The 51,722-nt window shown below is 65.6% G+C and carries 51 protein-coding genes and 1 pseudogene; 28 read left to right on the forward strand and 24 right to left on the reverse strand.

Going from position 1 to position 51,722, the window contains the following annotated elements; translation table 11 throughout:
• Nucleotides 1-698: aminotransferase class I/II-fold pyridoxal phosphate-dependent enzyme (locus ACEQXV_RS20645; protein ID WP_370270758.1), on the reverse strand; the 698-nt coding region annotated here is incomplete at its 3' end.
• A 78-nt stretch (nt 699-776) separates the two neighbouring features.
• Complete coding sequence (locus ACEQXV_RS20650) at nt 777-3,740, reverse strand: valine--tRNA ligase (RefSeq protein WP_370270760.1); 2,964 nt, start codon at nt 3,738-3,740, stop codon at nt 777-779.
• Nucleotides 3,741-3,895: 155 nt separating this feature from the next.
• Between ACEQXV_RS20650 and ACEQXV_RS20655 the strand changes: the two genes are divergently transcribed.
• Both ACEQXV_RS20655 and ACEQXV_RS20660 read left to right on the forward strand, forming a co-directional pair.
• Nucleotides 3,896-6,199: a xanthine dehydrogenase family protein molybdopterin-binding subunit gene (locus ACEQXV_RS20655; RefSeq protein ID WP_370270761.1), complete on the forward strand. Its 2,304-nt coding sequence runs from the start codon at nt 3,896-3,898 to the stop codon at nt 6,197-6,199.
• Nucleotides 6,180-7,250, forward strand: coding sequence for a DUF2235 domain-containing protein (locus tag ACEQXV_RS20660; RefSeq protein WP_370251179.1), 1,071 nt, complete (start codon nt 6,180-6,182; stop codon nt 7,248-7,250). Before ACEQXV_RS20655 ends, ACEQXV_RS20660 begins: the two co-directional genes overlap by 20 nt.
• A gap of 133 nt (nt 7,251-7,383) precedes the next feature.
• On the opposite strand, the gene hrpB is transcribed toward ACEQXV_RS20660, so the two are convergent.
• Nucleotides 7,384-9,807, reverse strand: a complete 2,424-nt coding sequence (hrpB, locus tag ACEQXV_RS20665; protein ID WP_370270763.1) for an ATP-dependent helicase HrpB — start codon at nt 9,805-9,807, stop codon at nt 7,384-7,386.
• 196 nt (nt 9,808-10,003) lie between these two features.
• Between hrpB and meaB the strand changes: the two genes are divergently transcribed.
• The gene (gene meaB / locus ACEQXV_RS20670; RefSeq protein WP_370270765.1) at nt 10,004-10,993 is read left to right on the forward strand and encodes a methylmalonyl Co-A mutase-associated GTPase MeaB; all 990 of its coding nucleotides are present in this window, start codon (nt 10,004-10,006) and stop codon (nt 10,991-10,993) included.
• A 43-nt stretch (nt 10,994-11,036) separates the two neighbouring features.
• Here the strand turns inward: meaB and ACEQXV_RS20675 are convergent, their stop codons facing one another.
• The gene (locus tag ACEQXV_RS20675) at nt 11,037-11,702 is read right to left on the reverse strand and encodes a DUF2161 domain-containing phosphodiesterase (RefSeq protein WP_370251182.1); all 666 of its coding nucleotides are present in this window, start codon (nt 11,700-11,702) and stop codon (nt 11,037-11,039) included.
• 156 nt (nt 11,703-11,858) lie between these two features.
• Here ACEQXV_RS20675 and rpmB point away from each other — a divergent pair, with 156 nt between their 5' ends.
• The 3 genes from rpmB to ACEQXV_RS20690 all read left to right on the forward strand — a co-directional run bounded on the left by rpmB (nt 11,859) and on the right by ACEQXV_RS20690 (nt 13,151).
• Nucleotides 11,859-12,146, forward strand: a complete 288-nt coding sequence (gene rpmB, locus ACEQXV_RS20680; protein WP_370251183.1) for a 50S ribosomal protein L28 — start codon at nt 11,859-11,861, stop codon at nt 12,144-12,146.
• A gap of 119 nt (nt 12,147-12,265) precedes the next feature.
• A complete protein-coding gene (locus tag ACEQXV_RS20685) occupies nt 12,266-12,601 on the forward strand; it encodes a hypothetical protein (RefSeq protein ID WP_372526321.1) in 336 nt (111 codons plus the stop codon).
• A gap of 43 nt (nt 12,602-12,644) precedes the next feature.
• A complete protein-coding gene (locus tag ACEQXV_RS20690; protein ID WP_370270769.1) occupies nt 12,645-13,151 on the forward strand; it encodes a copper chaperone PCu(A)C in 507 nt (168 codons plus the stop codon).
• Between the two features lie 92 nt (nt 13,152-13,243).
• Here ACEQXV_RS20690 and ACEQXV_RS20695 read toward each other — a convergent pair whose 3' ends face one another.
• On the reverse strand, nt 13,244-13,933 hold the full coding sequence (locus ACEQXV_RS20695; RefSeq protein WP_370270770.1) for an NAD-dependent deacylase: 690 nt from the start codon (nt 13,931-13,933) through the stop codon (nt 13,244-13,246).
• Nucleotides 13,934-13,982: 49 nt separating this feature from the next.
• Here ACEQXV_RS20695 and ACEQXV_RS20700 point away from each other — a divergent pair, with 49 nt between their 5' ends.
• Nucleotides 13,983-14,429 carry a low molecular weight protein-tyrosine-phosphatase gene (locus tag ACEQXV_RS20700; protein WP_370251249.1) on the forward strand — a complete coding sequence of 149 codons (447 nt, stop codon included), beginning with the start codon at nt 13,983-13,985 and terminating at the stop codon, nt 14,427-14,429.
• A 13-nt stretch (nt 14,430-14,442) separates the two neighbouring features.
• Here the strand turns inward: ACEQXV_RS20700 and ACEQXV_RS20705 are convergent, their stop codons facing one another.
• Together ACEQXV_RS20705 and ACEQXV_RS20710 are read right to left on the reverse strand one after the other, a co-directional pair.
• Entirely contained in the window at nt 14,443-14,745 is a 303-nt protein-coding gene (locus tag ACEQXV_RS20705) for a hypothetical protein (RefSeq protein WP_370251250.1), read from the reverse strand.
• A 123-nt stretch (nt 14,746-14,868) separates the two neighbouring features.
• Nucleotides 14,869-15,921 carry a Leu/Phe/Val dehydrogenase gene (locus tag ACEQXV_RS20710; RefSeq protein WP_370270771.1) on the reverse strand — a complete coding sequence of 351 codons (1,053 nt, stop codon included), beginning with the start codon at nt 15,919-15,921 and terminating at the stop codon, nt 14,869-14,871.
• Nucleotides 15,922-16,054: 133 nt separating this feature from the next.
• Between ACEQXV_RS20710 and ACEQXV_RS20715 the strand changes: the two genes are divergently transcribed.
• Entirely contained in the window at nt 16,055-16,510 is a 456-nt protein-coding gene (locus ACEQXV_RS20715) for an Lrp/AsnC family transcriptional regulator (protein ID WP_370270773.1), read from the forward strand.
• A 53-nt stretch (nt 16,511-16,563) separates the two neighbouring features.
• On the opposite strand, the gene ACEQXV_RS20720 is transcribed toward ACEQXV_RS20715, so the two are convergent.
• The 3 genes from ACEQXV_RS20720 to ACEQXV_RS20730 are packed head-to-tail and all read right to left on the reverse strand — an operon-like array spanning nt 16,564 to nt 17,915.
• The gene (locus ACEQXV_RS20720; RefSeq protein ID WP_370251253.1) at nt 16,564-17,082 is read right to left on the reverse strand and encodes a plastocyanin/azurin family copper-binding protein; all 519 of its coding nucleotides are present in this window, start codon (nt 17,080-17,082) and stop codon (nt 16,564-16,566) included.
• Between the two features lie 30 nt (nt 17,083-17,112).
• Nucleotides 17,113-17,475 carry a hypothetical protein gene (locus ACEQXV_RS20725; RefSeq protein ID WP_370251254.1) on the reverse strand — a complete coding sequence of 121 codons (363 nt, stop codon included), beginning with the start codon at nt 17,473-17,475 and terminating at the stop codon, nt 17,113-17,115.
• Entirely contained in the window at nt 17,475-17,915 is a 441-nt protein-coding gene (locus ACEQXV_RS20730) for a cytochrome c (protein WP_370270774.1), read from the reverse strand. The genes ACEQXV_RS20725 and ACEQXV_RS20730 overlap by 1 nt, the downstream gene beginning before the upstream one ends.
• Nucleotides 17,916-18,123: 208 nt before the next feature.
• Between ACEQXV_RS20730 and lepA the strand changes: the two genes are divergently transcribed.
• Nucleotides 18,124-19,923, forward strand: coding sequence for a translation elongation factor 4 (gene lepA / locus ACEQXV_RS20735; protein WP_370270776.1), 1,800 nt, complete (start codon nt 18,124-18,126; stop codon nt 19,921-19,923).
• 88 nt (nt 19,924-20,011) lie between these two features.
• On the opposite strand, the gene ACEQXV_RS20740 is transcribed toward lepA, so the two are convergent.
• Together ACEQXV_RS20740 and ACEQXV_RS20745 are read right to left on the reverse strand one after the other, a co-directional pair.
• Complete coding sequence (locus tag ACEQXV_RS20740; protein ID WP_370251257.1) at nt 20,012-20,509, reverse strand: hypothetical protein; 498 nt, start codon at nt 20,507-20,509, stop codon at nt 20,012-20,014.
• A 205-nt stretch (nt 20,510-20,714) separates the two neighbouring features.
• Entirely contained in the window at nt 20,715-21,230 is a 516-nt protein-coding gene (locus ACEQXV_RS20745; RefSeq protein WP_370251258.1) for a DUF488 family protein, read from the reverse strand.
• A gap of 177 nt (nt 21,231-21,407) precedes the next feature.
• On the opposite strand from ACEQXV_RS20745, the gene ACEQXV_RS20750 reads away from it, so the two are divergent.
• Nucleotides 21,408-21,590 carry a CTP synthetase gene (locus ACEQXV_RS20750; protein ID WP_370254005.1) on the forward strand — a complete coding sequence of 61 codons (183 nt, stop codon included), beginning with the start codon at nt 21,408-21,410 and terminating at the stop codon, nt 21,588-21,590.
• A gap of 915 nt (nt 21,591-22,505) precedes the next feature.
• Here ACEQXV_RS20750 and ACEQXV_RS20755 read toward each other — a convergent pair.
• Nucleotides 22,506-22,784: a hypothetical protein gene (locus tag ACEQXV_RS20755; RefSeq protein ID WP_370270778.1), complete on the reverse strand. Its 279-nt coding sequence runs from the start codon at nt 22,782-22,784 to the stop codon at nt 22,506-22,508.
• Between the two features lie 130 nt (nt 22,785-22,914).
• On the opposite strand from ACEQXV_RS20755, the gene ACEQXV_RS20760 reads away from it, so the two are divergent.
• The gene (locus tag ACEQXV_RS20760; protein ID WP_370254003.1) at nt 22,915-23,094 is read left to right on the forward strand and encodes a CTP synthetase; all 180 of its coding nucleotides are present in this window, start codon (nt 22,915-22,917) and stop codon (nt 23,092-23,094) included.
• Here the strand turns inward: ACEQXV_RS20760 and ACEQXV_RS20765 are convergent.
• Nucleotides 23,091-23,852, reverse strand: a complete 762-nt coding sequence (locus ACEQXV_RS20765; RefSeq protein WP_370254001.1) for an alpha/beta fold hydrolase — start codon at nt 23,850-23,852, stop codon at nt 23,091-23,093. The two genes, ACEQXV_RS20760 and ACEQXV_RS20765, sit on opposite strands and share 4 nt — an antisense overlap.
• A gap of 98 nt (nt 23,853-23,950) precedes the next feature.
• Here ACEQXV_RS20765 and ACEQXV_RS20770 point away from each other — a divergent pair, with 98 nt between their 5' ends.
• Nucleotides 23,951-24,328, forward strand: a complete 378-nt coding sequence (locus tag ACEQXV_RS20770; protein WP_370254000.1) for a hypothetical protein — start codon at nt 23,951-23,953, stop codon at nt 24,326-24,328.
• Between the two features lie 352 nt (nt 24,329-24,680).
• Here the strand turns inward: ACEQXV_RS20770 and ACEQXV_RS20775 are convergent, their stop codons facing one another.
• Complete coding sequence (locus ACEQXV_RS20775; RefSeq protein ID WP_370253998.1) at nt 24,681-25,592, reverse strand: pirin family protein; 912 nt, start codon at nt 25,590-25,592, stop codon at nt 24,681-24,683.
• A gap of 168 nt (nt 25,593-25,760) precedes the next feature.
• Between ACEQXV_RS20775 and ACEQXV_RS20780 the strand changes: the two genes are divergently transcribed.
• Both ACEQXV_RS20780 and ACEQXV_RS20785 read left to right on the forward strand, forming a co-directional pair.
• Nucleotides 25,761-26,714, forward strand: coding sequence for an NAD(P)-dependent oxidoreductase (locus tag ACEQXV_RS20780; RefSeq protein ID WP_370270779.1), 954 nt, complete (start codon nt 25,761-25,763; stop codon nt 26,712-26,714).
• A gap of 165 nt (nt 26,715-26,879) precedes the next feature.
• Nucleotides 26,880-27,368, forward strand: a complete 489-nt coding sequence (locus ACEQXV_RS20785; protein ID WP_370270780.1) for a hypothetical protein — start codon at nt 26,880-26,882, stop codon at nt 27,366-27,368.
• 22 nt (nt 27,369-27,390) lie between these two features.
• Here ACEQXV_RS20785 and ACEQXV_RS20790 read toward each other — a convergent pair whose 3' ends face one another.
• Complete coding sequence (locus tag ACEQXV_RS20790; protein ID WP_370253995.1) at nt 27,391-28,821, reverse strand: Glu/Leu/Phe/Val dehydrogenase; 1,431 nt, start codon at nt 28,819-28,821, stop codon at nt 27,391-27,393.
• Between the two features lie 299 nt (nt 28,822-29,120).
• Between ACEQXV_RS20790 and ACEQXV_RS20795 the strand changes: the two genes are divergently transcribed.
• From ACEQXV_RS20795 to ACEQXV_RS20825, 7 genes are all read left to right on the forward strand, one after another.
• A complete protein-coding gene (locus tag ACEQXV_RS20795; RefSeq protein WP_370253993.1) occupies nt 29,121-30,680 on the forward strand; it encodes a pilus assembly protein TadG-related protein in 1,560 nt (519 codons plus the stop codon).
• Between the two features lie 7 nt (nt 30,681-30,687).
• On the forward strand, nt 30,688-31,218 hold the full coding sequence (locus tag ACEQXV_RS20800; RefSeq protein WP_370270782.1) for a TadE/TadG family type IV pilus assembly protein: 531 nt from the start codon (nt 30,688-30,690) through the stop codon (nt 31,216-31,218).
• Nucleotides 31,219-31,223: 5 nt separating this feature from the next.
• Entirely contained in the window at nt 31,224-31,883 is a 660-nt protein-coding gene (locus ACEQXV_RS20805; protein ID WP_370253991.1) for a TadE/TadG family type IV pilus assembly protein, read from the forward strand.
• 111 nt (nt 31,884-31,994) lie between these two features.
• A complete protein-coding gene (locus ACEQXV_RS20810; RefSeq protein WP_370270784.1) occupies nt 31,995-33,245 on the forward strand; it encodes a sarcosine oxidase subunit beta family protein in 1,251 nt (416 codons plus the stop codon).
• A 12-nt stretch (nt 33,246-33,257) separates the two neighbouring features.
• The gene (locus ACEQXV_RS20815; RefSeq protein ID WP_370270786.1) at nt 33,258-33,530 is read left to right on the forward strand and encodes a sarcosine oxidase subunit delta; all 273 of its coding nucleotides are present in this window, start codon (nt 33,258-33,260) and stop codon (nt 33,528-33,530) included.
• Nucleotides 33,530-36,460: a sarcosine oxidase subunit alpha family protein gene (locus ACEQXV_RS20820; RefSeq protein WP_370270787.1), complete on the forward strand. Its 2,931-nt coding sequence runs from the start codon at nt 33,530-33,532 to the stop codon at nt 36,458-36,460. The genes ACEQXV_RS20815 and ACEQXV_RS20820 overlap by 1 nt, the downstream gene beginning before the upstream one ends.
• A complete protein-coding gene (locus tag ACEQXV_RS20825) occupies nt 36,453-37,007 on the forward strand; it encodes a sarcosine oxidase subunit gamma (RefSeq protein WP_370270788.1) in 555 nt (184 codons plus the stop codon). Before ACEQXV_RS20820 ends, ACEQXV_RS20825 begins: the two co-directional genes overlap by 8 nt.
• A gap of 91 nt (nt 37,008-37,098) precedes the next feature.
• Here ACEQXV_RS20825 and ACEQXV_RS20830 read toward each other — a convergent pair whose 3' ends face one another.
• From ACEQXV_RS20830 to dnaG, 5 genes and pseudogenes are all read right to left on the reverse strand, one after another.
• Nucleotides 37,099-37,368, reverse strand: a complete 270-nt coding sequence (locus ACEQXV_RS20830; protein WP_370253978.1) for an HlyU family transcriptional regulator — start codon at nt 37,366-37,368, stop codon at nt 37,099-37,101.
• Nucleotides 37,369-37,438: 70 nt separating this feature from the next.
• Nucleotides 37,439-37,672: an RND transporter gene (locus ACEQXV_RS20835; protein ID WP_370270789.1), complete on the reverse strand. Its 234-nt coding sequence runs from the start codon at nt 37,670-37,672 to the stop codon at nt 37,439-37,441.
• Between the two features lie 356 nt (nt 37,673-38,028).
• A complete protein-coding gene (locus ACEQXV_RS20840; protein ID WP_370270791.1) occupies nt 38,029-38,595 on the reverse strand; it encodes a hypothetical protein in 567 nt (188 codons plus the stop codon).
• A 46-nt stretch (nt 38,596-38,641) separates the two neighbouring features.
• Nucleotides 38,642-40,624 carry an RNA polymerase sigma factor RpoD gene (gene rpoD / locus ACEQXV_RS20845; protein ID WP_370270792.1) on the reverse strand — a complete coding sequence of 661 codons (1,983 nt, stop codon included), beginning with the start codon at nt 40,622-40,624 and terminating at the stop codon, nt 38,642-38,644.
• An 83-nt stretch (nt 40,625-40,707) separates the two neighbouring features.
• A pseudogene (dnaG, locus tag ACEQXV_RS20850) lies at nt 40,708-42,651 on the reverse strand (DNA primase).
• A gap of 148 nt (nt 42,652-42,799) precedes the next feature.
• On the opposite strand from dnaG, the gene ACEQXV_RS20855 reads away from it, so the two are divergent.
• The 4 genes from ACEQXV_RS20855 (at nt 42,800) to ribD (ending at nt 45,180) form a co-directional block, all read left to right on the forward strand.
• Nucleotides 42,800-42,988: a hypothetical protein gene (locus tag ACEQXV_RS20855; RefSeq protein WP_370253573.1), complete on the forward strand. Its 189-nt coding sequence runs from the start codon at nt 42,800-42,802 to the stop codon at nt 42,986-42,988.
• Between the two features lie 45 nt (nt 42,989-43,033).
• Nucleotides 43,034-43,456, forward strand: a complete 423-nt coding sequence (locus tag ACEQXV_RS20860) for a secondary thiamine-phosphate synthase enzyme YjbQ (RefSeq protein WP_370253574.1) — start codon at nt 43,034-43,036, stop codon at nt 43,454-43,456.
• Nucleotides 43,457-43,599: 143 nt separating this feature from the next.
• Entirely contained in the window at nt 43,600-44,067 is a 468-nt protein-coding gene (gene nrdR / locus ACEQXV_RS20865) for a transcriptional regulator NrdR (protein WP_370253576.1), read from the forward strand.
• Between the two features lie 3 nt (nt 44,068-44,070).
• On the forward strand, nt 44,071-45,180 hold the full coding sequence (gene ribD, locus ACEQXV_RS20870; RefSeq protein ID WP_370270793.1) for a bifunctional diaminohydroxyphosphoribosylaminopyrimidine deaminase/5-amino-6-(5-phosphoribosylamino)uracil reductase RibD: 1,110 nt from the start codon (nt 44,071-44,073) through the stop codon (nt 45,178-45,180).
• Nucleotides 45,181-45,307: 127 nt separating this feature from the next.
• Here ribD and ACEQXV_RS20875 read toward each other — a convergent pair whose 3' ends face one another.
• The 3 genes from ACEQXV_RS20875 to ACEQXV_RS20885 all read right to left on the reverse strand — a co-directional run bounded on the left by ACEQXV_RS20875 (nt 45,308) and on the right by ACEQXV_RS20885 (nt 49,898).
• Entirely contained in the window at nt 45,308-47,365 is a 2,058-nt protein-coding gene (locus ACEQXV_RS20875) for a capsular polysaccharide biosynthesis protein (protein WP_370270794.1), read from the reverse strand.
• Nucleotides 47,366-47,370: 5 nt separating this feature from the next.
• Complete coding sequence (locus tag ACEQXV_RS20880; protein WP_370270797.1) at nt 47,371-48,495, reverse strand: polysaccharide biosynthesis/export family protein; 1,125 nt, start codon at nt 48,493-48,495, stop codon at nt 47,371-47,373.
• 92 nt (nt 48,496-48,587) lie between these two features.
• The gene (locus tag ACEQXV_RS20885; protein ID WP_370253580.1) at nt 48,588-49,898 is read right to left on the reverse strand and encodes a capsule biosynthesis protein; all 1,311 of its coding nucleotides are present in this window, start codon (nt 49,896-49,898) and stop codon (nt 48,588-48,590) included.
• Between the two features lie 153 nt (nt 49,899-50,051).
• On the opposite strand from ACEQXV_RS20885, the gene ACEQXV_RS20890 reads away from it, so the two are divergent.
• From ACEQXV_RS20890 to ACEQXV_RS20900, 3 genes are all read left to right on the forward strand, one after another.
• Nucleotides 50,052-50,639: a riboflavin synthase gene (locus ACEQXV_RS20890; protein WP_370253582.1), complete on the forward strand. Its 588-nt coding sequence runs from the start codon at nt 50,052-50,054 to the stop codon at nt 50,637-50,639.
• A complete protein-coding gene (locus tag ACEQXV_RS20895) occupies nt 50,636-51,214 on the forward strand; it encodes a hypothetical protein (RefSeq protein WP_370253584.1) in 579 nt (192 codons plus the stop codon). The genes ACEQXV_RS20890 and ACEQXV_RS20895 overlap by 4 nt, the downstream gene beginning before the upstream one ends.
• 98 nt (nt 51,215-51,312) lie before the next feature.
• On the forward strand, nt 51,313-51,722 hold a 410-nt coding region (locus ACEQXV_RS20900; RefSeq protein ID WP_370270795.1), incomplete at its 3' end, for a hypothetical protein.

A 51,722-nucleotide genomic window follows, 5' to 3' on the forward strand; every position in this document is an offset into this window, starting at 1 on the left:
CCCACCCGTAGTCCGGCCAGCCCATAGGCCTTGGAAAAGGTGCGCATCCGTATCACTCGGGTGTCGGTCACGTCGAGCGGCGGGATCGCGCCTTCGGGGGCGGTGTCGGAATAGGCCTCGTCCAGCACCAGAAGGCAGCCCGGCGGAACCGCGTTGATCATCTGCTGAACGGTGTCGGCATCATGCCAGCTGCCCATCGGGTTGTCGGGGTTGGCGAAGTAGATCAACTTGGCGTCGCATCTATGCGCCTCGGCGATCAGGGCCAACGGATCTTCCCTGTCACCCGCATAGGGCACCTTGTGCAGAACCCCGCCAAAACCCGCCACGTGGTAGTTGAAGGTGGGGTAGGCACCTTCCGACGTCACAACCGCGTCGCCCGGTTCAATGAGCAGGCGCACGAGGTAGCCCAGAAGCCCGTCGATGCCTTCGCCCACCACGATGTTTTCCATCCCCACGCCGTGATGGGTGGCAAGCGCGGCGCGCAGGTCGTGCACTTCTGGATCGCCATACATCCAGCCGTCCCTGGCGGCCTCGGCGATGGCGGCGATGGCGCGGGGCGAGGGGCCGAAGACGCTTTCATTGGCGCCGATGCGCGCCAAGAAAGGCGCGCCGCGCTGGCGTTCCTGGGTTTCGGGGCCCACGAAGGGGACGGAGGCGGGGAGGCCCTGAACGAGCTTGGTGTAACGGGGTCCGGTCATGGTCCAAGCAAGACCTCAAAGAAAAGCGGCGCGCAAGAGGGTCCTGCGCGCCGCATCCGTTCAGAGTGTCCGCTCGGCTCAGCCGATCTCGGCCAGGCGCGCGAGGGCATCCTTGATCTTGGCCTCTTCTTCTTCCCTTGCGGCGAGGTTTTCGCGGGCTTCCTCGACCACCTCTTCGGGGGCGCTTTCGACGAACTTGGGATTGTTCAGCCGCCCGCGCAGCCCGCCCAGTTCCTTGGCGAGCTTGCCAAGCACCTTTTCGAGCCGCGCCTTTTCCTCGTCCACGTCGATGATGTCGGCAATGGGCAGGCCGAAGACCGCGCCTTCCACGGCGATGGTGACGGCGCCCTTGGGCAAGGCATCCACCACCTGAACGCCAACCACGCGGGCAAGCCGCAGGATCATCGCTTCGTTGCGGGCCCACGCGCCCTGGCCGCGTTCATCCAGCTCCGCCTGCAAAAGCGGAACCTTCAGACCGGCGGGCACATGCATCTGCGCGCGGACCGACCGGATGGCTTCGATCAGGCCGATGACCCAGTTCATCTCGCGGTCGGCCTCGGCATCGACCAGGTCCTCGCCATAGGCGGGCCAGTCGGTGTGGACGAGCATCTTGTCGCGCTCGGCGATCTGGCCCCACAGCTCTTCGGTCACGAAGGGCATGGTCGGGTGCAGCATCACCAGGCACTGGTCGATGACCCAGGCCATGGTGGCGCGGGTTTCCGCGATCACGGCCTCGTCGCCGGATGCGAAGAGGGGCTTGGCGAATTCCAGATACCAGTCACAGACCTTGCCCCAGACGGTGGCGTAAAGCCCGTTGGCGGCGTCGTTGAACCGGTAGGCATCGAGCGCCGCGTCATGGGCCACGCGGGCGCGCGCGATCTCGCCCACGATCCAGCGGTTGACGGTCTGGGTGACGCCCGCGGGGTCGAAGCCCGGCACCGGCTTGCACTCGTTCATCTCGGCGAAACGGGCGGCGTTCCAGATCTTGGTGGCGAAGTTGCGATAGCCCGCGATGCGGCTGGTGGACAGCTTCAGGTCACGGCCCATGGCGGCCATGGAGGCGAGCGTGAAGCGCACCGCATCGGCGCCGTATTCGTCAATGAGCTCCAGCGGGTCCAGCACGTTGCCAAGCGACTTGGACATCTTCTTGCCCTTCTCGTCGCGGACGAGCGCGTGGACATAGACCGTGTGGAACGGGATCTGGTCGACCACGGCCAGCTGCATCATCATCATCCGGGCGACCCAGAAGAAGATGATGTCGAAGCCGGTGATCAGCGTCGAGGTCGGGAAATACTTGGCATAGGCGTCCGTTTCCTCGGGCCAGCCGAGCGTGCCAATGGGCCAGAGACCGGAGGAGAACCAAGTGTCGAGGACGTCGGGGTCGCGCCCAAGATAGATAGACTCGAACTCACGCTGCTCGTTGAGCCAGTATCCATAAGCGCCGTCAGAGGAAACAGAGAGCTCGACCTCGCTGCCGTAGTATTCGCGCGCCTGCTCAAGGGCGGACTCTAAGTCCGCTGCGCAGAACGCTTGATACCCATTCTTGTAGTATTCTGCGGCACCTGCGGCGGCTTCCGAAAGCTCCTTCTCAGATGCTTTCTGCGGCCCATACCAAACCGGAATCTGATGCCCCCACCACAGCTGGCGCGAGATGCACCAAGGCTCGATATTCTCCAGCCAGTGGTAATAGGTCTTGGCATCGCGTTCGGGCAGAATGCGGGTGTAGCCCGCGGTTTCGTCGAATTCCCCGGCTTCCTGCGCGGCCATGCCCTTGCGGACGGCGTCGAGCGCGGGCTCCACGATCTTGGCGGCATCCACGAACCACTGGTCGGTCAGGTAGGGCTCAATCGCCACCTTGGACCGGTCGCCATGGGGCACCATGTGGCGGTCTTCGTCGATCCCGTCGAGCCAGCCATTGTCGCGCGCTTCGGTCACGATGGCGTCGCGCGCCTCGTAGCGGTCCATGCCGTCATAGCGTTCGATGGCTGCGCCGATCATCTCGGCGGGGCAGCCCTCCGCGAAATCCGGGTTGTCCCGCAGGAACATCGCCGCGCGGGTGGTCATGACGTTGATGGCGCGAAGCCCGGTGCGCTTGCCCACTTCCATGTCGTTGAAATCATGCGCGGGCGTGATTTTCACCGCGCCGGTGCCCTTCTCAGGGTCGGCATATTCGTCGGCCACGATCGGGATCGAGCGGCCACAGATCGGCAGCGTGACGGTCTTGCCAATGAGGTGGGCATAGCGCCGGTCCTCGGGGTGGACGGCCACGCCGGTATCGCCCAGCATCGTTTCGGGGCGGGTGGTGGCGACGGTCAGGTAATCGCGGGTTTCCCAGTCGGTCGGGTTGCCTTCCTCGTCGAACTCGATCGGATGCTCATAGGTCTCGCCGCCATCGAGCTTGTAGCGCAGGCGCCACATCTTGCCGTTCACCTCGACCTGCTCGACCTCCAGGTCGGAAATCGCGGTTTCGAAATGCGGGTCCCAGTTCACCAGCCGCTTGCCGCGATAGATGAAGCCCTTGTTGTACATCTCCACGAAGACCTTGATCACCGCGTCGTGGAAATTGGGGCCATTGCCGGCCTCGGGGTCGCCGGCCGCGCCGCCCATGGTGAAGGCCTCGCGCGACCAGTCGCAGGAGGCGCCGAGGCGCTTCAACTGCCCGATGATGGTGCCGCGCGACTTGACCTTCTGCTGCCAGACGCGGTCCAGAAACGCCTCGCGGCCCATCTCGCGGCGGGTAGGCTCGCCCTTGGCGGCCATCTCGCGTTCGGTGACCATCTGCGTGGCGATGCCTGCGTGGTCCGTGCCGGGCTGCCAGAGCGTGTCAAAGCCGCGCATCCGGTGCCAGCGCACCAGGATATCCTGAAGCGTGTTGTTGAAGGCATGGCCCATGTGCAGGCTGCCGGTCACATTGGGCGGCGGGATCATGATGCAGAACGTCTCGTCCCGGCTGGCATTGGCGCCAGCGGCAAAAGCGTTCGTTTCTTCCCATTTCGCGGAGATCCGCGGCTCGGCCTCGGCGGCGTTAAAGGTCTTTTCCATCGCCTGCATGTCCCATGTCTGTCGTCAGAAGGTGACTTATCCGCTTCGCGGGGAAAGGCCAAGGCCGGGTGTCGCGGTTTCACGGGGAATTCGCGCGGGCTGGACAGTGGCCATGGGGTTGTTACCTATGTTGGCCAGGCAAGACGGAGCAGGTCATGAAATTCGGAAGCAGCCAGTCGGTCACGCGGGAAGAGGACCAGCGGTTCCTGACAGGGCGCGGGCGGTATGTCGATGACATCGCGCCCCAAGGCGCGCTGGCCTGCTACCTTCTGCGCAGCCCGGTGGCCCATGCGGAGATTGCTGCGCTCGACGTCAGCGCGGCGCGCGAGGCGCCGGGGGTGCATCTGGTGGTGACGGCGGCCGATCTTGCCGCGGCGGGGCTGGCCAATTCCATCCCCTTCACGGTGATCGACAACGAGGACGGCACCAGGGCCGCCGCCCCGCGCCGTCCGATCCTTGCCGAAGGCCGGGTGCGCTTCGTGGGGGAGCCCGTGGTCTTCATCGTGGCCGACACGATGGCCGCGGCACGCGATGCGGCGGAACTGGTCGAACTGGATTTCGACGAGCTGGAACCGAAGCTGGATGTTGCCATCGGCGGGCCGGAAATCCACCCCGAAGCGCCGGGGAACCTCTGTTACTCCTGGGGCGCAGGCGACAAGGCGGCGGCCGATCAGGCGCTGGCGGAGGCCGCGCATGTGGTCAAGGTCACGGTCGAGGACAACCGCATCATGTGCGCCAGCCTTGAGCCGCGCGCGATCTATGCCGAAATGCAGGGCGAGCGGCTGCATGTGTGCGAGAACGGGCAGGGCGTCTGGACCAAGAAGGCCGAGATTTCCCAGTGGCTCGGCGTCGATCCCGAGATGGTGCATGTGACCACGCCCGACGTGGGCGGGGCCTTCGGCATGAAGACCATGCGTTACCCGGAACATTTCCTTCTGTCCTTCGCGGCGCGGCAACTGCGCCAGCCGGTGCGCTGGATGGCCGACCGGACGGAATCGATGCTGTCGGACAATGGCGGGCGCGACCTGATCTGCACGGCGGAGCTTGGGTTCGACGCGGATCTGAAGCTGACCGCCTACCGGCTGCACACGGTCTCGAACGTGGGCGCCTACGTGTCGGGCTTTGCCCAGATCATCCAGAGCCGCCTGTTTTCCCACGTCTTCCCCGGCGTCTACGACGTGCAGGCGGCCTACATGAACAACAAGGCGGTGTTCACCAATACGACGCAGGTTGATGCCTATCGCGGGGCCGGGCGGCCCGAGGCGATCTACGTGCTGGAACGCGCCATGGACCACGCGGCGCGGGTTCTGGGGCTCGACCCGATGGAACTGCGTCGCCGCTCTTACGTCCGGCCCGACCAGATGCCCTACAAGACGGCGGCAGGCGAGCTCTACGATTCGGGCGATTTCGCACGGGCGATGGACCGGGCCGCGCGAGAAGCGGATACCGCCGGGTTCGAGGCGCGCCGGGCTGAAAGCGCGGCGAAGGGACGTCTGCGCGGGCAGGGGCTGTGCTATTACATCGAGGCCATTCTCGGCCAGCCGATGGAAACCGCGAAGATCGCGCTGACCGGGACCGGCGCCAAGGTCTATGTGGGCACCCAGTCGGCCGGGCAGGGGCACGAAACGGTCTACAAGCAGCTCCTGCGGGACCGGCTCGGGCTGGAGCTTGACCAGATCGAGATCGTGCAGGGCGACAGCGACCGCATCGCCAAGGGCGGCGGCACGGGCGGGTCGCGCTCGGTCACGGTGCAAGGCTCCTCCATCTACGCCACCTCGGAGGTGCTGCTCGACGGGCTTCTGCCTTTTGCCGAAGAGGTGATCGGAGCCGAGGGCGCCCGTTTCGATCCCGAAGAGGCCGTGTTCCGCGCGCCGGGATCGAACAGGGTGGTGGGGCTGATGGAACTGGCTGACCGGGCAGAAGCCGAGGGCCGGGCCGACCTGTTGACCGCCGAAAAGGAAATCCGCAACGCGGGCCGGTCTTTTCCCAATGGCTGTCACATTGCCGAGGTCGAGATCGACCCCGACACCGGCCTGCTGACCATCGAGCGCTACACGGTGACCGACGATCTTGGCAACATGATGAACCCGATGCTGGTCGAGGGCCAGATCCATGGCGGCATAGCGCAAGGGGCCGGGCAGGCGATGAACGAGCGGGTCGTGTTCGATGAAAACGGGCAGCTTCTGACGGCAAGCTTCATGGATTACGGCATGCCGCGCGCGGGGGACTTCCCGTTCTTCTCGTTCCACTCGGAACCGACCGAGACCGAGACCAACATGCTCGGCATGAAGGGCTGCGGCGAGGCGGGCACGATCGGCGCGATGGCTGCAGTGGCCAACGCGGTGCAGGATGCGCTGTGGCCCGTGGGGGTGAGGCTGGCGGACATGCCGTTCACGCCGCACCGGCTGTGGCAGATGATCGAGGAGGCGAAGGGGGCCGGTGGCACCGATCAGGGGTAAGTGGTCTTTCTGGCGCGGGTTCCGAAACCCCGAGCCGCGCCTGCCGGAGGTTCGGCCGCCCTGCACCCACGTGGTGCTGCTCGACGGAACCATGTCTTCGCTGCGCCGCGGGTCGGAAACCAATATCGGCCTGACCTACCGGCTCTTGTCGGAACTGGGCGAGGCATCGCGGGTGATGCTCTACTACGAGCCCGGGATCCAGTGGCGCGGGATGCGGCGCGCAATCGAGGTCCTGGCCGGGATCGGCATCAACCGGCAGATCAAGCGTGCCTACCTGTTCCTTGCGCGCAATTACCGTCCCGGCGACCGGATCTACCTGATGGGCTATTCGCGGGGTGCCTTCGCCGTGCGGTCGCTGGCGGGGCTCATTGACAAGCTGGGGTTGCTACGGCCCGCACAGGTCAGCGAAGAAACGCTCGAGCGGCTCTACCGGCTCTACCAGGAGGCGCCCGACAGCCAGCAGGCCAGGGCGTTTCGCTCGGCGCGGTGTCACGAGCGGGTTCAGATCGAGCTGGTCGGGGTCTATGATACGGTGCGCGCGCTCGGCCTGCGCTGGCCGCTTCTGTGGCGTCTCGCCCCGCAGGCGCATGCGTTTCACAGCCACGCGCTTGGCGGCTCGACCCGGCACGGGCGGCACGCGCTGGCGATGGACGAAACCCGCGACATTTTCTCGCCGGTCCTGTGGCAATTGCCCGAAGAGCGCGAGGGGGACGTGGTGCAGATGTGGTTCCGGGGCTCGCATGGAGATGTCGGTGGCCAGCTTGGCGACTGGAACGCGGCGCGGCCGCTGTCGAACATCCCCCTGGTTTGGATGCTGGGTGAGGCCGAGGCCTGCGGCCTGCCACTGCCGCCCCATTGGCGCAGCCGCTACCTGACCGATCCCGGTGCCCCGTCGGTCGGCACCCTGCGCGGCTGGAGCCGGTTCTTCGTTCTGCGCCACCGGCGTCGACTCGGGCTGGACAGGTCTGAGCGGGTGCATCGAACGGCGATCCCGGCGGCGCGGGCCCTGGGGCTGCCGGTCATGTCGAACGGGTGGTTTCGGTCAAGGTGAGGGCGGATCGCCGCCTGCCGGCGGCGATCCGGGAACGGGCGGTCTCGGACCCCCTTCGGGAGCCCTCGCCCACCCGTCAGGGGGGCGCTGCCCCCCTTGGACCCCCCGGGATATTTTCGGAACAATGAAGAGATTACTTGCCGGGGGGCTTGGCCCGCAGGGTGGGATCGGCCTGAGAGGGGTCTTCGGGCCAGGGGTGCCTGGGATAGCGCGCCCGCATGTCCTTGCGCACGTCGTCATAGCTTCCGGCCCAGAAGCTGGGCAGGTCGGTCGTGGTCTGAACGGGCCGGCCCGCGGGAGAGAGGAGCGTCATGCGCAGCGGTGTCCGTGCCTGGCCGATGGTGGGATGCGCGGTGGTGCCGAAGACCTCTTGCAGGCGCAGCGAGACTTCCGGCGCATCGCCGCCATAGTCGATGGACACCTTGCGCCCGAGCGGTGTCGTCCAATGGGCGGGGGCAAGGCGGTCGAGTTCCTGGCGCTGGTCCCAGTCGAGACATGTGCCGAGGGCCTCGGTCGGATCGAGCTGGCGCAGATCGGCGGCGCTGGTCCGGTTGCCCAGGAACGGGGCCAGCCAGTCCTCCATCGTGTCCAGGAGCGCCGTGTCCGAGACATCGACGAGGCCCGAGGCAGCGAGCCGCGCGCGCAGGAGCCGCGCGGGCCTGGTCCAGTTCAGCGTGTCGAGCCCGAGGTCGCGCAGGCCCTGCAACAGGGCGGCCGTTATCGCCTCGGGCGGGGCGTCGGTCCAGTTGCGTTCGGCCAGCACGAGCGCACCGAAACGTTCCTCTTCGCGGGCGATGACACGACGGTCGCGGCGCGACCAGTCGCAGCGGCGGACCCAGGCGATCCGGTCGCCGTGGAGACCGCGCAGTTCCGACTCCGACAGGGCCACGGCTTGCCGGATCCGCGCCTCGCGCGGGTTGCCGTCGAGGTCGGTCGCCACGATCAGGCGCTGTCCGGCCAAGGCGTCGCCCTCGGGCATCACCGCTCCCTTGCCGCCCGACAGCACGTAACGCGGGGCATCGCCCTTGCGGCGCAGGCCGATGCGATCGGGATAGGCCAGGGCCGCCTGCTCGGCCAGGCTGTGACGGGGGCCGCTGGCGAAGCGGGCCAGGCGGCGGGCGTCCTCCTTGATGCGGGCCACCACGCCCCGATCGGCCTTGAGAGATCCCGGATCGTCCAGCGCCCGCATCCTCAGGGCGAGGTCCGTGCCCCGGTCGCGCAGCGGGTCGCGTTCGGACAAGAGCGCGGCCAGCCGCTCTGCCCCCTTGCCGCCAAGGGCCAGCATGTGGGCCAGCCTGGGATGCAGGGGCATGGCTGCCAGCTGCCTGCCATGGGCGGTGACAGTGCCGTCCTCAGTCAGAGCGCCAAGGCCACGCAGCAGCGTCTGCGCCTCGGCCAGCGCGCCTGCAGGCGGGGGCGTGAGAAAGGCCAGGCCCGCCCCGTCGCCCGCCCCCCAAAGCGCCAGGTCGAGCGCCAGCGCGGCCAGGTCGGCGGCTTCGATTTCCGCAGGCGGGAAGGCGGGCAGGGCCCCTTCTCCGCCCTTGGTCCAGTTGCGGTAGCACAGGCCCTCGGCCACGCGCCCCGCGCGCCCCCGGCGCTGGTCGGCCTCGGCGCGGCTGACAGGTTCGGTCACCAGCCGGGACATGCCCGAAGACGGGTCGAACCGGGCCCGGCGGGCCCGCCCCCCGTCCACCACCACGCGGATATCGGGCAGGGTCAGGGAGGTTTCCGCGATTGACGTGGCCAGCACCAGCTTGCGCTTGCCCTTCGCTTCGGGGCGCAGGGCGGCGCGTTGCGCGGCGAGCGGCATGGCGCCGAAGAGCTGGTGCAGCACCACGTTGCCCGGCAGGCCGTCGAGCAGTGCGGCGGTGCGCCGGATTTCGCCTTCGCCGGGCAGGAAGGCCAACAGCCCGCCTTCGCTTTCGGCCAGGGCCTGCCGGATGAGCCCTGCCATGCCGGTCTCGAACCGCTCTTCCTTGCGTGGCGGGGTCTCGCGCCACCGGGTTTCCACCGGGTAGGCCTTGCCCTCGGAGGTGATGACGGGGGCATGATCGAGCATCGCCGCCACGGGGGCTGCATCGAGCGTGGCCGACATGACCAGAACCACGAGGTCCTCGCGCAGCGCGCCGCGCACTTCCCAGGTCAGGGCAAGGCCCAGATCGGCGTTGAGGGATCGCTCGTGGAATTCGTCGAAGATCACCGCCCCCGCGCCGGGAAGCTCGGGGTCGTCCTGCAACATCCGCGTCAGGATGCCTTCCGTCACCACCTCGATCCGCGTCGCGGGCCCCACTTTCGCGTCGCCGCGCACCCTGTAGCCTACGGTTTGCCCTGCCTCCTGGCCAAGGCTTTCGGCCATGCGTTCGGCCGCGGCGCGGGCCGCCAGCCGCCGGGGCTCCAGCATCAGGATCCGGCCCGGCACGATCCCCGCGTCGAGCAGCGCAAGCGGCACCCGCGTGGTCTTGCCCGCTCCGGGCGGCGCCTGCAAAACGGCGCGCCCTTCGGCGCTCAGGGCCGCCAGCAGCTCGGGCAGGATGGGGTCGATAGGCAGGCGGGTCATCAGGGGGCGGCACCGGGATTCGGGGGGCGAGGGTCTGGCTTTCGCCATAAAGCGGCGCTTGGCGCGCCCGCGTCAACCGGGGGGCATATCGCCGCGCGCTCTGGACAAGTTCGCCCCCAACGGGGCAGAACCGGGCGCAACGGCCGCCACTGCCTGGCCCCTTGGGCAACTGCGGCGCACGAGGGACCGAGACGCCATGACCACACGCCGCCTGCCCGATGACCTGCCCGCCCGCATCCTGGCCGGGGAACGACGGGCCCTGGCGCGCGCGGTGACCCTGGTGGAAAGCACCCGCCCCGATCACCGGGCCGAAGCGACGACGCTGCTGGAACAGCTGCGCGGTCATGGCCGGCAGGCGTTGCGCATCGGCCTGTCGGGCACGCCCGGTGTCGGCAAGTCCACCTTCACCGAAAGCTTCGGCATGATGCTGGTGGCGCAGGGGCTGAAGGTGGCGGTCCTCGCGGTCGATCCCAGTTCCGCCCGGTCGGGCGGGTCCATCCTGGGCGACAAGACCCGGATGGAGCAGCTCAGCCGCCAGAAGAACGCCTTCATCCGCCCCTCGCCGTCGATGAGCCACCTGGGCGGCGTCTCGCGCCGCACGCGCGAGGCGGTGGCCCTGTGCGAGGCCGCGGGTTTCGACGTGATCATCATCGAGACCGTGGGCGTGGGCCAGTCGGAAACGATGGTGGCCGAGATGTGCGACCTCTTCGTGCTGCTTCTGGCCCCCGCGGGGGGGGACGAGTTGCAGGGCGTCAAGCGGGGCATCATGGAGATTGCCGACCTGATCTTGGTCAACAAGGCGGATGGCGATCTCAAGGCCACCGCGACGCGGACCTGTGCGGACTACGCGGGCGCGCTGCGCCTTCTGCGCAAAAGGGCGCGCGATCCGCAGGACTTCCCCAAGGCGCTGACCGTGTCCGCGGTGGAAGGCAACGGGCTGGAGCGGGCCTGGGACGAGATGCAGGCGCTGGCGGACTGGCGGCGCGCGCAGGGTGTCTGGGACCGGCGCCGGGCCGAACAGGCGCGCCACTGGTTCGAGGAAGAGGTGCGCGCGGGGCTCCTGGCGCGGCTGACGGGCGATCCCGCGATGCGGGCGCGGATGGCCGAACTGGGTGGGGCTGTCGCCGGGGGCGAGCTGTCACCCGACGCGGCAGCTGCCGATCTGCTGGCCCATCTGCACGGCTAGGCGGGGCACGCGCTGCGGCGACGCAGCGCAGATCACGCCCGGCTCAACCCGGATCGCCATAGGTCTCCAGCCCCTCTGCCCCTTTCGGGGTCAGCGCATAGACCCCGGTCGCCACGCGCTCGAACCAGCCGTAGTGATCCGCCCGCATCAGCTCGGTTGCCTTCTCTACCCCGGTTGCCGCCTTGACCGCACGGCCCGTCGACGGGCCGCATCGTGCGAGATGGGCCGCGCAGCGCAGGGCGTCCTGGCGGTAGGCGGTAACAAGCCCCACCCGGGTCGCGCCCCCGCTGTTGGGATCGCCGACCCGGCGCGCGAATTCCCGCAGCAGGCGCTGGCGTTTCGGCTTGGAGATTCGCGGGCTGTAGGGGCCCGGATCGCAATGGACCTCGACGAACCCGTCCGAAAGCCGCACCGTCACCAGCCCCAGGCCAAGCCGGCGCGCCAGCTTCACATTTGCCTTCAGCGCCTTCTGGAAGGCGCGCCCGCGGCCGCGCGGGACCGCGAGGTAGACGATGTCGGCCAGGGCCAGCCGTTCGACCCCCTGGTGAAACAGGGCCAGGGAAAACCGGGTCTTGAGCTCGACGATCACGGGCTCCTCGCCGGGGCGCAGCGCCACGATATCGGCGGCGCCGATCTCGGCCTTCACCTCGTAGCCCTGCGCTTCGAGATAGGATTTCACCGGCGGGTAGAGATCGGTTTCTTTCACCATGCGGGCAGGCTATGTCCCGGGGCAGCGAAAGTCATGCCCTGTCGGGGATGAATCGCTTGACACTGCCCCGGAGCCGCCTTATCCACCGCCCAGATTTAGAGGGCGCTGACCCGGCTCAGCGCCCTTGTCCGTTTCTGAGACCCGAGGATAAGACCCATGTCGCGCGTCTGCGAACTGACCGGAAAAGGCCCGATGACTGGCAACAATGTCAGCCATGCCAACAACAAGACCAAGCGCCGGTTCCTTCCGAACCTGAACGAAGTGACCCTGGGGTCCGAAACCCTTGATCGCAGCTTCAAGCTGCGCATCTCGGCTGCGGCCCTGCGTTCCGTTGACCACCGCGGTGGCCTGGACGCCTTCCTTGCGAAAGCCAAGGACGAGGATCTGTCTTCCAAAGCGCTGAAAATCAAGAAAGAAATCGCGAAGGCCCAGGCTTCGGCCTGATCCTGACCCGATCCTTTCGGCAACATCTCGCGGCCCCCGGCATCGCCCCGGGGGCCGCGTCCTTTTTGCGCTTTGCATCCAGATCGGCCCGTGCCTATCTAGCGGGTATGAACCGGCTTTTGTCCCCCGCAACCGCTTTGCTGCTTGGTCTGGTCCTTGCCATGACCTCGGTCAGCATGGCCGTGGCGCGCGGCGGGATGAGCCTGTCGGGCACGATGATTCTCTGCATCGACGCGAGCCAGCAGGTGGTGCCGCTCGGCCCCGATGGCGCGCCGATGGAGGTCAACCACGCCTGCCCCGACTGCACGGTCGGCGCGATGGCCCTGGTCGAGCCGCTGCCGCTCGATGCGCCCGAATGGCGCATGGCCACGCTCTATACCCGTCCCTTCGCCACCCGTATCCATGAGACCCCCGTTCAGGGCGGCCAGGGACGCGGACCTCCTTCGCTGATCTGATCCCTAGACCCTTTCTTTCCAATCAGATCACCGGAGACGACCAATGTCGTTCAAAACACCCTTCTTTGCGGGCGTCGCCGCCCTGGCCTTCGCCCTTCCCGCCTTTGCCGACGGCATCATGATCCACGACCCCTATGCCCGGGCCTCCTCGGGCATGGCCATGTCCGGCGCGGCCTTCATGGAGATCGTGAACCAGACCGATACCGATGACCGGCTTGTCGAGGCCCGCTCCGAGGCCGCCGCACGGGTCGAGCTGCACACCCATATGGAAGACGCCAACGGCGTCATGCGCATGATGGAGGTCGAGGACGGCTTTGCCATTCCCGCAGGCCAGACCCATGCGCTCGCCCGTGGCGGCGATCACGTGATGTTCATGGGGCTGGCCGCGCCCTTTGAACATGGCGCAGAGATCGAGGTCACGCTTGTCTTCGAACAGGCGGGCGAGATTGTCGTGACGATCCCGATCGACCTTGAACGGACGCCCTTCTCGGGTGGCCAGGCCGGGCACGGCCAGATGAACCACGGCACCATGGGTCAGGCGTCCAACTGACCCGGGCACGGGGCCCTGCGGCCCTGTCCCTGCCGCTTCGGGTCCCGAAGGGCGGCGCGCCTCCTCCCGTTCCATCGGGCGCGCCGTTCCTGTCAGGCCAGCAGCCCTGCCACCCAATCCGGAACCGCCTGCGTGGCAGGTCCGGTAATCGCGCGGTCGAACAATCCGGGCAAGCGGCTTGGTTCGAGGTTGATCTCTAGCGTCTCCGCCCCCGCCGCCTGCGCCTCCTGCACGAAGCCCGCCGCTGGATAGACCTCGCCCGATGTGCCGATCGAAACGAAGAGATCGGCCTGCCACAGCGCCTCGGCAATCTCTTCCATCCGGTAGGGGATCTCCCCGAACCAGACGATGTCGGGCCGCGTGCGCGGCGCGCCGCAAGACGGGCAGGGGGCGTCGGGCGACATTACGCGCGGCGCGGGCCAGCGATGGTTGCAGCTGGCGCAGAGCGCCCCGGCCAGTTCCCCATGCATGTGCAGCACGTTGCGGCTTCCGGCCCGTTCATGCAGGTCGTCCACGTTCTGCGTCACGATCAGCAACTCGCCTGACCACTCGCTCTCCAGCCGGGCCAGCGCCCGGTGGGCGTCATTGGGGCTGGCATCCAGCGCATTGGCGCGACGGGCGTTGTAGAAGTCATGCACCAGCCGGGGGTTGCGCGCGAAGCCGTCCGGCGTGGCGACGTCCGCCAGGTCGTAGCGTGTCCACAGACCGTCCTTGTCGCGAAAGGTGCCAAGCCCGCTTTCGGCGGAAATGCCCGCCCCGGTCAGGATAACGATCCGTTCCATTTCATTCCCCGTCATGCCATCAAGGGCCCGCGCAAACAGGAGCCCCCCCATGACCGTTTCTATCCTTTGTGTCTGCCTGGGCAACATCTGCCGCTCCCCCACGGGGCAGGCGGTGCTGGAAGCCGTCATGCCAGAGGCCCGGGTGGACAGCGCCGGAACCTCCGACTGGCATGTCGGCGACGCGCCCTATGGGCCGATGCAGCTTGCCGCCAGGGCGCGGGGCTACGAACTTGGCCAGCAGCGCGCGCGGCAGGTCACGGCAGAGGATTTCCACCGCTTTGACCTGATCCTTGCTATGGATGAAAAGAACCTCGCCGATCTTGAGGCGATGCGACCCGCAGGGTCGCCCGCCGACCTGGCGCTCTATCTCGACGTGCTGGACGAGGGCCCGCGAAACGTGCCCGATCCCTACTACACGCGGGATTTCGACGGGGTGCTCGCGCTGATCGAAGAGGCCGCGCGCGCCTGGAACGACCGGCTTTCAGCCAGCGCCTGAGCGCGGGCGGCGCTCAGCTGCACATGGCTTGCGCGGTTTCCCCGAACGCCTGGTAGCGTTCCCAGAACGCCTCGTCGCGGCGGTTGTCCGACATGCGCAGGTCCTCCGCCTCGTCGGGATCGTCGAAAAGCCGCGCTGCCTGGCGTTGTTCGCGATAGCTCAGCGTCGCGCGGGCGGCGTCGCCGATGCATGAACACAAGGATGGGCTGGCCGCATCGCGGCCCGACGTCATGCAGGCCCGTTCGACGGGGTTTGCGTTCAGTGGCGCTCCGGCCAGCAGGAACAGGGTAAGAAAAACCGAGAATGTCTTGCGCATGGCACTGCCTCGTGACCTTGGCAAAGGGTTGATCCCCTTCTGGTGCCCCGAATCATGCCAAAGCCCGCGCCCCGGCGCAATATTGCGCTGCGACACGGGCCCGGCTGCGCGGAAACCGGCGGATCAGGCCGCCGGGCGGCGCTGCATCCGGGTCAGCACGATCTCGTCGGCCAGCTTGTGCGGTGACACCCCGCGCAGGGCAGCGCGGGTCAGGATCGCGTCCAGCGAGGCTTCCGCCTCGGCCAGTTTCTCTTTCACGAAGCCCGCCCGGTCGCGGATGCGCAGAATCTCGGTCGCCACGTTGACGATGCCGCCCGCATTGGCCACGTAGTCGGGCGCATAGAGGATGCCGCGCCGGTGCAGCGCGTCGCCATCGGCGGGCGTGGCCAGCTGGTTGTTGGCGCCGCCCGCGACGGCGGCCACCTTCAGCGCGGGGATCGTCTCGGCATTCAGGATGCCGCCGATGGCGCAGGGGGCCAGGATATCGGCCTCGACGCCGAGGATCCGGTCGACGGGGGCGATCGCCGCGCCAAAGCGGCTGGCGGCAGCGTCGCAGCGGGCCGGGTCGATATCGGCCACGATCAGCGCCGCGCCCGCAGCGTGCAGTTGCGCGGCCAGGTCCCAGCCCACATGTCCCAGCCCCTGCACGGCAACCTTGCGGCCTGACAGGCTGGCCGAGCCGAAGCGGTGGCGCGCGGTGCAGCGGATCGCGTTGAAGATGCCACGCGCGGTGATAGGCGAGGGGTCGCCGCTGGCGAAGGGACCATCGGCAAGGCCCGCCACGAACTCTGTCCCGCGGGCGATCACCGCCATGTCTTCGGGGCTCATGCCCATGTCCTCGGCGGTCCAGTACCGCCCCTTCAGCGCCGCGATGGCCCCGGCAAAGGCCGCCAGCATCGTCTCGGTCTTGTCGCAGGCCGGGTCGCCCAGGATCACCGCCTTGCCGCCGCCAAGGGGCAGGCCGGCAGCGGCATTCTTGAAGGTCATGCCGTGGCTCAGCCTCAGCGCATCGGTCAGCGCTGCCTCTTCGCTGGCATAGGGCTTCATCCGCAGCCCGCCCGCCGCCGGGCCAAGCGCGGTGGAATGGATGGCGATGAAGCCCACCAGCCCGGTTGCGGTATCGGTGACGCGCAACACCTCTTCATGGCTTGGCGTCGGAATATGGGTGATCTGCATGGCGTGTCCTCCTCCTGCTGGCTTGGAGGATAGCGCCAGTCAGATAGGGAAGGGCGCCAAATACCCGCTGAGACCTTCACAATGATAGCGATATTCGCCATGATATCGGCAAATGGCAGGGGAAAGCTGACATATGGATGAGATCGACCGCAGGATTCTATCGGCGCTTCAGAAAGACGGGCGTCTTCCGGTCACCGACCTGGCCGAGCGGGTGGGCTTGTCTCCCACGCCCTGCGCGCGGCGCATGGCCCGGATGGAACAGGAGGGGCTGATCACCGGCTATGCCGCCCGCGTCGACCCCGAGAAACTGGGCTTCCCGATCACCGTTTTCGTCTTCGCGGAACTGGAGCGCCAGCATCGCGATGCGCTGGAAGGGTTCGAGCGCGCGATCCGCCGCTTCCCCGAGGTGCTGGAATGCCACCTGATGACGGGCAGCCGAGACATCCTGCTGAAGGTCGCCGCGCGCGACCTGCGCAGTTTCGATGCCTTTCTTGAACACAAGCTGATGAGCGTGCCGGGCATCCGGTCAACCCGCACCAGCTTTTCGCTCCGGGCGATGGTGGACCGGGCGATCAGCCCCGGGGCCTGATGGGGCAGGGCAACAGGCCCTTTTTCCCGTTTCGTCCCGGGGCCATGACCTTGCTACTCGAACTGCACCTGCCCATGCATTCCGGCCTCGAAATGCCCCGGAATGTTGCAGGCAAAGCCCATCTCGGTCACCTCGGGGAAGGTCCAGATGATTTCCCCGCTCTCACCTGGTGCCAGAAGCAGGCTGTTGGGGTCGTCATGCATCATCCCGGCCTCTGCCATGCGGTCGTGGTTGATCATCCGCATGGTCATCATGCCTGCATGCATCATCTCGCGCATTTCATCGCGATGCTCGGCCCACATTTCCTCGGTGCCGAGGTTGAACTCGTGCACCGCGCGGCCCTCGTTGGTGATGAGGAAGCGGATGGTTTCTCCGGCATGCACCATCAGGCTGCCGGGGGTGAAGTGCATCTCGTTCATCGAGATCGCGATCTCGCGGTCGACATGGGCAGCTTCTCCGGCCTGCCCGATCCCGGCCCCGTGGCCATGGGCATGGGTTCCGCTGGCTTGTGCCATGGGCGCAAGCGCAGCAAGCACGCCAAGCGCGCAGCTAAAACGATAGGTCTGTTTCATGGTCTTTCTCGTGTTCTGAAAACGGTCGTGTCAGGTGATGTCACGCGCGTTCGGAACACGGGGAGGCGGCGGATCGAGTCCGATGATCCACCCAAAGGCGCTGCGCTCTGCCTGCCTGACCGCGACGAAGCGATCCAGGTCGGTCATCTCGCGCGCATGGGGCGGGGGTGCAACAGACTTGGCGCAATCCAGCCCGGCAAGGCAGTGGCCCTGTGCGGGCGATTGCGGGGCTGTGACGCTGGCCTGCGTGGCAGCCGGGGCATGCAGGGTTGTGCCCGGCTGCGTCCCGTGCGCATGGGCCGCGCCCGAACCAAGCAAGAACAATACCGCCAGGACCATCAGCAGGCCGAAAAAGGCCCGCGGCAGGGTCCTGGTGGGGAAGGTCAGGGGCATCAGAAGATTCCGTTGGCCTGTTGCAGGTCGCGAATATAACGCACGATCGCGGCGACGTCTGCATTGGTCAGGCCCGCCACGGGGGGCATGTTCCCATAGGGCCAATGGTGCGACCGGACCCCGTTCGCAACCGCAAGGTTGAATGCCGCGTCGCCGTGATGGCTGGGCTCGTAGATGCGATGCACCAGCGGCGGGCCCGATCCGTCGCGCCCCGCGCCGTTCTGCCCATGGCACTGGGCACAGGCCGCCTCGAACACCCGCTGGCCGATCTGCGCCTGCCCAGACAGCGTCTCGGGCAGGATGACCTCGACCAGCGCGGCGCCTTCTTGCGGGGCGGGTCCGTCTGACCCGGCGCTCGTGTCATTGGACGGGCCAAGGGCAAGGTAGGCCCCGCCTGAAATCAGCGCGACAAGGGCAAGGGCAACAAGGGTGCGGATCATGGGGCAGGGCCTTTCTCGTGGTCTCGATCGGCGGGCAGTCTGCGCACATTCCCCCCGCTGGAAGGCAAGCCCTGCCCGCTCACAGTTGCGTGAGGCGCGTCCGGCCCCGGTCCCGCCCAAGGGGAAACCCGGCGCCCCGCATCAACGCCCCTTTCATAACGTCGTGGCTTGGTCTATCTGACCTTTCAACCCTAACGAGCCCTGCGCCATGACCGACCTGAAGCACATCCGCAATTTCTCCATCGTGGCCCATATCGACCACGGGAAATCCACGCTGGCCGACCGCCTGATCCAGATGACGGGGACGGTGGCCGAACGCGACATGAAGGAACAGCTTCTGGACGCGATGGATATCGAGCGCGAGCGCGGCATCACCATCAAGGCCAACACCGTGCGCATCGAGTATCCCGCCAAGGACGGCGTGACCTATGTGCTGAACCTGATCGACACCCCCGGCCACGTGGACTTCGCCTACGAGGTCAGCCGCTCGATGCAGGCGGTCGAAGGCTCGCTGCTGGTCGTCGATGCCAGCCAGGGCGTCGAGGCGCAGACGCTGGCCAATGTCTACCAGGCCATCGACGCGGATCATGAAATCGTGCCGGTCCTCAACAAGGTCGACCTGCCCGCCGCCGAACCCGAACGCGTGGCCGAACAGATCGAGGACGTGATCGGCATCGACGCCTCGGACGCGGTGCTGATCTCGGCCAAGACCGGGCTTGGCATTCCCGACGTGCTGGAGGCCATCGTCACCCGTCTGCCCGCGCCGGGCGGCGACCGCGACGCGCCGCTCAAGGCGATGCTCGTTGACAGCTACTACGACAGCTACCTCGGCGTGGTCGTCATCATCCGCGTCATCGACGGCGTCATCAAGAAGGGCGACCGCATCCGGATGCTGGGCACCGGCGGGCGCTACCCCGTCGACCGGCTTGGCGTCTTCAAGCCCAAGATGACCGATATCAAGGAACTGGGCCCGGGCGAGATCGGCTTTCTTACCGCCTCGATCAAGCAGGTGCGCGACACCCGCGTGGGCGACACCATCACCCATGAAAAGGGCGGCACGGACAAGGCTCTGCCGGGCTTCAAGCCGGCGCAGCCCGTGGTCTTCTGCGGCCTCTTCCCGGTGGACAGCGCCGAGTTCGAGGACCTGCGCGACGCGATCGAGAAACTGGCGCTCAACGACGCCTCCTTCAGCTTCGAGATGGAAACCTCGGCGGCCCTCGGTTTCGGCTTCCGCTGCGGCTTCCTCGGCCTTCTGCACCTCGAGGTCATCCGCGACCGCATCGAACGCGAATACGATATCGACCTCATCACCACCGCGCCCACGGTCATCTACCACGTCCCCATGAAGGACGGCACGAAGATGGAACTGCACAACCCCGCCGACATGCCCGACATGACCTATGTCGATCATATCGAGGAGCCGCGGATCAAGGCGACCATCCTTGTCCCCGACGACTATCTCGGCGACGTGCTGAAGCTCTGCCAGGACCGGCGCGGCATCCAGCTCGACCTGACCTATGCGGGCCAGCGCGCCATGGTGGTCTCTGACCTGCCGCTGAACGAGGTCGTCTTCGACTTCTACGACCGGCTGAAATCGGTGACCAAGGGCTATGCGTCCTTTGATTACCAGATGGAGGGCTACCGGCAGGACCACCTGGTCAAGATGTCGGTGCTGGTCAACGAGGAACCCGTCGATGCGCTTTCGATGATGGTCCACCGCGACCGGGCCGAAATGCGCGGCCGCGCCATGTGCGAAAAGCTCAAAGAGCTGATCCCCCGCCACATGTTCAAGATCCCGATCCAGGCCGCCATCGGCGGCCGCGTGATCGCGCGAGAGACGCTGTCTGCCATGCGCAAGGACGTGACCGCCAAATGCTACGGCGGCGACGCCACCCGGAAGCGCAAGCTTCTGGACAAGCAGAAAGCGGGCAAGAAGAAGATGCGCCAGTTCGGGAAGGTGGAAATCCCGCAGAGTGCGTTTATCAATGCGTTGAAGATGGATAGCTGAGGCGGGTTTGCCTCAGGTAGGGTGGGCAAACTGCCCACCCTGCGCTTGCTTTGTGTTACATATACTCCCTGTCCTGCATGCTTGTAGCCTAATTGAAGAGATCACCTTGGGTGGCCTCTGGGACTGGGAAGATCCCGAGGAGTTGCCATGTCTGGGGTCGTCTCGCCATGTTGCCAAGTGCGAAAACCAACCCCTTTTCCACGTATTGATCGCAATAAGTGTGCCTTAGATGCTCTAGGACGCCTTCTTCACCAAGATCATGGCGGCGTTTGAAAAACGTCGCTGAGGTTTCCCAGTCGGCGCAAGTTTTCTTGTGTCGCCCACCTTCGTCTTCATAAAACATTGAAATCTTATACGGGCAAGGTTCGTAGGCTGCGATTTCTTCATCTAGAAGAGACAACTGAGCAGCTTGTGCTCGAAATTTTTGACGATCGCTATCAATTTCATTTTGTGAAAGTCGCTTCCAAGTCATTGAAACATTGCGCGGGCGAATAAGTGCCAATGACGCACCTTGCTCTATGGCATACCGCTCTGATGGCACAATTGCACGTTGAACAAGAGAACTCTTTTCTGTTGGGTTACTCACTCTGCCAGGGATCGAAATGGAGTCCTCATGGACACGGCAACTTTCCGGTCTAGTATCCTGCGTTGGCTGGCTATACTTGAAGTCTACAGTGTCCCATCTACTGAACGCTTTGTCTCCGCTTAGTCTTCGAAAGCGAATTGGAAAAAGCCGTTTCCACTTTCCATCGGCCTCAAGTCCTGCGCAACAGACAGTTTCATTATGAGTCTTACTCGGCTGCGGCGATGCTTTTACGAGGATTGTGACGCGGGATTGAAAAATCATTACCGAGGTACTTTTCTGGTCTGTCAGCTACTAAGTTGAAGACTTCAAAGCCATTTGCTGACGCTTCATCTGCTATGTATGAGCGGTGACATTGGTCTGCACATCGCTCAAAACACATCATGCAAGTTAAATGCTGCGACGCAAGCTTTAGGAGCCTGTCTAAACCCTTTTGGGCAGGAACCTTTGCAAGGTGAGCCAAAAAAATCTTCTCAAATAGAAAGTGGTTCCCAGATTTGGCTGCATCCCGTCCGGGTTTTGGATCGCCAAGTTCTCGAAAGTGGATGTATTCTATACCCGCTTCGCCAAGTCTCTCAGATAGACCACGTTTTGATAGTCCTTTCTTTCGAGAAAGAGGCAGTTCGCGAACATCTGCCAGCACTTCCACATTAAGGTTTACGAGCGTCTCGACAAGACGATCAACATCAGAACCTTCGTAGCCAATTGTAAAAAGCTTGTTCATGTGCAACCTCACTTAGTGCAGTGAATCGAACACAATACATGAACGCAACACCCACGAGGATGCGTAAAGCTGAACTGCGGCCAACATGCAACTTCTCCGCTTTTCACCTTTCCAGTCTGTCGTTCACCCTGACCCAAATCAAAGCCCCCCGCCGCCCCACCGGCTAGGACATCCCCCATGTCCACCCTTCTCCTCCTCCTCCACCTCTTCATCGGAGCCACCCTTGCGGGCGTGTTCCTCGTGATCCTGCTGGTCGCCGGGGTCGTCGGCGCGGGGCCGATCGCGGGCGCGGTCGTTGCGGGCTTCCTGATCGCCTTTCCGGTGGCGCGGGCGGTGGAGCGCGCCATGACCGGGCGGTAGCGCCGAATCCGATTCCGTCTGCACGGGGGGTGCACAGGGGGTGTACGGGGGGTGTACGCAGGGCGCCCCCCCTGTTTTCGGGGGTGAGTCGCGGCCCCCTTGCCCCGAAGCAGCGCAGAAAATGCCCCTCGCAGGCGCAGAAATCGGGCTGGTCCGCCCGCCGCCGCGCCGCCCTTTCGCAACCCCGCCCAAGCGCAGGATTTTTCCGCCCCCGTCCCCCCGTTTTCCCCAAGGATGCCCACAGCCTGTCCACAGGAAATTTTCATGCTGCACTGCTATTTTCTTGAGCCATCGCAGCCTTTGGGTGACCCTAATTACATCGCAAGGGTTCTTCGGAACCAGGGCGGGACGCAAAGGCCCCACGGGACGGATGCGGCAGGACGGCCATAGGATCCGGAATGTTCGTAACTGTCTGGGATCGCAGCGGAAATTCGGGTGTGACCTTCGGGTCGCGACTGGATGGCTGGGATGTCCGGGTCGGTGCGGCCAGCTCGAAGCCCTCGGGCAGAGAGGTGGTTTCCGGCGGCGTTTTCGGACGTGCCGGGCGCCGAAATCCCTCGGGATGGAGGCATGTGGCGAGGCTTCGGTTTCGCTGCAAGGGACCGGGTGGACCTTCGGGAAAGCAACGGACCATGGAAGGCGTCAGGGTGTGCCGCAAGGCACGATGCGAAGACCGCGTCTAAGCACCTGGCGCCTTCTTTCTTTTTTCTTCCTGACTGGCCAAGGGCGGCCCCGGACGAAAACGGGGTCCGTCTGCCTGCGCAACCGAACCCCGCCGTCAGTGATGCATTACCGCGTCTAAAGCACCTGTGCCCTTTGACTACTTGGGTGGATGCGAGGGATCAACCATATCTCGCATTGGCCACAAGATCGCGGGGAACTGTGGCATAATCCCACCAGATGTGGCGCGTGGTTTCAGCGCGGGACGCCCTCTGCCGCCCCCGGGTGGTCGTTGAGGAAGCGGTGAAGCACCACGTAGAGCTCTCGCGCATGGGGCAGGTCATCGCGATGCAGGGCGGCGCAGATATCTTCGCAGATCATCTGCTGCACCTTTTGCGGCCCGTGGTGGATGTGCATCAGCCGATCGGCAAGCGCAGCCGCGTTCAGGGGCGGCAGGGCCTCGTGCTCACCAATCGCGTCGATCTCGGCGCGGGTCAGATCGGTGATGTCCTCGATGTCGTCCAGGGTGATCATTGTGGGTCCTCCTCATCGCCAATAATCCCACATCGAAAAAGGTCCGGTTCTGACCTGAATCAAGGACAGGGCAGGGAGGGGATGCTCCCTTGCGCCAAGGAAGCGCGCCCGACCCATTCGGAGTTCACCAATGCGACTGTTTCTTCTGATCTTCATCATGGCCGGCACCGCGCTGGCCGGGGGTGTCATTACCGCAGCTCTCGCCGCAGGATATGATGGCGCGCGCGAGATCATGATTGCCGCGGCAATCGGTGCCGGGGTGGCGCTGCCCGTGGCCTGGGTCGCGGCAGCGAAGATCCGAGCGCTTTAGGCGTTGAGGAACGCCCGCACCGCACCCTCGAATTCCCTCGGCTTGTCGGCATGCAGCCAATGGCCCGCGCCCGTGATCTTGGCAAAGCGCGCGCGGGGGAAGAGGGCCTTGATCAGCGGACGGTGCTCGGGGCGGACGTAGTCGGAATCCGCGCCGTAAAGCATCATGACCGGACCATCGAACTGGCCCGAGACCGCCTCGGGCCAGCCGGTGGCGTTGCCCATGTCGCGATCCAGCACATCGTGGTTGAGCCGCCAGCGCCGCCCCTTCACGTCGAGCGATTGCAGGAGGAAGGCCCGCACGCCGTCTTCGGGCACGAGGGGGGCAAGCTGCGCATCGGCATCGCGCCGCGTCTCGACCTGGTCGAGATCAACCGCGCGCATGGCCGCGATCAGGTGGCTCTGGCTATGGCCATAGGCGACCGGGGCGATGTCGGCCACCACGAGACGGTTGACCAGTTCGGGTCGCGTGAGGGCCAGCATCATCGACGCCTTGCCGCCCATGGAATGCCCCAGCACATCGGCGCGCCCGCCATTGGCCTCGATTACCTCGGCCAGGTCGGCGGCCATGTCCGCGTAGGTGTGGGTCGGAAAGAACGGGCTTTCCCCGTGGTTGCGCATATCGACCGAGATAACCTGGCACTCGTCTGACAGGCGCTTTGCGATCACGTTCCAGTTGCGTGCCGAGCCGAAAAGGCCATGCACGATCAGAAGCGGCGGGCGGTCGGTAGGGGCACCGGTGAGATAGGTCGTCAGCATGACGCCGGGTTAGCCCATTCCTCGCAGCCATGCCAGTGCCCGTTGAGCGCGGCCATGCGGGGCGCTAGGCTCGCCCCGGATGAGTGGAGGTGCGCGTGATGGGTGTTGACCCCAATGAACTGACAGTGACGGCAGACCGATTGACCGCGTTGATGCGCGATCAGTTGGGTGTGCGTGCCGACAGTTTTCCCCGGGCGCTGGCCAAGGCCGGGCGCCGCCTGCCGCGCGCGATCCGGGCCGAGGGCCAGGTGATCCTGTCAGCTCTGGACCGCGCGCCCAACCCGCGTCTTGCGCGCGTGACCGATGGCGATGCCGTGCGCCGGGCCGCGCGCCGGATCGAAGCCTACCTGGGCCGCCTGGACCCGCAAGCCAGCCGGGCGCGGGCGCGCGCCTACCTGTTTGCGGATCTCGCCTTTCGCGTTGCCGTTGCGGCAGCCCTGGTCATTGCCGTTTTGGCCTGGCGCGACCTTATCTGACCCGGTTCAGGGCGGTCCCGGGGACAGGAGCGCCCCTCGTCAAGCTTCTCCGCAAGGGGGAAGCCCTCCTTGGGGCGCGTTGCCACGGAGGACCCGACTGGCGTTCGTCCCCCCGGCCCGCGGCCCTGCTGCGACGGGGGGACGCATTCTTTCTGCGGTGTCTCACTCTAAGTCCCCCGGTTGCGCGAACACGAACAGGACAAGAAAAGGAGACACCATGTTCAAAGGTTTGGGACTGTCGCTGGCGATCATCATCGGGGGCATGGTTGCCGCACCGGCCATCATGATGACCTTCGTCTGAGACGAGCGATCTAGGGAAAGGCCCCGGCACTGACCGGGGCCTTTTTCGTTTCTAATGCTGCGGGGCGAGGAAGGTTCCGTTCCTCAGGTCGCGCATCGCCTGCTGGATCTCGGCCTGCGTGTTCATCACGATGGGCCCGTGCCAGGCCACCGGCTCTTCGATCGGGGCGCCGGAAATCAACAGGAAGCGCACCCCCTCGGGGCCGGCCTGCAGGGTCACCTCGTCGCCGGTGCCGAAGCGAATGAGCGTGCGGTTGCCCGACAGGTCACGCATGTTGACTTCCTGACCCATCACCTCTTTTTCAAGCAGAACGCCCTCGGGCTGCGAGGCATCGGCAAAGGCGGCCGCGCCTTCGAAGACATAGGCGAAGGCCCGGCGGTAGGTGTCGATCTTGAAGGTCTTCCTGACGCCCGCAGGCACGTAGACATCGAGATACTGGGGATCGGCGGCGATGCCATCGACCGGGCCGGTCTTGCCCCAGAATTCGCCCACGATCACCTTCACGCGGGTGCCGTCATCGTCGATGATCTCGGGAATATCCTTGCCCTGCACGTCCTGGTAGCGCGGCGCGGTCATCTTGAGCGACGAGGGCAGGTTGCCCCACAGCTGGAACCCGTGCATCTGCCCCTTGGCGTTTCCGAAGGGCATTTCCTGGTGCAGGATGCCTGACCCTGCGGTCATCCACTGCACGTCGCCCGCGCCGAGCCGACCGGTATTGCCGAGCGAGTCGCCATGTTCCACGGTGCCGGCCAGAACATAGGTGATGGTTTCGATCCCACGATGCGGGTGCCAGGGGAAGCCGCGCATGTAGTCGGCCGGATGTTCGCCGCGAAAATCGTCGAACAGCAGGAAGGGGTCGAGCTCGGTCGGGTCCTGGAAGCCGAAGGCGCGGTGCAGCTTGACGCCGGCGCCTTCCATCGTCGGACGCGCCATGCGGGTTTCGGTAACGGGTCGGATGGACATAGGATTCTCCTCGGGTCCTGTTCGCACCACAAGGTAGGGCGGGCAGGGGGCTTGGGCAATTGCGGGCGCGCAAACGGGTCCTGTGCGGCATTGCAGGGGTCGGTTTCGGGAAAGACAGGCCCCCGGGGTCGCTGAAAGGGTGGCGCAAAGCCAGCAGGGAGACAGAACATGAAAGTGGGCTTTATCGGATTGGGGAATGTCGGCTCGAAACTGGCTGGATCGCTCCTGCGCAATGGGGTGGATGTCACGATCCGCGATCTCGACGAGGCCAAGGTGGCCGAGTTCGCCGCGCGCGGCGCCAAGGTGGGCGAAAGCCCCGCGCAGATGCTGCGCGACTGCGACGCGGTCATCACCTGCCTGCCGCACCCCTCCATCTCGGCCCGCGTGGTCGAAGGGCCCGACGGGCTGCTGGAGGCCATGGGGCCGGGCAAGATCTGGATGGAGATGAGCACCACCGACGAGGCCGAGGTGAAACGGCTCGGTGCGATGGTGGTCGCGAAGGGGGGTGCTGCGGTGGATTGCCCTGTGTCGGGCGGCTGTCACCGGGCCGATACAGGGAACATCTCGATCTTCGCGGGCTGTGACCGCGAGACCTTCGACCGGATCCTGCCGCTGCTGACGACGATGGGCCGTCGCGTGTTGCATACCGGGCCGATCGGCTCGGCCTCGGTTCTGAAAGTGATTACCAACTTCCTGGCCACGGCGAACCTGCTGACCTGCTGCGAGGCACTGACGGTTGCGAAGGCCGCGGGCATGGACCTGGGCGTCAGCTACGAGGCGATCCGGATTTCGTCGGGCACCAGCTTCGTGCACGAGACCGAAAGCCAGGTGATCCTCAACGGGTCCCGCGACATTTCCTTCACAATGGACCTCGTGCTGAAGGATATCGGGCTGTTCCAGGAAGTGGCGGACCGCGCGAATGTGCCGCTCGAGATGAACCCCCTGATGATCCAGATCTTCAAGGACGGCATCGCACGCTTTGGCGAGCGGGAGCTGTCGCCCAACATCATCAGGCGGCTCGAAGAGGCAACGGGCCTTGATATCCGCTATCCGGGCTTCCCGGCCGAGATGGTGGATGATGAACCGGAAGAGCCGGGCTACGAGGTGCGGCGCGAGGTCTGAGCGCCGGGGGCATTTTCCGCAACGGAAAATGGACCGCGATCCGCGACGGATCGCGCGGGTCGCAGGGCCAGGGGCGCGGCGAAACCTCCCGACCCGGGCCGCAGGGCACTGGCCTTTTGTCCCGCCCCATGCTCTAAGCCCGCAAACGCAAGCCCGAGGCCGCAGATGACCGATCAGGACGAAGTGCTCGAACGCATCACCCCGAATGGCCCGCGACGTGTCTTTGCCACGGGATCTCTGGGCGTGCTTGGCGCGCTTCTCGTGTGGATCGCCGCGACCCACCCGCCAAGTGACATCGGCTTTGCCATTTTCCTTCTGGCCATCGGCCTTGGCAGCCTGTGGCTGTCCTGGACGCTCTGGCGCGCCTCTGGTGTGGTGCTGGAGCTGACGCGCGAGGAGTTGCGTGAAGAGGGGGGGCGTGTGTTGGCCCGGATCGACGAAATCACCAAGGTCGACCGGGGCTTCTTTGCCTTCAAGCCTGCCGCGGGCTTTCGCCTGTCCCTGACCGAGAGGCGTTCGGCCGTCTATGCCCCTGGGCTTTGGTGGCGGCGGGGACGCATGGTGATGGTCGGGGGCGTGACCTCGGGCGCGCAGTCCAAGGCGGTGGCGGACCTGATTTCGATCCGCATTGCGCAGAAGCGCGGAGAGCTCTGAGCGAGCCCCCCGCGCGACTTTTTTACAGGCCCTTTGCCCGGTAGCTTGCAGCGACCCGTCCGATGGCGACCATGAAGCCCGCGGTGCGTAGGTCGGTCACGTCGTTGCGGCTGTGCCAGACCTCGCGCATCGACTGGTAGGCATCGCGCATCGTGTCATCGAGGCCAGAGCGCACAAGCTCCAGCTCATCCGCCCCGCGCAGGTACTTTTCCTTGAAATTGGGCGTCAGCTGCCAGCCGATCCCGGTATCCTTCGACAGGCGTTCCAGCTCGTTCACGATCAACAGGTGACGCGCCTCTTCCTGGCGGCGCTGCATGCGGCCGAAGCGGATATGGCTGAGGTTCTTGACCCACTCGAAGTATGACACGGTCACCCCGCCCGCATTGGCATAGAGATCGGGGATGATCACGGTGCCCTTGTGGCGCAGGATCTCGTCGGCCCCGGCCGTCACCGGGCCATTGGCGGCCTCGATGATGAGCGGCGCCTTGATCGCGGCGGCGTTGTGCATGTTGATCACGCCCTCGATCGCGGCGGGGATCAGGATATCGCACTCCTCCTCCAGCGCCTTCAGCCCCTCCTCGTTATAGGTGCCCTCCGGGCAGCCCTTCACGCCGCCATGGGCCGCGATCCAGTCGCGCACTGCATTGATGTTGAGCCCCTTGGGGTTCGAGATCACGCCATCGCGCTCGATCACATGGGTGATCAGGGCGCCGTCCTCGGTCGAGAGGAACTGCGCCGCGTGATAGCCGACGTTGCCCAGGCCCTGGACGATGATCCGCTTGCCTTCCAGCGTGCCGGTCAGCCCGGCTGCGGCCATGTCGTCTGCGTGGCGGAAGAATTCCTGCAACGCGTATTGCACCCCGCGTCCTGTGGCCTCGACCCGGCCCCGGATACCACCCGCATGGGGGGGTTTGCCGGTCACGCAGGCCTTGGCGTTGATGTCGGTCGTGTTCATCCGGGCAAACTGGTCGGCGATGATGGCCATTTCCCGCTCGCCCGTGCCCATGTCGGGCGCAGGCACGTTCTGGGCGGGGTTGATCATGTCGCGCTTGATCAGCTCGTAGGCGAAGCGGCGCGTGATCTGTTCCAGCTCATGTTCCTCGTATTGACGCGGGTCGATGCACAGCCCACCCTTCGAGCCGCCAAATGGGGCCTCGACCAGGGCGCATTTGTAAGTCATCAGCGCGGCCAGCGCCTCGACCTCGTCCTGGTTCACGTTGGGCGCATAGCGAATGCCGCCCTTGGCCGGTTCGAAATGTTCCGAATGGACCGAGCGATAGCCGGTAAAGGTCCGGATTTCGCCCCGCAGGCGCACACCGAAGCGCACGGTGTAGGTCGCGTTGCAGACACGGATCTTTTCTTCCAGTCCGGGCGGCAGGTCCATCAGCGCCGCTGCGCGGTTGAACATCAGGTCGACTGACTGACGGAAACTCGGCTCACCAGTTGCGGACATCGCGGTTTTCCTCCTTGCGCGTTCCACCGGGCAGTCCTTCACATGTTTACAAACTGCCCATTTTTTGAGCGGAACACAGCTGGCACGAGGGCGCAAGACAACCGCCCGTTGAAACACCCAGTTTCTTTTTCAGCACTTTCGATTTGGTTAAAAACTGATTGTTCACAGGGCAAAAACATCCCTTTTCTTTCCTCCTTCCGCCCAATTTCTGCCGTTCTTCTCAACGAAAGAGAGCATGGGTCGGATTGCGCCGACCTGCGACTCGCATCTGCATCCAAGGGCAGGAAGCCATGTTCAGAATGACCGCCGATAGCGCCAATGGCCATGTCACGAAGCCGCGTGGCTCGGGCTTTCTGCGTGATGAAAACGGCACGGTCACGATCTTCGCCCTGATGATGTTCATCCTGATGCTGGCCGCTGGCGGGATCGCCATCGACGTGATGCGCTATGAGACGCAGCGCACGCAGCTGCAATACACGCTCGATCGCGCCGTTCTGGCCGCGGCGGCGCTGAACCAGCAGGTAGACCCCGAAGCGGTGGTGATCGACTATTTCGCCACCTCCGGGCTGGAACATTACCGCCTGAACGTGGATGTCGAGGAAGGTCTGAACTTCCGGCGAGTGTCGGCCTATGCCGAGATGGACCTGCAATCCTATTTCATGAACATGTTCGGGGTCTACGCGCTGACCTCGCCCGCACGCGGCTCGGCCGAAGAGCGGATCATGGATATCGAGATTTCCATGGTGCTCGATATTTCCGGTTCGATGGGCTGGAACAACAAGATCCACAACATGCGCAACGCGGCCAATGAATTCATCGACACGGTTCTGGCGCTGAACGACGAAGAAGACCAGGTCTCGATCTCGGTCATCCCCTACCACAGCCAGGTCAACGCGGGCACGACGCTTGCCAGTGTCTTCACCCTGTCCGATGAGCACGATGAATCGAACTGCACCCGCTTCGATCCCGCGGACTACAATTCCACCGCGATCGACCCCGACGAGGCGATCGAACGGATCGCGCATTTCGACTATCGCAACAGAAGCAGGTACCGCACCTTCCGCACGCCGCATTGCACAACGGACAACTACGCAGCGATCCTGCCGTGGTCGAACGATGCGGACGCGCTGCACGCGCTGGTCAACAGCCTCCATGCCAACGGCAATACCGCCATCGACCTGGGGATGCGGTGGGCTGTTGGTCTGCTGGACCCTGCCGCGCAGCCCGCACTCAGCGACCTGATCGATGCGGGCGAGGTGGATGAAGCCTTCGAAGGGCGGCCCTATTCCTACGAGGAAGACGAGGTGCTCAAGATCATCATCCTGATGACGGATGGGGAAAACACCAGCCAGGTCGATGTCGTGCAGCAGTTCAAACGCGGCCCCTCGACCGTGTTCCGCGACCCCGATACGGGCCGCACCTCGGCCTATCTGCCGCGCTATGACCTCTACTACTACCACCATAACGGCAGCTACAATTCGCAGCCCTACGGCGGCAGCGACGCCGTGGCGATCCCGTGGCCAGAGCTTTGGGCAACCTATTCGGCGCGGATGCTGGCGGGCGAATACTACTATTATGCCGGCGACTGGGACTACTATCGCCAGCTGCGCTACTATTCGATCGAGACCTATGCCGGGTCGAGCCAGGCCGACGCCAACCTGCGCAATATCTGCGATGCCGCGAATGATGCCGGGATCATCGTCTTCACCATCGCCTTCGAGGCCCCGAGCCGGGGCGAGGCCGTGATGCAGCACTGCGCCACGACGCCCGCGAACTACTATGATGCGGAAGGGCTCGAAATCTCCGAAGCCTTCGCCTCGATCGCGGCGTCGATCAACCAGCTTCGGCTGATCCAGTAGGTGCGGCATGTGGGGCTTTTCCGCGATATCCCGCTTCCTCCGCACCGAGGATGGCACAGCGACGGTGGAATTCGTTATCGTGTTCCCCATCATCATCATCATCTTCGTCGCGGCCTTCGAGACCGCGATGCTGCTGACACGACAGGTGATCATGGAACGCTCGCTTGATAGCGCCGTGCGCCATCTGCGGCTGACCTCGGGCCTGTCCGTGACCCACGACGCCATCCGCGAAAACATCTGCGAGAACTCGCCGGTGCTGCTGAACTGCAACGAGGCACTGTTGCTGGACCTGCGGGTCATCGACCAGGACACCTACAACCTGCCCGATTACCACACGCTTTGCGTGGACCGCTCGGGCGTCGTGAACCCGGCCAATGAATTCACGCCGGGCGCGCAGAACGAGTTGATGCTGGTGCGGGTCTGCGCGCTGGTGGATCGCATCCTTCCCATTTCGGGCCTCGGCCTCGACCTGACCCGCGACGATACCGGCGCCATCCACCTGACGGCGGCCACCATCTTCGTGAACGAGCCGGAGTAAGCGCGATGATGAGCCGATCCCTCAGACGTTTCTGGAAAGACGAAGGCGCCTCGGTCGCGCTGGAAGCCGTGATCGTGACCCCGATCCTGGCCTGGGTGTTTGTGGCCAGCTTCGTCTTCTTCGACGCGTTCCGCGTCTACAACACGTCGATCAAGGCGACCTACGCGGTGGCCGACGTGCTGTCGCGGCGCACCAGCGAGATTGCCAGCTCCGACATCGAGGGACTGGCGGACGTGTTCCAGTTCCTGACCCGCAACACGGCTGGCTCGGCCCTGCGTGTGACCCAGATCACCCGCCAGCAGGGCGGTTACAGGATCGACTGGTCGCATGGCACGGATGGGCTGACCTATATCCGCGCCAGCGACTTCCCGAATTTCATCGACCGCATTCCGATCATGGCGTTTGGCGACCGGATGCTGCTGGTGGAAACCTTCCTGCCGCATCGCCCTGCCTTCAGTGCCGGGCTGGCCGACCAGGAATTCGTGAACTTCACCATCACCCGCCCGCGCTTTGCCGGCCAGGTGCCGTTCAACGCCGATATGGGCAATTCCTATGTCTATTCGAACAACGGAACGCCGACGGGCCAGGATGGGTTCTACTATGTCACAGAAGAAGGCGGCGCCGACCCCGCGCATGACCCTGACTGGGACGTCGACCCCGTCTGACACCAATCACGTCGATATCTGACCGTTCCGTGTCGTGGCCTTGCGTTTCCTTTCCGCGGGAGCCTGTCTAAACTCTCCTCCGAAGCACTTCCGGCCGGGCAAGGAGAGGTCATGCGCTATTCGGGTTGGCAGGTCATCAAACAGGGCCTGTCGGGCAATCGGGGCTGGACGCCAGCCTGGCGCGATCCCGCGCCCAAGGCGGAATATGACGTGGTCATCATCGGCGGCGGCGGACATGGGCTTGCCACGGCCTATTACCTGGCCAAGGAACACGGGCTGACCAATATCGCGGTGCTGGAAAAGGGGTACCTCGGCGGTGGCAACGTGGGCCGCAACACCACCATCGTGCGCGCCAATTACGGGTTGGAGGGCAATTCCCAGTTTTATTCCCATTCCCTGAAGCTGTGGGAAGGGCTGGAGGCCGATCTCAACTATAACGTGATGCACAGCCAGCGCGGCATCGTGAACCTCTTCCATTCCGACGGTCAGCGCGATGCCTATGCAAGGCGCGGCAACATGATGATGAGCCAGGGCGACGATGCGATCCTTCTGGATCGCGACGGCTGCCGCCAGCTGATGCCCTTCCTCGACTACGAACAGACCCGGTTCCCCATTTTCGGCGGCCTTTACCACCCGCGCGGGGGCACCGCGCGCCACGATGCCGTGGCCTGGGGCTTCGCGCGCGGGGCCGATCAGCGGGGCGTCGATCTCATCCAGAAATGCGAGGTGACGGGGATCGATGTCGAAAACGGCAAGGTCACGGGCGTGCAGACCACGCGCGGCGCGATCCGCGCCAAGAAGGTCGCCATGTGCGCTGCGGGCCGCTCGGGTCAGGTGGCGGCGATGGCGGGCATGCGCCTGCCTATTGAAAGCACAGTGTTGCAGGCCTTCGTGACCGAGGGGCTGAAGCCCGTGATCGACAACGTAATCACTTACGGCATGGGCCATTTCTACATCAGCCAGTCCGACAAGGGCGGGCTGGTGTTCGGCGGTGATATCGACTTTTACGCCAGCTACGCCGCGCGCGGGAACCTGCCCACGGCGGAACATGTACTGGAGGCGGGGATGACCCTGATGCCGATGATCGGCAAGGCCAAGATGCTGCGCAGTTGGGGCGGGATCATGGACATGTCCTCGGACGGCTCGCCCATTATCGACAAGACCCATATCGACGGGCTCTACGTCAATGCGGGTTGGTGCTATGGCGGCTTCAAAGCAACGCCCGCCTCGGGCCATTGCTATGCGCATCTCATTGCTACCGACCGCCCGCATGAGGCGGCAACGCGCCACCGGCTGGACCGGTTCAACACGGGCCGGATCATGGACGAAGAGTCCAAGGGAAGCCAACACAACCTGCACTGAGGGACACAGACGATGCGTATCAAATGCCCCATCTGCGGGGACCGCGACAGCCGCGAATTCACCAACAAGGGCCATGAGACCTATCTCGACCGCCCCTCGGACGACGCATGGAGCCCCGCCTGGGACAATTACCTGCACCTGCGCGACAACCCCGCGGGCGTGACCCGCGACCTGTGGTATCACCACGCGGGATGCACCAGCTGGCTCGTGGTCGAGCGCGACACCACCACCCATGACATCCTGCGCGTTGAGCTTGCCGCTGACGCCAAGCGGGGGAACGCCTGATGCGGATCGAGGGTAAAGGCCGGGTCGATGTGTCGACCCCGGTGACATTCAGCTTCGACGGGCAGGGATATACCGGCTTCAAGGGCGACACGCTCGCCTCGGCGCTGCTCGCGTCGGGCGTCAGGCTGGTGGGCCGGTCGTTCAAGTATCACCGCCCGCGCGGTATTCTGACCGCGGGCTCGGAAGAGCCCAATGCCCTGGTCGAGATCGGGCGCGGCGCGGCACAGGTGCCGAACGTTCGCGCCACGGTGCAGGAAATCTACGACGGGCTCGACGCCCACAGCCAGAACCACATGGGTCCGCTGGCCTGGGACCTTCTTTCGGTCAACGATCTCTTCCCGAATTTCCTGAGCGCCGGGTTCTATTACAAGACCTTCATGTGGCCGCGCGCCTTTTGGGAAAAGCTCTATGAGCCGGTCATTCGCCGCGCGGCGGGCCTTGGCGCGCTGTCGGGCAAGCACAACCCCGATCACTACGAGAAAGCCTTCGCCCATTGCGATATCCTCGTGATCGGTTCGGGCCCCACCGGGCTGATGGCGGCGCTGACGGCGGCGCTTGGCGGGGCGGATGTGATCCTTGCCGAGGAAAGCGACGCCTTTGGCGGTCGGCTCTTGTCCGAGGACGAAGAGATTGACGGCCAGCCCGGAGCGGACTGGGTGGCCACGATGCTCGACGCGCTGCGCGACACGGGCCGGGTGCGGCTCATGTCCCGCACCACGGTGACGGGGGCCTATGACCAGGGCACCTACGGCGCGCTGGAACGGGTGGGTCTGCACGTAAATGGCCCCGCCGAGCTGCCCAAGGAATGCTTCTGGCGCATCAATGCGCGGCAGGCGGTTCTGGCGGCAGGTGCGCTGGAACGGCCGCTGGCCTTCCCGATGAACGACCGCCCCGGCATCATGATGGCCAGCGCCGTGCGCAGCTACCTGCATCGCTACGGCGTGGCGGCGGGGCGCAAGGTGACGCTCTTTGCCACCAATGACGATGCGCACCGCACCGCGCTGGACCTCATGGGCAGCGGCATCGAGATTGCAGGCGTCATCGACAGCCGTCCCGATGCGAAGGCGCAGGGCGACTACCCGCTTTACGCCGGGGCCGAGGTGATCACCACGAAGGGCCGCAAGGCGCTGTCGGAAATCACCATCCGCCACAATGGGGCCGAGCAGAAGATCGCCACCGATTGCCTTGCCATGTCCGGTGGCTGGAACCCGACCCTGCACCTGACCTGCCACATGAACGGGCGGCCTGTCTGGAACGAGGAAATCGCGGGCTTCGTGCCTGCCCCCGACGCGGTGCCGGGGCTGATCCCGGCGGGGGCCTGCCAGGGCACCTATTCGACGGCGGGCTGTCTGGCCGAGGGCGTGGAGGCCGCGAAAAAGGCGCTGACTGCGCTTGGTGGCAAACTGCCCGAGGTGGAGATACCGCAGGCGAGCGACGCCGTGGGCGGGTCGAAGCCGCTCTGGCTTGTCCCGGGCAAGGGCCGGGCCTGGCTCGACTTCGCCAATGACGTGACCTCGAAGGACATCAAGCTGGCCGCTCAGGAAGCCTTCACCTCGGTCGAACACATGAAGCGCTACACCACGCAGGGCATGGCGCCGGATCAGGGCAAGAATTCCAATATCGGGGCGCTCGCGATCCTGGCCGATGCCACGGGCCGTGCGATTCCGGAAACCGGGACCACGACCTATCGCCCGCCTTTCGTGCCGGTGTCGATCGCGGCCATGGGGGCCGGTGCGCAGGGCAAGGGCTTCGCGCCCGAGCGCTTCACCACCAGCCACGACGCCAGCATCGAACGCGGCGCGCCGATGATCCCGGCGGGGCTGTGGTATCGCCCCAGCTACTTCCCGCGCGCCGGTGAAACGACCTGGCGGCAGGCCTGCGACCGAGAGGTCGACATGACCCGCGCCGCCGTGGGCGTCTGCGACGTGTCCACCCTTGGCAAGATCGACATCCAGGGGCCCGAGGCGGGCGCGTTTCTGGATCTCGTCTATACCAACATGTTCTCGACCCTGAAGGTGGGGCGTGTCCGTTACGGCCTGATGCTGCGGGAAGACGGGCATGTCATGGATGACGGCACAACCGCGCGGTTGGGCGAGAGCCATTACGTCATGACCACCACCACCGCAGCGGCGGGCGAGGTGATGAAACACCTTGATTTCGTTCAGCAATGCCTGCGGCCCGACATGAACGTCCGCTTCATTTCAGTGACCGAGCAATGGGCGCAGTTCAGTGTCGTCGGCCCCAAGTCGCGCGATCTGCTGAACGGGTTGCTGGATGCCCCGATCGACAATGAGAGCTTCCCCTACATGGGCTGCGGCGAGGTCAGCGTCATGGGGGTGAAGGGGCGGCTATTCCGCATCTCCTTCTCCGGTGAACATGCCTATGAAATCGCGGTCCCGTCGCGCTATGGCGATGCGCTCTACCGGCAATTGGTGACGCAGGCCGAGACGCTTGGTGGCGGCGCCTACGGGATGGAGGCGCTCAATGTCATGCGGATCGAGAAGGGCTTCATCACCCATTCGGAAATCGACGGGCGGATCACGGCCTTCGACCTCGGTATGGGGCGGATGATCTCGGCCAAGAAGGACTGCATCGGCAAGGTCGCGGCCAGCCGCGAAGGGCTGGTTGACCCGGCGCGCCCGCAGCTTGTGGGGCTCAAGCCCGTGGGGGCTGTGAAGCAGCTGACCGCTGGCGCACGCCTTTACGATGCGGACCGGGAGCCGACACGGCAAAACGACCAGGGATACGTGACCTCGGTCGGCTTCTCGCCCACGTTGGGCCATTTCATCGGGCTTGGGTTCCTGGCCGATGGGCCGAACCGGTTGGGCGAGGTCGTGAAGATGGTCGATCATGTGCGCAAGGTGGAAACGACGGTAGAGATTTGCAGCCCCGTCTTCCACGATCCGGAAGGGGAGAAACTGCGTGGTTAAGCTGGTGGAAAAATCCCCTGTCGAAGGGCTTTTGCCGATGGAAATCAATGGTTTGTCCTTGACGGAGCTGGTGCCCGGCGCGATCACGTCGGTGATGCCCTACGCGGGCCAGAAGACCGCCGCCTCCGAGGCGCTGAAGGCGCTGGTCGGGGCCGCGATGCCGGGGCCGAACCGGAGCACGGGGCGCGAGGGCGCCCGCGTGGTCTGGACCGGGGCCGGGCAGGCGATGGTGATCGGCGCGGCGCTCGATCCATCGCTGGCGCAGCATGCCGCCATGACCGATCAAAGCGACGCCTGGACGGTTTTTCGCCTGGAAGGTCAAGGGGTTGAGGACGTCCTGGCGCGGCTCACTCCGCTCGACCTGAACCCGGGCGTCTTCAAGCGCGGACATGCGGCGCGCAGCCTTCTGGGCCATATGAACGCGATCTTCGTGAAGACGGCCAATGACGCCTTCGACATCCTCGTGTTCCGCTCGATGGCGCGCACGGCGCTGCATGAATTCGACGTCGCGATGAAGGCGGTGGCAGCGCGCAAGGCACTGGTCTGAGGACCCGAAAACAGGGGGGCGCCATGCGTGCACCCCCTGTGCACCCCCCGTACACCCTCCGTGCAGACGAAACGGCGTTTCGGGGCCCGGATCAGAAGATCCGGTCGCCCATCTGGTCGATCATGGACTTGGCCTTGCCCACGGCAGCCTCGGCGGCCTGGTCGGCCGTGTGCAGCACATCGGCGCGGATCAGGTGGTGGCTTTTGACCTCGCCCCCGATCTCTTTCTCGACCCGCGCGGCCAACCGGTAGCCGTCGGGCTCCTTCATCGGCTCGGGGTGGATGGTGAAGCCCTTGTAGGTGACGGGCTCTGGCCCCTTTGGGGCGTCGGACCCGCCGAAGAGTTTCTTGAAAAGGGACATGGCGCGCTCCTGACCTGTTGCGGGGCGAGTGAAGCAAAGGCGGCGGGGGATGTCCACCGGGGGGCGGCTGTCAGTCCCCGCTGCGGGGGCGCAGCACCAGCTTGAGGATCAGCAGGACCCAGGGCGCACCGTGCAGGGCGAGGTCGAAGATGTCGATGGGCCGGGACAGCGTGCCCGCCGCCAGCATCTGGAGCTTTTCCCAGACATGGGGTTCTGGCGTGAACGGCGCGAGGCCGAGCGTGAGGCTGGCCAGAAGCAGAAGGCCCAGGGGGAGCCCGTCGAGAAGGCGCTTGAGATGGGACATGGGCGGGCTCCTGCGTGGATCGGGCGGAGTGAAACAGGCCGGGTAGGGGATGTCCATGGGATTGTCATACAGGCAAAGGCGGGGACTTGGCGTCGTCGCCGGACAGGTGTCGACAGATAACAACATGAAAGGGCGTGACAGGATGGCGGTCTTCGGCCAGCGCGGAATCAAGGCGAAGCCGCCGCGCCATCGCCGACGCGCCCCCACGCGGAGGCGATTTGGTGAGGCTGGGCGCTGTGCTTAAAGGGTCTGCGGGGGTTGAGAGATAAAGTGCCACAATCCGGAGTTCAGATCGCCCCCGCGCGCGTCGGAGATGGCGGTTGGTTTAGGGGCAGGACTGTCCAATCTATGGCTTGCTACAAGCTTGCCACCATTTCCTTAGGTGTTTTCACCTCTTTAAGGCCCAACTCCCGCAACTGAGTCATTTTGTTTTGAAAGTCTCGTTTGTTCGACGCAATGAACACATCCCGACCAGAATCAATATGCGCCCACAACGTATGGACGTCGCACCATACATTCCGCCAATTCTTATAGTATGCCGAGTGGAGATCAGCGTCGCTCAGCGACGCTGGAAGGCTTCTTGGTGTCGATCCACCAATTATTTCCCAAATTGCGTCTCGCTCACATGAAAAGTTTTCGCCCACGATTTTGCACATGCCAATATAGGTCAAACCGACAACGGCGGGGCCGAGAACCAGAGGCAAATCACTCCATCCAAGATTTTCGAGTCGTTGGTTGAAGAAATTGGCAGAAGCAGGAAATTCCTTGCTGCCTTTCAACGTCTCAGACGCTGACACCGTTGTGATTGCAACTTCGACCATCTTCTTACGATGAAGGTTGATCAACTGCTCGACGGAAGTCGCCTGATCCTCTTGGTTCTCGAACGAAATTACACAGTTCCAATCGAATGTGATCGTCTTCATCAAGATCCTTCCTGAAAAAAGGCGCCCCGCAGGGCGCCCTTCCTAATCACTGATCGAGGAAACTCCGCAGTTTTCGGCTGCGGCTCGGATGCTTCAGCTTCCTGAGCGCCTTCGCCTCGATCTGGCGGATGCGTTCGCGGGTCACGCTGAACTGCTGGCCCACTTCCTCGAGCGTGTGGTCGGTGTTCATGCCGATGCCGAAGCGCATGCTCAGCACACGTTCTTCGCGCGGCGTGAGGGAGGCCAGAACGCGGGTCGTGGTTTCCTTGAGGTTTTCCTGGATGGCGCTGTCGAGCGGCAGAACGGCGTTCTTGTCCTCGATGAAATCGCCAAGCTGGCTGTCTTCCTCGTCGCCGATCGGCGTTTCCAGCGAAATCGGTTCCTTGGCGATCTTCATCACCTTGCGAACCTTTTCGAGCGGCATTTGAAGCTTTTCTGCCAGTTCTTCCGGCGTCGGTTCGCGGCCGATCTCGTGCAGCATCTGGCGGCCGGTGCGCACCAGCTTGTTGATCGTCTCGATCATGTGCACCGGGATGCGGATGGTGCGGGCCTGGTCGGCGATCGAGCGGGTGATCGCCTGGCGGATCCACCACGTCGCGTAGGTCGAGAACTTGTAGCCGCGGCGGTATTCGAACTTATCGACCGCCTTCATCAGGCCGATATTGCCTTCCTGGATGAGGTCGAGGAATTGCAGGCCGCGGTTGGTGTATTTCTTGGCGATGGAAATCACGAGGCGCAGGTTGGCCTCGACCATTTCCTTCTTGGCCTGGCGGGCCTCTTTCTCACCCTTCTGGACCTGCTGCACGATGCGGCGGAATTCCGAGATGTCGAGACCGACATAGGTGCCGACCTGGGCCATGTCGGCGCGCAGTTCCTCGACCTTGTCGCGCGAGCGTTCCAGCAGCGCCTGCCAGCCCCGGCCCGACTTGTCCGACATCCGGTCGATCCAGGTCGGGTCAAGCTCGTAGCCGCGGTATTCCTCGATGAATTCGCGGCGGTTGATGCGCGCCTGGTCGGCCAGTTTCACCATGCCCGAGTCGATCGACATGACACGGCGGTTGATGCCGTAGAGCTGGTCGATCAGTGCCTCGATCCGGTTGTTGTGCAGGTGCAGTTCGTTCACCAGTTCGACGATCTCGCTGCGCAGCTTCTGGTATTCGGCTTCTTCCTTGGCGGAAAAGCTGGAATCCTCGTTCAGCGTGGCCGAGATCCGCAGGTCCTGCATGTCGGACAGCATGGCGTAATCGGCGGCGATGCGGTCGAGCGTTTCCAGCACGCGGGGCTTGAGCGCCGCTTCCATGGCCGCGAGGCTCATATTGGCCTGTTCGTCATCATCCTCGTCGTCATCGGAGGCGATCGGGTTGCCGTCGGCGTCGAGCTCTTGCTCTTTTTCCTTCTTCTCGGCGGGGGCGGCATCGGTATCGACCGTGCCCACGACTTCTTCCTCGTCGTCGCCTTCCAGCGACCGGCCGAAGGTGGCGTCGAGGTCGATCACGTCGCGCAGGAGGATCTCTTCTTCCAGAAGTTCGTCACGCCAGATGGTGATGGCCTGGAAGGTCAGGGGGCTTTCGCAAAGCCCCGCGATCATGGTGTTGCGGCCAGCCTCGATGCGCTTGGCGATGGCGATCTCGCCTTCGCGCGACAGAAGTTCGACCGAGCCCATTTCGCGCAGATACATGCGCACCGGGTCGTCGGTGCGGTCGAGCTTCTCGGTTTCGGTGGTCGAGACCGCGACTTCGCGCGAGCTGGAGGTTTCCACGACGGCGGTCGAACCCTGTGCGTCGCCGTCTTCCTCGGCTTCCTCGTCCTCGATGACGTTGATTCCCATTTCCGAGAGCATCGACATCACGTCTTCGATCTGCTCGGAGCTGACCTGGTCGGGCGGCAGCACGGTGTTGAGCTGATCGTAGGTGATGTAGCCACGCGTGCGGGCCTCGGCGATCATCTTCTTGACGGCGGTCTGGCTCATGTCGAGGCTGATTTCGGCCTCTTCGCCGTCGGATTTGCGATCGTCGGTATCTTTGGCCATTCGGTATCCCCTTCGCGGGCGAGGTGATTCGCCCCTCGCGTTGAAAACATGTCTTAGCGCGAATCACTGATTCGCACACCCGGCTAGCGGGTTTTCTTACTTGCTTCCGCCTTTGCCAACACCTCTCGGAAGGCAGATCTGGCTTCCTCGCTGTCTTCCGTGGCGTCGGTGGCACCGGCGGCCTTGGGCGTGTCGGCTTGCTGTCGCGCCCTCAAGGCGGAATTGAGGCGCCAGTTGAGCCGTGCTTGATCGGAGCTTTCGAGATCCATCAGCGCCTCTGCCATCTCGTCCTGGATGCCGCGCCGCGCAGCGAGTTTGGCAAATTCCTCGGCCAGGCATTGGGCCGCTTTCTCGGTATCGCCGGGCGCGCGCACACAGGGCGCGATACGCACGTGGCCAAGTGACAGGAGCTTTTCAAGGGTCTCGGACAAATTTGCCCGCGCCAGTGCCGCGCGCAGCGCCTCGGGGTCGCGCTCGGTGGTGCCAAGCAGGAAGCCTGCCAGGCGGGCCTGATCGGGGTCGGCGGGCTAGAGCCGTTCCAGCGCGTGTTCGAACTCGTCGATCATCGAGGGCGTTCCGCAGAGCGTGGCCAGGATCAGCGCCGTGCGCATGTCGATATCGGACATGGCACCCGCCGCCAGCGGCGTGGCGCGGGTGGCTGCCATCGGCGTGGCCGCGGGCGCGCCGCGCCCCGGACGCCAGCCGCCCCCGCCTGCACCCTGGCCATTGCCGCCCCGGCGGTTGCCGCGGAACAGCTGGAAGCGCATGTCATTGAGCACATCGCCATAGTGGCGACGCAGCGAGGGGTCCTTGATCTGGCCCACGGCCTGTCGCAGCGCCTTGTCGAGCGCGGCGCGCCGTTCGGGGCTGTCGAAGACCCTGCCCTCGGTTTCGCGCTGCCACAGCAGCGTGACCAGCGGCTCGGCGCGATCGAGCAGATCCTGCATCGCGCCCGGTCCACGCGCCTTGATCAGGTCGTCGGGGTCCTGGCCCTCGGGCAGCAGCACGAAGCGCAGCGACTTGCCCGCCTCCAGCACCGGCAGGGCGAGGTCGATCAGGCGCATGGCAGCACGGATGCCCGCCTTGTCGCCATCGAGTGCCACGATGGGTTCGTCCGAGATGCGCCACAGAAGTTGAAGCTGCGTCTCGGTGATCGCGGTGCCAAGCGGGGCCACGGCGGCCCCGAACCCGGCCTGCGACAGCGCGATCACGTCCATGTAGCCCTCGGCCACGATCAGCCGCTGGCCCTTGCCCGCCGCCTCACGCGCGGGGCCGTGATTGTAGAGCGCCCGGCCCTTGTCGAAGAGCTCGGTTTCCCGGCTGTTGAGGTATTTCGCCCGCGCGTTCGGGTCCATCGCGCGCCCGCCGAAGCCGATGCAGCGCCCGCGCGGGTCGCGGATCGGGAAGGTGATGCGGTCGCGGAAGGCGTCATAGGGCGCGCCGCCATCGTCGGGTTTGGTTGCGATCCCGGCGGCGACGATCAACTCGGGGTCAAAGCCCTTGTCCTTGAGTGCCTGGAAGGCCCCTTGCCGGGCATTGGGCGCATAGCCGATCTCGAAGCGGTCAAGCGCGGCCTGGTCCAGCCCGCGCCGGTCGATATAGGCGCGCGCATCGGCCCCCGCGCCGGAATTCAGCTGCATCCGGAACCACCCCACGGCGGCCTCGGTCACCTTGGCCAGTTCCGTCCGGCGATCGGCCTTCTCCTGCGCGCGCGGGTCACGGGCGGGCATGGTCATCCCCGCTTCGCGCGCGAGGATTTCGACGGCCTCCATGAAGCCTACGTTTTCCGTGGCCTGGATGAAGCTGAGCGCATCGCCCTTCTCGTGACAGCCGAAGCAGTAATAGAAGCCCTTGCGATCATCGACGTGGAAACTGGCGGTCTTTTCCTGGTGGAAGGGGCAGGGCGCCCACATGTCGCCCTTGGCCTGGTTCGACTTGCGCTGGTCCCACATGACCTTTCGGCCCACCACCTGCGAAAGGGATGTGCGCGTGCGCAATTCGTCGAGGAAACCGGGGGGCAGACTCATGGGCGCGAGTATCCGCCCGCCGCGAGGGCTTGTCCAGCGGTCCCGGCGGGGCGGCTTTTTCTCAATTTTGCCACAATTGCGCCCGCATTCTGCCCGGAATGAGGTTCAAATGAGGCGCCCAGGGGGCGTTTCTTTGAAGGAACGCAAGATGTTTGCCACTTTCCTTTCGTCCGAAGCCGGATCCGTGACCGTTGACTGGACCTTGCTGACCGCCGTGCTGAGCGGCCTGTCCGTTGCCATGATCGGGCTTCTGTCCGTGGCGGCGCAGACGCCCACCAACGCGGTCAATTCCACCCTCAACGCGGATGTGATCGGCCAGCATTCCAGCTTCGACTGAGCTTTGCGCTCGACGCGGCGGGCGGGCAGGGGCATTCTGCCCTTCATGCTGCACCAGATCGAGATCGCGACCCGGGGGCCGGGGCTTTACGAATTCACCCGCGAGGCCGCGGGCTGGCTGACCGGGATCGGCGCCGAGGAGGGTTTGCTGACGCTGATGGTGCGTCACACCTCGGCCTCGATCCTGATCCAGGAAAATGCCGACCCCGAGGTGCAGGCGGACCTGACGGCCTTCTTCGGGCGGCTGGTGCCGCCCACCAGCGATCCGTCGATGGCCTACCTGACCCATACCTATGAAGGGCCCGACGACATGCCCGCCCATATCAAGGCGGCGCTTCTGCCGGTGTCCCTGTCGATCCCGGTCACCGGCGGGCGCATGGCCCTGGGCACCTGGCAGGGGATTTACCTGATGGAACACCGCGACCGGCCGCACCGCCGCGAGGTGGCGCTGAAGTTCCTGCAAGGCTGACCTGAAGGCCACCCCGGCAGGCCCATCATCTAGGGGTGGCAAATCTCCTCTACCCAAGGACTCGCGGCTCGCCTATAGTGCCTGTGGATAACTGGGGCGACAGACCCCAAAGGCAGAGCAGAACGAGAGAGGGGGACTGGCCCATGCGGTGCCCATTTTGCGGAAATGTCGATACCCAGGTGAAGGACTCGCGCCCGGCCGAGGACCATGTTGCGATCCGGCGGCGGCGTTTTTGCCCGGCCTGTGGCGGACGCTTTACCACCTATGAGCGCGTGCAGCTGCGCGACCTCGTGGTGATCAAGACCAACGGCAAGCGCGAGGATTTCGACCGCGACAAGCTGGAACGCTCGATCCGCATCTCGATGCAGAAGCGCCCCGTCGAGCCCGAACGCATCGACCAGATGATCTCGGGCATCGTGCGGCGGCTGGAGAGCATGGGCGAAACCGACATCCCCTCCAAGACCATCGGCGAGATCGTGATGGAGGCGCTGGCCCGGATCGACACCGTGGCCTATGTGCGCTTCGCCAGCGTCTACAAGAATTTCCAGGCGGCCGATGATTTCGAGGATTTCGTGGCCGAGCTGAGGCCGCCCACCACCCCCGAAGGCTGACCCATGACCCAGGACGACGCCCGCTGGATGCGCCTTGCGCTGTCGCTTGGCGCGCGCGGGGCGGGCCGGGTCTGGCCCAACCCCGCCGTGGGCTGTGTCATCGTCAAGCAGGGCCGCGTCCTTGGCCGGGGCTGGACCCAGCCCGGCGGCCGTCCGCATGCGGAAACCGAAGCGCTGGCGCAGGCGGGCGAAGCGGCGCACGGGGCCACCGCCTATGTCTCGCTGGAGCCTTGCGCCCATCACGGTCAGACCCCGCCCTGCGCGGATGCGCTGGTGCGCGCCTCGGTGGCGCGGGTGGTGATCGGCCTGCGCGACCCCGATCCGCGCACCGATGGGAGCGGCATGTCCCGGCTGCGCGCGGCAGGGATCGCCGTGACCGGTCCGATCCTGGAAGAGGATGCGCGGCGGGCGCATCGCGGGTTTCTCAGCCGGGTCCAACGGGGCCGACCGTCGCTCACGCTCAAGCTCGCCAATTCCTTCGACGGGCGCATCGCCACGGCCACCGGCGAAAGCCAGTGGATCACCGGGCCAGACGCGCGCCGCGTCGTGCATGCGATGCGCATGCGCCATGACGCGGTCATGGTGGGGGCGGGCACCGCGCGCGCTGATGACCCTGCGCTCACCGTGCGCGGGCTTGGTGCCCGTCATCAGCCGGTGCGCGTCGTGGTCTCGCGCCATCTCGACCTGCCACGCGACGGCGCACTTGCGCGAAGCGCGCGCGAGCTGCCGCTCTGGATCCTGCATGGCGAGGGCGCGGAACAGGGTGTCCAAACGGCCTGGCAGGGTCTAGGCGCCCGGCTTCTTGCCGTTCCCACGGGTCCGGGCGGCCAGGTCGATCTTGTCGCCGCCCTTCAGGCGCTTGGCCGCGAGGGGCTCACCTCGGTGTTCTGCGAAGGCGGCGGCGCACTTGCCGCCTCGCTTCTGTCGGCCGATCTCGTCGACGATCTCGTCGGCTTTTCCGCGGGTCTCGTGATCGGTGCCGAGGGGCAGCCCGCGATCGGGGCCATGGGGCTTGCAGAACTGTCCGAAGCCCCCCGTTTCCAGCTGCGCAGCACGCGCCCGGTCGGGGCGGATATCCTGCACGAATGGACGCGCCCCGCTTCTTCTTTGTGACAATACCCCGGGGGAGTCGCCGCCAGGCGACGGGGGCAGCGCCCCCAGCATTTTCCGCCGCGGAAAATGTCCCGCGATCCGGAACGGATCGCGCGCGTCGGCGCACCCGAAGGGGCGCGGCGAAACCCTATCCGCGCCAGAGCCACGCCTGTCCCGCGAACCAGCCTTGCAGCTTGGCCAGGGTCCGCAGACGCAGGGCCGGGGCCGGGATCTGGCCCGAGGCGAGCCGCTCCACCACCACCTCCACCGGGCAGGGCCGGCCCGTCACCGGGTCGTGGTAGCGCGGATAGGCGATGAGGGTGGCATGAACCAGCGCCGCCAGCGAGGGCCGCGCGCGCCGGCGCGCCGGGATCGCGCCCAGGTCCTCGGTCAGGCCCCATCCGGCATAGAAGGGGGTGCCCGTCACCGTCACGGGCACGCCGCGCAGAAGCGCTTCGAAGCCCAGGAGCGAGGTCATTGTCACCACCCGGTCGGCGCGGGTGATCAGCGCCATCGGATCGGCGGATTGGGCCACGTGATCGGCGAGACCTTCCAGCTCTGCCGCCTCGATCCGGCCTGCGCGCAGGCCCGCTTCCACGTCGGGATGCGGCTTGTAAACGAGGAAGGCTTCGGGATGTCGCGCCCGCGCGCAGCGCAACAGCGCCAGGTTGGTGCAGATCTCGCCCGCCCCGAGCCGGATCGAGGCATCGTCCTCGACCTGTCCCGGCACCAGCACGACCTCGCGCCCCCCCGTTTCGGGAAGCTCCGCCCGTCCCGCCAGGTTGTACTTGCTGACGCCCGTTGCCACGAGCGCCGCAGCCAGCCGTTCGGCGCGCACCAGCCGTTGGGGGGGCAGGGCCGCGGCCTCGGCGATGAGCCGCTCCAGCCGGCTTGGGCGGGTCGGGTCGTAGTAGATGCCAAGGTCATCGGTCACCAGTGACAGGGGCGGCACCAGCTCTGCCCCCAACCCGCGTGAGCGCAGGAACCCGTCCTCGACGCGGGCAAGCGGCAGGGCGGCCCGCGCGCAGGCCTCGCGCAGGGCCTCCGTTTCCTTGCCCGCCCAGACCAGCACCGGGCGTCCGGGCCGGGTGGCGGCCTCTGGGCTGTCTGCGAAGCGCAGGGCAGGGCCGGAGGTGGCAAAGACCTTTTGCAGCGGCGCGCGCTTCCAGGCGCGCATGCCCAGGGCCACGTGCCCCTTGTGGTCCTGCCGCCAGGCGCGGGCCTCGGCCTCAAGCGTGGCCAGCACGTCCTCCAGCCCGCACAGCCGGTCTCGGTAGGGATCGTACCAGCGCGGGTAGAGGATAAGCGCGCCCGCGACCAGCTGCGCCCGCGTCAGGCGACGGCGGCGACGGTCGATGGGGGCCCGGTCCTCGGTCAAACCCCACCCGGCATAGAAGGGCTGGCCAAAGACCTGCGGGCGATGCCCGGCAAGGATCGCCTCGAACCCGAGCTGCGAGGACACGGTATAGACGGCGGTCGCGCCCTCCATCAGCACCCAGGGGCTGAGCGGCGCGGTGCATAGCTGAATGCGCCCGGTGGCCGTTTCCGGCCCGTAATGGCCCGGTCGGTGGCCGCCTGCGGTTTCCGGGTGGGTCTTGACCACGATGCGCGCGCCCGGGTTTTCCTCCTGCGCCAGGACCAGCATTTCGCGAAACGTGCTTTCCGACGCGCCGCCAAGCCGGATCGAGGCATCGCCACGGGTCTGGTCGATGACGAGGACATAGCCCGGCTCTGGCGCGGGCAGGGTCGGATCGACGGCGGAATACTTGGTCAGATCCGCGTCCTTCATCCGGGCGATGGCATCGCGCGCCCGGTTCAGAAGCGCGGTGTCGTCGAGCGGATGGGTCGCCAGCAGATGTTCGAGATCCGAGGGCTGGCGGCTGTCGAACCAGGCCCCGCGCCGGTCGATGGTCAGGCCAAGGGGCGGCTCGCCCGAGCGGCCGGGATGGAGCGAGCGCAGGAAGGCGTCCTCGACCCGCACGATCGCGGCCCCGCTGGACGCGGCCACCTTCTCGGCGCGCGCGGCATAGGGGCTGTGGCCCCAGGCCAGCATGTCGTCATCCGGGCCGGGCTTGCCAAGCGCCAGGTCGAAGCCGGAGAGTTCCAGGATACGGCGCACGCGCCGGTTGGTCAGGAACCCGCCGGTGACATAGAAGGCCCGCCGGGCAGGGGTGCCGGCGGGCCTTGTTTCGGGCGTGCCCGTCATGCCTGTCAGTCGGAGCCGAGGCTGCTGATCGACCCGGCGGTGGCAAGCGTGCCGGTCAGCGCGCTGATCACCTGGTTCCACTGGGCGAACGGTGCCACGGTCACATAAAGCGTATCCTGGTCGCGGATCACGAAGTCGCGGGCCTCGAACATGCCGTTGGGCTCGGTCAGGTCGAGCACGTAGATCATGCGCTGCGTGCCCACGATGTCGTCGCGGCCAAGCACCTGCCGGGCAATGGCCTCGGGTTCGTTGCGCAGGACGAAGACACCGGTGGGATCTGCGAGGTTCGCGTTCAGGCCCCCGACGATGGCGATGGCCTCGATGGCCGAGATCGTCTGGGTGTCGAAGGGCACGCGGGTCTGGGTGTTGGTGGCCCCGAGCGCGGTGAAGGACCGGGTATCTTCCTCGACGAGGATGCGGTCATTGGCACGCAGGGCGATGTCCAGCTCGGGGTTGGAATAGAGGTCGTTGAACCAGATCACGCCGGTATGGTCGCCGCGCACCACGGTCACGCGGGCGATCTCGGGCTCGACGGTGACGCCGCCAGCCGCCGCCAGCATGGCCGAGAGCGTGCGGGTCGGGCGCTCGATCGGGTAGACGCCCTGGCCGCCCACGACGCCTGCGACCGAAACGGTCGCGCCGTTTCCGGCCACGCGGCGCACGATGATCTGCGGGTCCGGGGTCTGTTCGTCGAGTGCGCGGGTCAGGATCTGGCGCAGCTGGTCGGGCGTATTGCCCGCCGCGCGCACCCGGCCTGCATAGGGCACAAAGATGAAGCCCGCGCCATCGACCTGCACGTCGTCGAGCTGCGTGCTCGGGGCGCCCTGGGCGCCGAGCAGCGGGTCGGTCACGTTTTCCCAGATCGACAGTGACAGCGTATCGCCAGGGCGGATCGTGTCAGAGCCGAGCTGGCCTGCGTTGACGAAGTCGGAACTGAAGCCCAGGGCCTCGACCACGGCGGTCGCGCGCAGCACCCGGTCATTGACCGAGACCACGAATGCATCGCCTTCGCGCTGGATCGAGCCTGCAAAAAGCTCGCGACGATTGGGGCCGGATCGCGGAAGGCCACATGTGGCCACAAGCGACACGACCACCAAGAGGGCGACCAGACGCGCCCCTCGGGAAGCCATCGATTTCACGGATTTGGCTCCTTATTGCCTGTACTGCCTCGTTTATATTTTTGTGCACCCTAGCGAATTTCTTTCGGCAAGGCCAGTTTTCATTAGTTAACGACCCGCAGGTGTTGCCGTGGTGCCGGGCGCCCTGCATTGAGCGCGTCATAGGGATCTTCGGGCGACAGCATCATATCGACCACCTGGCGCAGCAATTGCCGCCGTCCGCGGGCGGAATAGAAGCTGCCGGTGATCTGCGAGGTTTCCAGCAGGTAATGCCGGTAGTCGCGATAGGCGCGGCTGTCGGGGCGGGTGGGCAGGTGGAAAAACTCTTCCAGTGTCTGGGTCGAGACGAACTCGGGCTTTAGGTAGACCGCCGTGCCGAAGGCCTTGAGCGGCAGGCCGCGCCAGAGCGCCTGTTGCGCCGCGGTGGAATTGACCGTGACCGCGCTGCGCGCATCGTCGAGCAGCCGCGCCAGCTTGCCCCCGCGCACGTAATGGACCCGCGCGGCGATGCCGTGCTCGCGCGCGAGGCGGGCGATGGTGCGCCGGATCGGCGCGCGCCCGTCTTCCAGCGGATGCGCCTTTAGCACCAGGTGGTGATGCTGCGGTGCGCCCTTCGCGAAGCCCTCGATGATGAGATCGAGGAAGTCGGTCATGCTGTCGAAGGGACCGTGGTTCTGGAACGAGGCGTCATGTTCCAGCTGCAACAGCGCGATATGGTAGGGAAAGCCCCCGGTCTTGATCTTCCAGGTGGCGTAGATGCGGCTGGCGGCATAGGCGGGCATCAGTGCGATCCGGCGCAGGTAGAGCCGAAGCTCGCGCGCGACGGTGATGTTTCGATGCGGGCGGAAGTTGCGGTAGCCGCGATTGAGGAACATCACGAACCAGTGGTAGAGCGCGCCGTAGAAGATGTGCTGGCGCATGTCGCCCCACCGGGCGGGTGCGTCGGGCAGGTCGAGGTCGAGATTGCGCAGCGCGTCCTGCATCTGGGCAACCGTGGTGTCCATCAGCCGCGAATGCCCGTTGGCCCCGCCGCGTTCATAGGTCACCCAGTAGGGGCGCAGGTAGCCTTCCTCGAAGACATGCACCGTCAGGCCGCGGGCGCGGGCCGCGTCGACGGCTGCCGCGTGGATGGGGCGCGTGTCGCCATAGAGCACGATATCGGTGATGGCCTTGTCATCCAGCAGGCGATCAAGGCGCGCGGGCCAGTCCTCGGGCCTGTCGCGGAAGGGGATGTAGCTGGCCCGGTGGGGCCAGAAGGCGCTGTCGCCCTGGTTGAAGCCCACGCGCCACACCGACGCCCCCGCAGCCCGCAGCATCCGGCCGAGACGATGGAAGAATGGCCCGTGCGGGCCCTGGAGAAACAGGAAAGAGCGGGTCTGGGCCGCAGGAGTCGGCACGGGGAACCTCTTGGACATATGACACTCGTAACGAACGCCGATCAGGATTGCACCTGTCATGGGCACCATGAGGGCCGCTTTGTGCCGGGATTATGACCCTGCACGGGGCTTGTTTGAACCCCGGGAGAAAGCTAGGTGAATGGGACAGGACCAAGAAAACGCGGGGACCCCATGTTCACGGGCATCATTACCGATATCGGCCGGATCGAACGGCTGGAACATCGCGGCGACCTGCGCGCACGGATCGCGACCGCCTATGACACGGCCACGATCGACATCGGCGCTTCGATCGCCTGCAACGGGGTCTGCCTGACCGCTGTTGCGCTCGGGGCCGGCTGGTTCGACGTGGATATCTCGGCTGAAAGCGTGTCCAAGACCAATATCGGTGACTGGACCGAGGGCAAGCGCATCAACCTGGAACGGGCGCTGAAGGTGGGCGACGAACTGGGCGGGCATATCGTGTCGGGCCATGTCGATGGCGTGGCCGAGATCGTGGCCGCCCGCGACGAGGGCGACAGCCTGCGCCTGACCTTCCGCGCGCCCGAGGCGCTGGCCCGCTTCATCGCCCCCAAGGGGTCGGTGGCGCTCAATGGCACGTCCCTGACGGTCAACGAGGTCGATGGCTGCGATTTCGGGGTGAACCTGATCCCCCATACCCGCGAAGTGACCACCTGGGGCGAGGCTGCCGTTGGCGACCGGGTGAACCTGGAGATCGACACCCTGGCCCGCTATGTCGCGCGCTTGCAGGAATGGGGATGAGCCATATCGGTCATAATGGTGGCCCGACGCTGGAGCCGGGCTACGGCTTTCGCAAGGTGGCCTGGACCAAGGCGCGCAAATCGCTGCTGAAGACCCTGCCCATCGAGATCCTGCGTGTGCGCGTGGCGCGGGCCGAACGGCTCGGGATCGACTACAAGACCTATGCCTCGATCCGTGCGGCCTCGGGGCATGACGTGATCGCCTTCCTGTTTTCGGGCAACGCCCTGCAAATGGCCCCGGGCCGGGTGGCCCTGCCGCCTTCGGTGTCGGATCGACTGGCCCCGCTGGATGGCGCGGCCGAGCGGCTGGCCGCGATCTATGCCCCGGCGCATCCGGGGGCGGTGATGGCGGCCAATGCCGGCCTGCTTGACCATGCCGCGCCTGCGCCGCGCTTTACCGAGAGCTGGTCTGCCATGCGCGACCGCATTGCCGGGCTGGTGCGCGCGCGTGGCCTGCCTGCCGATGGCGTCGTGCTGGTCTCGGCCACGGCGGTGGAGCGGGAATGGTGCGCGGCGGGAAAGCTGGCGGGCGTGATCGAGGCTGAGCGCTTCTTTGCCGAAGGGCAACGGTTCTGACGATCCGGCACGTGGCGGGGCTGCCTTTCCGGCGGGACGCGCCTATCTAGGGAAAAGACGCGCGGCGCTTGTGCTGCGACCCGACCGGACCCTGACCCTTGACCAGCAGCCTTTTGCCCCTTCTGAAAATCGCGATCGTTCCGATCATGCTGCTGTCGATCCTGCTGCGCAATCGGGTTGCCAAACGCCGCCGGGCCGCCGACGAGGCCGAACAGAGGGCGGCGGTGCAATCGGCCCGCGCCGCAGTCGTGACGCTGGAGGGGCTGGACAGCGCCGGGCTCGGAGCCGTGATGGACCGGCTGGAGGCAGGCGAGCCACTGCAGGACCGGGACGGGCGTGCGTTGATCCTTTCGCGCGTAGCGGTGGTCCGGGCCGATGCGCTTTGGGCCGAAGGCCGATCCGGCCCGGCGCAGGAGGTGCTGAGCCGGGCGCTGGACACGGAGATGACCGACCGGGACCGCGCCGCCGCGCTGCTGCGCCTGGCCCGGCTGGAGGCCCGGCAGGGGCG

The organism is Nioella sp., assembly GCF_964229645.1.
Taxonomy (GTDB): domain Bacteria; phylum Pseudomonadota; class Alphaproteobacteria; order Rhodobacterales; family Rhodobacteraceae; genus Nioella.

Coding starts and splice junctions, on each gene's coding strand:
- ACEQXV_RS20650 (WP_370270760.1), bottom strand. CDS start 3,740: ATGGAAAAGACCTTTAACGCCGCCGAGGCCGAGCCGCGGATCTCCGCG.
- ACEQXV_RS20655 (WP_370270761.1), top strand. CDS start 3,896: ATGAAATTCGGAAGCAGCCAGTCGGTCACGCGGGAAGAGGACCAGCGG.
- hrpB (WP_370270763.1), bottom strand. CDS start 9,807: ATGACCCGCCTGCCTATCGACCCCATCCTGCCCGAGCTGCTGGCGGCC.
- meaB (WP_370270765.1), top strand. CDS start 10,004: ATGACCACACGCCGCCTGCCCGATGACCTGCCCGCCCGCATCCTGGCC.
- ACEQXV_RS20675 (WP_370251182.1), bottom strand. CDS start 11,702: ATGGTGAAAGAAACCGATCTCTACCCGCCGGTGAAATCCTATCTCGAA.
- rpmB (WP_370251183.1), top strand. CDS start 11,859: ATGTCGCGCGTCTGCGAACTGACCGGAAAAGGCCCGATGACTGGCAAC.
- ACEQXV_RS20690 (WP_370270769.1), top strand. CDS start 12,645: ATGTCGTTCAAAACACCCTTCTTTGCGGGCGTCGCCGCCCTGGCCTTC.
- ACEQXV_RS20695 (WP_370270770.1), bottom strand. CDS start 13,933: ATGGAACGGATCGTTATCCTGACCGGGGCGGGCATTTCCGCCGAAAGC.
- ACEQXV_RS20700 (WP_370251249.1), top strand. CDS start 13,983: ATGACCGTTTCTATCCTTTGTGTCTGCCTGGGCAACATCTGCCGCTCC.
- ACEQXV_RS20705 (WP_370251250.1), bottom strand. CDS start 14,745: ATGCGCAAGACATTCTCGGTTTTTCTTACCCTGTTCCTGCTGGCCGGA.
- ACEQXV_RS20710 (WP_370270771.1), bottom strand. CDS start 15,921: ATGCAGATCACCCATATTCCGACGCCAAGCCATGAAGAGGTGTTGCGC.
- ACEQXV_RS20715 (WP_370270773.1), top strand. CDS start 16,055: ATGGATGAGATCGACCGCAGGATTCTATCGGCGCTTCAGAAAGACGGG.
- ACEQXV_RS20720 (WP_370251253.1), bottom strand. CDS start 17,082: ATGAAACAGACCTATCGTTTTAGCTGCGCGCTTGGCGTGCTTGCTGCG.
- ACEQXV_RS20725 (WP_370251254.1), bottom strand. CDS start 17,475: ATGCCCCTGACCTTCCCCACCAGGACCCTGCCGCGGGCCTTTTTCGGC.
- ACEQXV_RS20730 (WP_370270774.1), bottom strand. CDS start 17,915: ATGATCCGCACCCTTGTTGCCCTTGCCCTTGTCGCGCTGATTTCAGGC.
- lepA (WP_370270776.1), top strand. CDS start 18,124: ATGACCGACCTGAAGCACATCCGCAATTTCTCCATCGTGGCCCATATC.
- ACEQXV_RS20745 (WP_370251258.1), bottom strand. CDS start 21,230: ATGAACAAGCTTTTTACAATTGGCTACGAAGGTTCTGATGTTGATCGT.
- ACEQXV_RS20750 (WP_370254005.1), top strand. CDS start 21,408: ATGTCCACCCTTCTCCTCCTCCTCCACCTCTTCATCGGAGCCACCCTT.
- ACEQXV_RS20755 (WP_370270778.1), bottom strand. CDS start 22,784: ATGATCACCCTGGACGACATCGAGGACATCACCGATCTGACCCGCGCC.
- ACEQXV_RS20760 (WP_370254003.1), top strand. CDS start 22,915: ATGCGACTGTTTCTTCTGATCTTCATCATGGCCGGCACCGCGCTGGCC.
- ACEQXV_RS20765 (WP_370254001.1), bottom strand. CDS start 23,852: ATGCTGACGACCTATCTCACCGGTGCCCCTACCGACCGCCCGCCGCTT.
- ACEQXV_RS20770 (WP_370254000.1), top strand. CDS start 23,951: ATGGGTGTTGACCCCAATGAACTGACAGTGACGGCAGACCGATTGACC.
- ACEQXV_RS20775 (WP_370253998.1), bottom strand. CDS start 25,592: ATGTCCATCCGACCCGTTACCGAAACCCGCATGGCGCGTCCGACGATG.
- ACEQXV_RS20780 (WP_370270779.1), top strand. CDS start 25,761: ATGAAAGTGGGCTTTATCGGATTGGGGAATGTCGGCTCGAAACTGGCT.
- ACEQXV_RS20785 (WP_370270780.1), top strand. CDS start 26,880: ATGACCGATCAGGACGAAGTGCTCGAACGCATCACCCCGAATGGCCCG.
- ACEQXV_RS20790 (WP_370253995.1), bottom strand. CDS start 28,821: ATGTCCGCAACTGGTGAGCCGAGTTTCCGTCAGTCAGTCGACCTGATG.
- ACEQXV_RS20795 (WP_370253993.1), top strand. CDS start 29,121: ATGACCGCCGATAGCGCCAATGGCCATGTCACGAAGCCGCGTGGCTCG.
- ACEQXV_RS20800 (WP_370270782.1), top strand. CDS start 30,688: ATGTGGGGCTTTTCCGCGATATCCCGCTTCCTCCGCACCGAGGATGGC.
- ACEQXV_RS20805 (WP_370253991.1), top strand. CDS start 31,224: ATGATGAGCCGATCCCTCAGACGTTTCTGGAAAGACGAAGGCGCCTCG.
- ACEQXV_RS20810 (WP_370270784.1), top strand. CDS start 31,995: ATGCGCTATTCGGGTTGGCAGGTCATCAAACAGGGCCTGTCGGGCAAT.
- ACEQXV_RS20815 (WP_370270786.1), top strand. CDS start 33,258: ATGCGTATCAAATGCCCCATCTGCGGGGACCGCGACAGCCGCGAATTC.
- ACEQXV_RS20820 (WP_370270787.1), top strand. CDS start 33,530: ATGCGGATCGAGGGTAAAGGCCGGGTCGATGTGTCGACCCCGGTGACA.
- ACEQXV_RS20830 (WP_370253978.1), bottom strand. CDS start 37,368: ATGTCCCTTTTCAAGAAACTCTTCGGCGGGTCCGACGCCCCAAAGGGG.
- ACEQXV_RS20835 (WP_370270789.1), bottom strand. CDS start 37,672: ATGTCCCATCTCAAGCGCCTTCTCGACGGGCTCCCCCTGGGCCTTCTG.
- ACEQXV_RS20840 (WP_370270791.1), bottom strand. CDS start 38,595: ATGAAGACGATCACATTCGATTGGAACTGTGTAATTTCGTTCGAGAAC.
- rpoD (WP_370270792.1), bottom strand. CDS start 40,624: ATGGCCAAAGATACCGACGATCGCAAATCCGACGGCGAAGAGGCCGAA.
- ACEQXV_RS20855 (WP_370253573.1), top strand. CDS start 42,800: ATGTTTGCCACTTTCCTTTCGTCCGAAGCCGGATCCGTGACCGTTGAC.
- ACEQXV_RS20860 (WP_370253574.1), top strand. CDS start 43,034: ATGCTGCACCAGATCGAGATCGCGACCCGGGGGCCGGGGCTTTACGAA.
- nrdR (WP_370253576.1), top strand. CDS start 43,600: ATGCGGTGCCCATTTTGCGGAAATGTCGATACCCAGGTGAAGGACTCG.
- ribD (WP_370270793.1), top strand. CDS start 44,071: ATGACCCAGGACGACGCCCGCTGGATGCGCCTTGCGCTGTCGCTTGGC.
- ACEQXV_RS20875 (WP_370270794.1), bottom strand. CDS start 47,365: ATGACGGGCACGCCCGAAACAAGGCCCGCCGGCACCCCTGCCCGGCGG.
- ACEQXV_RS20880 (WP_370270797.1), bottom strand. CDS start 48,495: ATGGCTTCCCGAGGGGCGCGTCTGGTCGCCCTCTTGGTGGTCGTGTCG.
- ACEQXV_RS20885 (WP_370253580.1), bottom strand. CDS start 49,898: ATGTCCAAGAGGTTCCCCGTGCCGACTCCTGCGGCCCAGACCCGCTCT.
- ACEQXV_RS20890 (WP_370253582.1), top strand. CDS start 50,052: ATGTTCACGGGCATCATTACCGATATCGGCCGGATCGAACGGCTGGAA.
- ACEQXV_RS20895 (WP_370253584.1), top strand. CDS start 50,636: ATGAGCCATATCGGTCATAATGGTGGCCCGACGCTGGAGCCGGGCTAC.